52 protein-coding genes (2 of these 52 running past the window's edge) are annotated in these 57671 nt (G+C 54.2%); 19 read left to right on the forward strand and 33 right to left on the reverse strand.

Going from position 1 to position 57671, the window contains the following annotated elements; genetic code table 11:
• Positions 1-677: the 5' portion of a M20 aminoacylase family protein gene (locus tag BLP79_RS09470; protein ID WP_090218427.1), read on the reverse strand. It extends 487 nt beyond the left edge of the window; only the first 677 of its 1164 coding nucleotides appear in the window; the start codon lies at positions 675-677; the stop codon falls past the left edge of the window.
• A gap of 136 nt (positions 678-813) precedes the next feature.
• Positions 814-2094, reverse strand: a complete 1281-nt coding sequence (locus tag BLP79_RS09475; RefSeq protein WP_090218428.1) for a DUF3422 family protein — start codon at positions 2092-2094, stop codon at positions 814-816.
• Between the two features lie 313 nt (positions 2095-2407).
• Here BLP79_RS09475 and BLP79_RS09480 point away from each other — a divergent pair, with 313 nt between their 5' ends.
• Complete coding sequence (locus BLP79_RS09480) at positions 2408-3328, forward strand: hypothetical protein (RefSeq protein WP_090218430.1); 921 nt, start codon at positions 2408-2410, stop codon at positions 3326-3328.
• Positions 3329-3490: 162 nt separating this feature from the next.
• Here BLP79_RS09480 and BLP79_RS09485 read toward each other — a convergent pair whose 3' ends face one another.
• The 4 genes from BLP79_RS09485 to BLP79_RS09500 all read right to left on the reverse strand — a co-directional run bounded on the left by BLP79_RS09485 (position 3491) and on the right by BLP79_RS09500 (position 7992).
• Positions 3491-4924, reverse strand: a complete 1434-nt coding sequence (locus BLP79_RS09485) for an NAD(P)(+) transhydrogenase (Re/Si-specific) subunit beta (RefSeq protein WP_090218432.1) — start codon at positions 4922-4924, stop codon at positions 3491-3493.
• A gap of 15 nt (positions 4925-4939) precedes the next feature.
• Positions 4940-6517, reverse strand: a complete 1578-nt coding sequence (locus tag BLP79_RS09490; protein WP_090218433.1) for a Re/Si-specific NAD(P)(+) transhydrogenase subunit alpha — start codon at positions 6515-6517, stop codon at positions 4940-4942.
• A gap of 130 nt (positions 6518-6647) precedes the next feature.
• Complete coding sequence (locus tag BLP79_RS09495; protein ID WP_157843933.1) at positions 6648-7106, reverse strand: methyltransferase family protein; 459 nt, start codon at positions 7104-7106, stop codon at positions 6648-6650.
• 127 nt (positions 7107-7233) lie between these two features.
• Complete coding sequence (locus tag BLP79_RS09500) at positions 7234-7992, reverse strand: gamma-glutamyl-gamma-aminobutyrate hydrolase family protein (RefSeq protein ID WP_090218437.1); 759 nt, start codon at positions 7990-7992, stop codon at positions 7234-7236.
• A 264-nt stretch (positions 7993-8256) separates the two neighbouring features.
• On the opposite strand from BLP79_RS09500, the gene pepN reads away from it, so the two are divergent.
• Together pepN and BLP79_RS09510 are read left to right on the forward strand one after the other, a co-directional pair.
• Positions 8257-10809: an aminopeptidase N gene (pepN, locus tag BLP79_RS09505; RefSeq protein WP_090218439.1), complete on the forward strand. Its 2553-nt coding sequence runs from the start codon at positions 8257-8259 to the stop codon at positions 10807-10809.
• Positions 10810-11000: 191 nt separating this feature from the next.
• Complete coding sequence (locus BLP79_RS09510) at positions 11001-12320, forward strand: hypothetical protein (protein WP_090218440.1); 1320 nt, start codon at positions 11001-11003, stop codon at positions 12318-12320.
• Positions 12321-12329: 9 nt separating this feature from the next.
• On the opposite strand, the gene BLP79_RS09515 is transcribed toward BLP79_RS09510, so the two are convergent.
• Positions 12330-14666 carry a Tex family protein gene (locus tag BLP79_RS09515; RefSeq protein ID WP_090218442.1) on the reverse strand — a complete coding sequence of 779 codons (2337 nt, stop codon included), beginning with the start codon at positions 14664-14666 and terminating at the stop codon, positions 12330-12332.
• Positions 14667-14867: 201 nt separating this feature from the next.
• On the opposite strand from BLP79_RS09515, the gene BLP79_RS09520 reads away from it, so the two are divergent.
• The 4 genes from BLP79_RS09520 (at position 14868) to gatB (ending at position 18754) form a co-directional block, all read left to right on the forward strand.
• Complete coding sequence (locus BLP79_RS09520) at positions 14868-15317, forward strand: hypothetical protein (RefSeq protein ID WP_090218444.1); 450 nt, start codon at positions 14868-14870, stop codon at positions 15315-15317.
• 79 nt (positions 15318-15396) lie between these two features.
• Positions 15397-16122, forward strand: coding sequence for a substrate-binding periplasmic protein (locus tag BLP79_RS09525; protein WP_090218446.1), 726 nt, complete (start codon positions 15397-15399; stop codon positions 16120-16122).
• 250 nt (positions 16123-16372) lie between these two features.
• Positions 16373-17101, forward strand: coding sequence for a substrate-binding periplasmic protein (locus BLP79_RS09530; protein WP_090218449.1), 729 nt, complete (start codon positions 16373-16375; stop codon positions 17099-17101).
• Between the two features lie 141 nt (positions 17102-17242).
• Complete coding sequence (gene gatB, locus BLP79_RS09535) at positions 17243-18754, forward strand: Asp-tRNA(Asn)/Glu-tRNA(Gln) amidotransferase subunit GatB (RefSeq protein WP_090218450.1); 1512 nt, start codon at positions 17243-17245, stop codon at positions 18752-18754.
• A 124-nt stretch (positions 18755-18878) separates the two neighbouring features.
• Here the strand turns inward: gatB and BLP79_RS09540 are convergent, their stop codons facing one another.
• Together BLP79_RS09540 and BLP79_RS09545 are read right to left on the reverse strand one after the other, a co-directional pair.
• Positions 18879-19205 carry a hypothetical protein gene (locus tag BLP79_RS09540; protein WP_090218452.1) on the reverse strand — a complete coding sequence of 109 codons (327 nt, stop codon included), beginning with the start codon at positions 19203-19205 and terminating at the stop codon, positions 18879-18881.
• Positions 19198-20499 (reverse strand): hypothetical protein, encoded by a 1302-nt coding sequence (locus BLP79_RS09545; protein ID WP_090218454.1) that lies wholly within the window; start codon positions 20497-20499, stop codon positions 19198-19200. The genes BLP79_RS09540 and BLP79_RS09545 overlap by 8 nt, the downstream gene beginning before the upstream one ends.
• Before the next feature lie 116 nt (positions 20500-20615).
• Here BLP79_RS09545 and BLP79_RS09550 point away from each other — a divergent pair, with 116 nt between their 5' ends.
• Positions 20616-21131 carry a DUF4177 domain-containing protein gene (locus BLP79_RS09550; protein ID WP_090218456.1) on the forward strand — a complete coding sequence of 172 codons (516 nt, stop codon included), beginning with the start codon at positions 20616-20618 and terminating at the stop codon, positions 21129-21131.
• 7 nt (positions 21132-21138) lie between these two features.
• Here BLP79_RS09550 and BLP79_RS09555 read toward each other — a convergent pair whose 3' ends face one another.
• Complete coding sequence (locus tag BLP79_RS09555) at positions 21139-21393, reverse strand: BolA family protein (protein WP_090218457.1); 255 nt, start codon at positions 21391-21393, stop codon at positions 21139-21141.
• Between the two features lie 106 nt (positions 21394-21499).
• Here BLP79_RS09555 and BLP79_RS09560 point away from each other — a divergent pair, with 106 nt between their 5' ends.
• Positions 21500-22126 carry a DnaJ domain-containing protein gene (locus tag BLP79_RS09560; protein ID WP_090218458.1) on the forward strand — a complete coding sequence of 209 codons (627 nt, stop codon included), beginning with the start codon at positions 21500-21502 and terminating at the stop codon, positions 22124-22126.
• 376 nt (positions 22127-22502) lie between these two features.
• Positions 22503-23216 (forward strand): hypothetical protein, encoded by a 714-nt coding sequence (locus tag BLP79_RS09565; protein WP_170830478.1) that lies wholly within the window; start codon positions 22503-22505, stop codon positions 23214-23216.
• A gap of 95 nt (positions 23217-23311) precedes the next feature.
• Here BLP79_RS09565 and BLP79_RS09570 read toward each other — a convergent pair whose 3' ends face one another.
• Positions 23312-23722 (reverse strand): MerR family DNA-binding protein, encoded by a 411-nt coding sequence (locus BLP79_RS09570; protein ID WP_090218462.1) that lies wholly within the window; start codon positions 23720-23722, stop codon positions 23312-23314.
• Between the two features lie 74 nt (positions 23723-23796).
• On the opposite strand from BLP79_RS09570, the gene BLP79_RS09575 reads away from it, so the two are divergent.
• The 6 genes from BLP79_RS09575 to BLP79_RS09600 all read left to right on the forward strand — a co-directional run bounded on the left by BLP79_RS09575 (position 23797) and on the right by BLP79_RS09600 (position 30051).
• Complete coding sequence (locus tag BLP79_RS09575; protein ID WP_090218464.1) at positions 23797-24216, forward strand: hypothetical protein; 420 nt, start codon at positions 23797-23799, stop codon at positions 24214-24216.
• Between the two features lie 210 nt (positions 24217-24426).
• The gene (gene cobS / locus BLP79_RS09580) at positions 24427-25413 is read left to right on the forward strand and encodes a cobaltochelatase subunit CobS (RefSeq protein WP_090218466.1); all 987 of its coding nucleotides are present in this window, start codon (positions 24427-24429) and stop codon (positions 25411-25413) included.
• 1 nt (position 25414) lies between these two features.
• Positions 25415-25861, forward strand: coding sequence for a DUF4240 domain-containing protein (locus BLP79_RS09585; RefSeq protein WP_090218468.1), 447 nt, complete (start codon positions 25415-25417; stop codon positions 25859-25861).
• Positions 25858-27735: a cobaltochelatase subunit CobT gene (gene cobT, locus BLP79_RS09590; protein ID WP_090218470.1), complete on the forward strand. Its 1878-nt coding sequence runs from the start codon at positions 25858-25860 to the stop codon at positions 27733-27735. The genes BLP79_RS09585 and cobT overlap by 4 nt, the downstream gene beginning before the upstream one ends.
• A gap of 128 nt (positions 27736-27863) precedes the next feature.
• Positions 27864-29648, forward strand: coding sequence for an aminopeptidase P family protein (locus tag BLP79_RS09595; RefSeq protein WP_090218472.1), 1785 nt, complete (start codon positions 27864-27866; stop codon positions 29646-29648).
• 61 nt (positions 29649-29709) lie between these two features.
• Positions 29710-30051 (forward strand): DUF427 domain-containing protein, encoded by a 342-nt coding sequence (locus BLP79_RS09600; protein ID WP_090218473.1) that lies wholly within the window; start codon positions 29710-29712, stop codon positions 30049-30051.
• Between the two features lie 175 nt (positions 30052-30226).
• Here BLP79_RS09600 and BLP79_RS19690 read toward each other — a convergent pair whose 3' ends face one another.
• The 14 genes from BLP79_RS19690 to ftsW form a co-directional block, all read right to left on the reverse strand.
• On the reverse strand, positions 30227-30400 hold the full coding sequence (locus BLP79_RS19690; protein WP_157843932.1) for a hypothetical protein: 174 nt from the start codon (positions 30398-30400) through the stop codon (positions 30227-30229).
• 197 nt (positions 30401-30597) lie between these two features.
• Positions 30598-32283, reverse strand: coding sequence for a chloride channel protein (locus BLP79_RS09610; protein WP_090218477.1), 1686 nt, complete (start codon positions 32281-32283; stop codon positions 30598-30600).
• A gap of 89 nt (positions 32284-32372) precedes the next feature.
• Entirely contained in the window at positions 32373-34028 is a 1656-nt protein-coding gene (gene recN, locus BLP79_RS09615; RefSeq protein WP_090218479.1) for a DNA repair protein RecN, read from the reverse strand.
• A gap of 61 nt (positions 34029-34089) precedes the next feature.
• Positions 34090-34941, reverse strand: a complete 852-nt coding sequence (locus BLP79_RS09620; protein WP_090218481.1) for an outer membrane protein assembly factor BamD — start codon at positions 34939-34941, stop codon at positions 34090-34092.
• 201 nt (positions 34942-35142) lie between these two features.
• Positions 35143-36075, reverse strand: a complete 933-nt coding sequence (lpxC, locus tag BLP79_RS09625) for a UDP-3-O-acyl-N-acetylglucosamine deacetylase (RefSeq protein WP_090218482.1) — start codon at positions 36073-36075, stop codon at positions 35143-35145.
• A 212-nt stretch (positions 36076-36287) separates the two neighbouring features.
• On the reverse strand, positions 36288-37991 hold the full coding sequence (ftsZ, locus tag BLP79_RS09630; protein WP_090218484.1) for a cell division protein FtsZ: 1704 nt from the start codon (positions 37989-37991) through the stop codon (positions 36288-36290).
• Between the two features lie 342 nt (positions 37992-38333).
• Positions 38334-39668, reverse strand: coding sequence for a cell division protein FtsA (gene ftsA / locus BLP79_RS09635; RefSeq protein ID WP_090218485.1), 1335 nt, complete (start codon positions 39666-39668; stop codon positions 38334-38336).
• 3 nt (positions 39669-39671) lie between these two features.
• Positions 39672-40562: a cell division protein FtsQ/DivIB gene (locus tag BLP79_RS09640; protein ID WP_090218486.1), complete on the reverse strand. Its 891-nt coding sequence runs from the start codon at positions 40560-40562 to the stop codon at positions 39672-39674.
• The gene (locus BLP79_RS09645; RefSeq protein WP_090218763.1) at positions 40550-41440 is read right to left on the reverse strand and encodes a D-alanine--D-alanine ligase; all 891 of its coding nucleotides are present in this window, start codon (positions 41438-41440) and stop codon (positions 40550-40552) included. The genes BLP79_RS09640 and BLP79_RS09645 overlap by 13 nt, the downstream gene beginning before the upstream one ends.
• Before the next feature lie 309 nt (positions 41441-41749).
• A complete protein-coding gene (gene murB / locus BLP79_RS09650; RefSeq protein ID WP_090218487.1) occupies positions 41750-42682 on the reverse strand; it encodes a UDP-N-acetylmuramate dehydrogenase in 933 nt (310 codons plus the stop codon).
• A gap of 88 nt (positions 42683-42770) precedes the next feature.
• Positions 42771-43019, reverse strand: coding sequence for a DUF2484 family protein (locus BLP79_RS09655; RefSeq protein WP_090218489.1), 249 nt, complete (start codon positions 43017-43019; stop codon positions 42771-42773).
• Between the two features lie 30 nt (positions 43020-43049).
• Positions 43050-44447 (reverse strand): UDP-N-acetylmuramate--L-alanine ligase, encoded by a 1398-nt coding sequence (murC, locus tag BLP79_RS09660; protein ID WP_090218491.1) that lies wholly within the window; start codon positions 44445-44447, stop codon positions 43050-43052.
• Positions 44444-45541 (reverse strand): UDP-N-acetylglucosamine--N-acetylmuramyl-(pentapeptide) pyrophosphoryl-undecaprenol N-acetylglucosamine transferase, encoded by a 1098-nt coding sequence (locus BLP79_RS09665; protein ID WP_090218492.1) that lies wholly within the window; start codon positions 45539-45541, stop codon positions 44444-44446. Before BLP79_RS09665 ends, murC begins: the two co-directional genes overlap by 4 nt.
• 52 nt (positions 45542-45593) lie before the next feature.
• Complete coding sequence (gene ftsW, locus BLP79_RS09670) at positions 45594-46763, reverse strand: putative lipid II flippase FtsW (RefSeq protein ID WP_090218494.1); 1170 nt, start codon at positions 46761-46763, stop codon at positions 45594-45596.
• A 130-nt stretch (positions 46764-46893) separates the two neighbouring features.
• Here ftsW and BLP79_RS09675 point away from each other — a divergent pair, with 130 nt between their 5' ends.
• From BLP79_RS09675 to BLP79_RS09685, 3 genes are all read left to right on the forward strand, one after another.
• Positions 46894-48075, forward strand: coding sequence for a BaiN/RdsA family NAD(P)/FAD-dependent oxidoreductase (locus tag BLP79_RS09675; RefSeq protein ID WP_090218496.1), 1182 nt, complete (start codon positions 46894-46896; stop codon positions 48073-48075).
• A gap of 68 nt (positions 48076-48143) precedes the next feature.
• On the forward strand, positions 48144-48437 hold the full coding sequence (locus BLP79_RS09680; protein WP_090218498.1) for a putative quinol monooxygenase: 294 nt from the start codon (positions 48144-48146) through the stop codon (positions 48435-48437).
• Between the two features lie 7 nt (positions 48438-48444).
• Positions 48445-48873 (forward strand): MarR family winged helix-turn-helix transcriptional regulator, encoded by a 429-nt coding sequence (locus BLP79_RS09685; RefSeq protein ID WP_090218499.1) that lies wholly within the window; start codon positions 48445-48447, stop codon positions 48871-48873.
• Positions 48874-48893: 20 nt separating this feature from the next.
• Here the strand turns inward: BLP79_RS09685 and murD are convergent, their stop codons facing one another.
• The 8 genes from murD to rsmH form a co-directional block, all read right to left on the reverse strand.
• Complete coding sequence (gene murD / locus BLP79_RS09690; protein WP_090218501.1) at positions 48894-50303, reverse strand: UDP-N-acetylmuramoyl-L-alanine--D-glutamate ligase; 1410 nt, start codon at positions 50301-50303, stop codon at positions 48894-48896.
• Between the two features lie 81 nt (positions 50304-50384).
• On the reverse strand, positions 50385-51275 hold the full coding sequence (locus BLP79_RS09695; RefSeq protein WP_090218503.1) for a hypothetical protein: 891 nt from the start codon (positions 51273-51275) through the stop codon (positions 50385-50387).
• 182 nt (positions 51276-51457) lie between these two features.
• A complete protein-coding gene (gene mraY, locus BLP79_RS09700) occupies positions 51458-52540 on the reverse strand; it encodes a phospho-N-acetylmuramoyl-pentapeptide-transferase (RefSeq protein WP_090218505.1) in 1083 nt (360 codons plus the stop codon).
• Positions 52541-52555: 15 nt separating this feature from the next.
• Positions 52556-53962, reverse strand: a complete 1407-nt coding sequence (locus BLP79_RS09705) for a UDP-N-acetylmuramoyl-tripeptide--D-alanyl-D-alanine ligase (protein ID WP_090218506.1) — start codon at positions 53960-53962, stop codon at positions 52556-52558.
• Positions 53959-55437 (reverse strand): UDP-N-acetylmuramoyl-L-alanyl-D-glutamate--2,6-diaminopimelate ligase, encoded by a 1479-nt coding sequence (locus tag BLP79_RS09710; RefSeq protein WP_090218508.1) that lies wholly within the window; start codon positions 55435-55437, stop codon positions 53959-53961. Before BLP79_RS09710 ends, BLP79_RS09705 begins: the two co-directional genes overlap by 4 nt.
• Positions 55438-55465: 28 nt before the next feature.
• On the reverse strand, positions 55466-57250 hold the full coding sequence (locus BLP79_RS09715) for a peptidoglycan D,D-transpeptidase FtsI family protein (protein ID WP_090218510.1): 1785 nt from the start codon (positions 57248-57250) through the stop codon (positions 55466-55468).
• Complete coding sequence (gene ftsL, locus BLP79_RS09720; RefSeq protein ID WP_090218512.1) at positions 57247-57594, reverse strand: cell division protein FtsL; 348 nt, start codon at positions 57592-57594, stop codon at positions 57247-57249. Before ftsL ends, BLP79_RS09715 begins: the two co-directional genes overlap by 4 nt.
• Positions 57591-57671: the 3' end of a 16S rRNA (cytosine(1402)-N(4))-methyltransferase RsmH gene (rsmH, locus tag BLP79_RS09725; protein ID WP_090218514.1), read on the reverse strand. It continues 906 nt past the right edge of the window; the window shows 81 of its 987 coding nt (coding positions 907-987); its start codon lies off the right edge, out of view — the gene reads right to left on this strand; it ends in the stop codon at positions 57591-57593. Before rsmH ends, ftsL begins: the two co-directional genes overlap by 4 nt.

The following is a 57671-nucleotide window of genomic DNA, read 5'->3' on the forward strand; positions in this document are numbered from 1 at the left end:
CGCGCCGCAATGGTTTGCAGCGCAACAACCGCTTGCGAGGCCATCACGGTTGTATCAATCGTCTCATGGGGTTTGGCCGCATGGCCCCCCCGGCCCTCAAACGTGATATCAAACTGGTCGGTCGCTGCAAAAAACGGCCCCGGACGGATTGCGAAACTGCCCAGCGGTTGCCCCGGCCAATTGTGCATCCCGTAAACCTCTTGGATGTTCCAACGCGCCATCATACCGTCATCGCACATTTCCTTGCCGCCGCCGCCGCCTTCTTCGGCGGGTTGGAAGATCACCACAACAGTGCCATCAAAATTGCGCGTCTCAGACAGGTATTTCGCAGCCCCCAGCAGCATTGCGGTATGTCCATCATGGCCACAAGCATGCATCGCCCCATCCGTTTTAGAGGCATAGTCTAATCCGGTCTGTTCATGGATTGGCAATGCATCCATATCTGCGCGCAGGCCAATCACCTTGCCAGATGTATCGCTTTTACCTTTGATGACCCCAACAACGCCCGTGCGGCCAAGACCGGTTACGATTTCATCACAGCCAAAGGCTTCTAACTTCTCAGCAACCAAAGCACTGGTACGATGGGTTTCAAACAGGATTTCGGGGTTTTCATGAAGATCACGCCGCCATGCGGTAATTTCACCCTGTAGTTCTGCAAAACGGTTTTTGACCGGCATGAATGCTCTCCTTTGTCAGATCCTTGTTCACACGACAGGTAACAGGATCAAATGCTCTGGCTGTTATATACTACCCCAACGTATCAAGGCACAGCGTGAAATCCTGTTTACGCTCAAACAGTCATAGGGTGCAGACTTAATGAAGATTCTTTTTCACATGGCGCACTGCCAACCAAACCAGCGCAATAACAGGCACAGTCAACACTGCTGTCAGATGGCCTTTTGACCACCCCATTGCAGCGCCCAACGGATACAAAAGATATCCCGCAAGAGAGACAGCATAATAACTGATTGCCACAACAGACAATCCTTCAACCGTATGCTGCAAACGCAATTGCAAATCAGCACGCTTGTCCATACTGGCCAAAAGAGCCTGGTTTTGCGCGCTCCGTTCAACATCAACCCGCGTTCGCAGCAGCTCTCCAGCGCGCCGCGCGCGATCCGCCAGAACCGAGAGACGTGTTTTACTGGAATTCACCGTGCGCATCGCGGGCTCAAAGCGACGCAGCATAAATTCGCCAAAAGTCTGATACCCATTCAATTGGCACTCGCGCAGGATTTCGATCCGCTGATTGACCAAAGCCTCATAGGCTCCAGTCGCGCTAAAGCGAAACGCGGTCTGCGCGCCCAATGTCTCAAGTTCAGCTGATACGGTCAAAAGCTTTGAAAGAGTTTGATCAGCCTCAGTGCTTGCTCCTGTCATTTCCGTCATCATCTCGCTTAAGGTTTCATCCAGCGCGGATATGGTTGGCGACAAGGCACGTGCGCGCGCAAACCCCAACATAGACATGGCGCGATACGTTTCGATCTCACATAGACGTTGCACAATGCGCCCTATGCGCTGTTTTCCCGTGTCTTCATTTGCAAACACCGCAAACCGCATATGACCAGCTGCATCAATTTGAAAATCGCCCGCCACAACCGCGCTGTCATCCAGCACACTTGATGCAGCAAGGCTTTCAGGCACAAACCAATCCTCAAGGCATTTCTTTTGCGCCGCCACCTTGGGACGTGGCAACACACGGATCATAAGCGACGTAATCCGAACCCCTGGCGCGTTGGCAATCCAATCCCTTGGTACAATTTCAAAATCCGCGGGATCAAAAGCCCGATCCGCTGTTCCAGGCGCAAACAACGTGTAGCTGACAAATTCCGTATGCTGCTCCCACTTCAAAGTGTAGCGCCCAAGTTTCGCAGAATGATGCGTGGCCCCCGGCGTTGGATGCGCAGCACCATATCGATCCAACAATGCAATCAGATGTGCCAAATCCTGCTCGCGGCTTCGCTGCACCGCATTGCGTTCATGTTTGAGCGCAAAATACACCACAGTACTTGGCGCATCCATCTTTGGGAAAGGGCGGGCGTGCAGCTCGTTTGTGAGAGGGTAGCGAAGCGGATGATCTGTGATAGTCGACATGCGGAACTCTTTGCTAATGTTGAATGAAGACTAGGGCACAAGTTTCCTTCTGTATATAAAAATTGTTATTTTTCATATGCTTAAATGAATACCGCAGTATACAACACTTTGCCTGATCGGGTTTAGAAACCTTCGTAAGTCGCTGGCTTCAAACGGTTTCAGAGCGCTAAGATGAAAAGCTCTGGCACGCGCGGCTTTTCACGCCCTCAAGAAACGCCAATTGATATGCAGATCACCCTGGAGGGATAAAAAACAATTATACCCCAATAGGGCCCAAGTGCGTACATTTGTACTGAAATTTGGAGTACAAGTCATGAAAGCACCGGAAATCAACGGTACCGCCAGTTCGCAACCTCGAGCAGATGGACCAGATGCGAGCCCGGACAGACCCACCAGAACCAGAAAGCGGGTTCCCTCATCGACACCGGCTGATGGTACAAAGCAAACAAGCGCGATTTTTGGTGAGGCTGCGACACAAACTGAAAACACGCAACGCAGAGGCTCCAGCAGACCACATCAAGAAGACCGGCCCACAAGCCGCGTTCCGACAATTCTAAAAGCAGCAGCTGTGTTGGGCGGCGCTTACTACATTGCAAACACCAGACACCGGGTTGAACAGAAGGCAATCGCCACACAGTCAGCAAATCAATTTGTTCCCAAGGCACAGTGGAAAGACACCGCTTTAGGCGACGGCGTTCAAGCCTTGTATGATGCCCCCCATGCCGGGAAGCCAAGCCAACAAAAAAGAATTGATAGAGCGGTTGACGAAGTTAAAGGACAGGGAAAACCGTTCCATACGGTTACACCAACTTACAGAGAAAGCGATAAAGCAAACCATGTCCGCGTGCTAACCCCTGACGCGCGAAAAAAAGCAACGGTTACGGCTCAGAACGGGAACCTCGTCGACTATAAAGACCGTCCGCTTAAGCCAGGGAGATACATGTACGTTATTGATATGAATAAAAATCTCATTGCCTCACCGGTCCGCGTCGGGACGTTGCTCCACCATAGTTCTTTGGCCGGGAGTGAACCGGTTATAACGGCTGGGGAATTTGATGTAGGCAAAGGGGGGAAACTCAAAATGATGAACAACTTCAGTGGACATCACCAGACCTCAAAACCCTCTCTTGACCGCGGTGTTGAAGCGCTTGTTGAGAAGGGCTTTGATATGAAAGATGTACAATTGATCAAACATCCTCAATCGCATCAAACCCATCCTCCTCAAAACTTTTGATGTAAAGAAGCAGGCAGGACCACAGGCTGTTTAAGCCACGATCAGAGCATCGTACATTCAGCATTCCCGATGTACGAATACGCAAAAGATATTGAACAACACCAGATGTGAAAAAAGCGCACCCTCTCAGGTGCGCTTTCGTTTTTTCTGTCAGCTGCGCTCTTAGGAAATCAGCGTCAGCAACTGGTCAAGGCTTGCTTTTGCGTCGCCATAGAACATCCGCGTGTTGTCTTTAAAGAACAGCGGGTTTTCGATGCCCGAATACCCAGTGCCCTGCCCCCGTTTGGAGACAAAGACCTGCTTTGCTTTCCAGCATTCCAGAACCGGCATCCCAGCGATGGGAGAGTTCGGATCCTCTTGCGCTGCCGGGTTCACGATGTCATTTGAGCCGATCACAATCGCGACGTCAGTTTCAGGGAAATCATCGTTGATTTCATCCATTTCCAACACGATGTCATAAGGCACCTTCGCCTCGGCCAAGAGAACATTCATGTGGCCGGGCAAACGACCCGCAACAGGGTGGATCGCGAAACGCACTTCTTTGCCTTTGGCACGCAAACGACGCGTCAGCTCTGCAACGTTTTGCTGCGCCTGTGCAACCGCCATGCCGTAACCCGGGATGATCACGATGCTATCGGCCTCATCCAGTGCTGTCGCCACGCCATCGGCGTCAATCGCAACCTGCTCACCTTCGACTTCCATCGCCGGACCGGTGGTGCCACCAAAGCCGCCAAGGATGACAGAAACAAAGGACCGGTTCATGGCCTTACACATGATGTAAGACAGGATCGCACCAGACGAGCCCACAAGCGCACCAACCACGATCAGCAGGTCGTTGCCCAGTGAGAAACCAATCGCCGCAGCCGCCCAACCTGAATAAGAGTTCAGCATCGAGACAACCACAGGCATATCAGCACCACCGATCCCCATGATCAGGTGATAGCCGATAAACAGCGCAGCCAACGTCAGGATCAGCAGCGGGAACATTGCACCGGTGTTCAGATACCAGATCAGACACAGAAGCGAGATCGCAGCCGCGCCTGCGTTCAGCATATGACCGCCCGGCAGTTTGGTCGCCGCGGAATTTACCTTGCCCGCCAGTTTACCGTAAGCAATCACTGAACCGGTAAAGGTAACAGCCCCAATCCAGATGCCAAGGGACAGTTCAACCTTCAAGATTGCAATCTCAATCGGCTCTTTCTTCGCCACCAGCAATGCAAATGTGCCGTCCAGCGTTTCGCCCGCTGCTTTGGCCGCTTCAACCGCATTGATGGTCATCTCTGCGTTAAAGCCAACAAAGACCGCCGCCAGACCCACCAATGAGTGCATTGCTGCAACCAGTTCCGGCATTTGTGTCATCTGAACGCGCTGCGCCAGTTGCATGCCGATCAGACCACCCAGGATGATCAGAATGCCTGACAACCACCAAAGACCAGCTCCCGGCCCCACCAGTGTGGCAAACACCGCAAGGCCCATGCCCACAATGCCATACCAAACCGCGCGCTTTGCGCTTTCCTGTCCTGACAGCCCGCCCAGCGATAGGATGAACAGAACACCTGCGACCACATAGGCCGCGATTGTGAATGCGTTTTCCATAGATCCCGCCCTTCCTTAAGACTTCTGGAACATGGCAAGCATGCGCCGGGTGACCATGAAGCCACCAAAGATATTGATACCAGCCATAAAGACCGAAAGTGCCGCAAGAATTGTCACCATGGCTCCGGTTGATCCAATCTGGATCACAGCGCCCAAAATGATGATCGACGAAATCGCATTGGTCACCGCCATCAAAGGCGTGTGCAATGAATGCGCCACATTCCAAATCACTTGGAAGCCAATAAAGACCGACAGAACAAACACGATAAAGTGCTGCATAAAGCTGGCGGGCATGTTCGGGATCAAACCAACGCCCAAGATCAACGCTGCCCCAATCGACAACAGTTTGACTTGATTTTTGGTCTGCGCTTTGAACTCAGCTGCTTCCTGTGCCCGTTTCTCTTCCGGCGTAAGTTCGGGTACAGTTTCCTTGGGCTTAGCCGCGATCGCCTGCACCTTTGGAGGGGGTGGTGGGAAGGTGATCTCACCCTGATGGGTAACGGTCGCGCCTCGGATCACGTCATCTTCCATATTATGCACAACCTGACCGTCTTTTTCCGGGGTCAGATCGGTCATCATATGGCGAATGTTTGTCGCATAAAGGCTGGAAGACTGCGCCGCCATCCGGCTTGGGAAATCCGTATAGCCAATGATCGTCACGCCATTTTCGGTAACGACTTTTTCGTCCGCAACGGTGCCTTCCGCATTGCCGCCCCGTTCCGCTGCCAGGTCGACGATGACAGAGCCCGGCTTCATCGCCGCGATCATATCCTCAAGCCACAGCTTGGGCGCCGGGCGGTTCGGGATCAGCGCGGTTGTGATCACAATGTCAATTTCAGGGGCAAGCTCACGGAACTTCGCCAGCTGTGCTTCGCGGAATTCAGGGCTGGAAACAGACGCATAACCGCCAGTGGCGGCGCCGTCTTGCTGCTCTTCTTCGAAATCAAGGTAGACAAATTCCGCCCCCATTGATTCCACTTGTTCAGCAACTTCTGGACGCACATCAAAAGCATAGGTGACCGCGCCCAAGGATGTAGAGGTGCCAATCGCGGCAAGACCTGCAACACCAGCGCCAACAACCAAGACTTTTGCAGGTGGGACTTTACCCGCTGCAGTGATCTGCCCAGTGAAGAAACGACCAAAATTGTTGCCCGCTTCGATAACCGCACGATAACCTGCGATATTGGCCATCGAAGACAGCGCGTCCATTTTCTGGGCCCGAGAGATCCGCGGCACCATTTCCATGGCGATCACGTTTGCGCCTTTGGTTTTGGCAGCCTCCATTCCTTCTTCGTTTCCAGCTGGATTAAAGAAAGAGATAAGGGTCTTTTCCTTGGTCAGATGCTCAAGCTCGGTCGCATCTGGCTGGCGCACCTTCGCGATAATGTCAGACGTTGCCCACAAAGCTGCAGCGGTCTCAACGACCTCAACACCCGCATCGCTGTAGGTTGTGTCAGAAAATCCAGCAGCCAGACCGGCGCCACTTTCGATGGCACAGTCATAACCAAGTTTTTGCAGCTGCTTGGCCGACTCGGGTGTCATAGCCACCCGTGCCTCACCCGCGAAGCTCTCTTTTGGCGTTCCTAGTTTCACCTAATCTTTCCCCTCGTCCTATCCGCGACGAAACACATAGTTTCATTCGCAATGATCGTAAGCTAATACACGCAACATTATTGCGCAAGCATTTTGCTGCAGTGCCGCAATTTACGCTGCACTGCCAAATTCACACCCAGCGTCGAACCCTTTCACAGTAGTCACGCCAATCGTCTGGAAACAACTGTGACAATCGTTGTTCTTCACACGCAATAAAACGCGTCTGTACAATCCAGAAAAACACAACAAGTACAGGTAAAGCAAACAGGGCTTTGAACCAGATAACGACACCCAGCAGAACCAAAAGATCTGCAAGGTATATTGGATTTCGGCTTTGCCGAAAAACACCTGTTTTAATAAGAAAACGCGGCTTGTTATGAGGATGAACCGTTGTTTTAAATCGGAAAAACTCAAAAGCCGCAGTAGCAATTAGAACTGCAGCCACTCCCCAAAACACACAGGCGATCACCTCATGTGCGAAATCCCAATCAACCGAAACAAACGGTGCAAACCAGGCAACCACGACAATATGCCCCAGCAACCAGATCGGCGGTATATCCAACCAGCGTGAAATAAACTTTGGTGCCATGATTGCCTCCCCTCCCAGAGCCAACGGTCGCATAATTAACTGCTATTTCTCTTAGGTCCAGCAAAAGCAGTTATGGCATGTATTACGCCCCTTCAACACTCGCAAAAGCAGATCAATTGTCGCCAGTTCATAAAAACGGTTTGCCGTCGGCCCAAGCATAGGCTGCACGCCCAAATGCTTCGAATAAAGGTCGCGAGACCGGATCCGTCGCCGCCTGATATTCAGGATGCCATTGAACCGCCAAGGTGAACCCCGGCGCATCCTTGACATAAATCGCTTCGGGCGTGCCATCCTCTGCGGTGCCTTCAACCACAATACGCTGGCCCGGCTCTTTGATCCCTTGCCCATGCAGGGTATTGGTCATCACCTTATGCGTGCCAAACAGGTCAGCAAACACGCCGTCTTGTGGGAACGACACCACATGGCGCAGCGCAAATTTCTCTTCGATCGTACCGTCAGGCGGCATGCGGTGGTTCATCCGCCCCGGAAGGTCGCGAATTTCAGGATATAGACTGCCCCCCATCGCAACATTCACCTCCTGAAACCCCCGGCAGATCCCCAAAAAGGGCTGGCCGCGCTCGACGCAGGCCCGCACCAAGGGCAACACAATCGCATCACGGGCCCGGTCAAATGCACCATGCGCCTCGGTTTCAACTTCGCCATACTCAGTTGGATGCACATTGGGGCGCCCCCCCGTCAATAGAAAGCCATCGCAGCTTTCCAATAGTTCCTCAACAGAAACAAAACGCGGATCAGCAGGCACAATGAAGGGCACACACCGCGACACTTCAGCCACAGCTTCTGAATTCATGGTCCCACCCGCATGCACTGGGTAGTTGTCATTTAACAAACTGGGATTGCCGATAATGGCCACTTTGGGACGCATCGATACCGCTCTTTCACTTTTCTGTGCTTTACATCAAATAAGCCTTTGCGCCCAGCACAGCAATTCTAACAAGGGCGCAAGCTGATGTTCAACCATGCACAGCTCACCCAGATAGCCAAGCGCCCATAACGATAAAGCACAGGGCAAAGCCTACTTTGCTTGGAATTTGTTCAACACCTAGAGTGACAGATCACGCCTGATCTGCCTTGCAGCCCCCCAAACAGTTACCTAACGTCTTTAAAAACGACATCGCATGAGGCTCTTATGACCAGCTCCGCCCCCCAAACCTTTTATCTCAAAGATTACACCCCCTTTGGGTTTGACGTAGAGAGTGTCGAGCTGACATTCAAACTCGCGCCAACTGCGACACGGGTCCTAAGCCGAATCCGGTTCATCCCACAAGAAAACGCCGCGAGCTCTGACTTTTTCCTGCATGGTGAAGAGCTTGAACTGATCAGCGCAGCCATTGATGGCACACCTGTTCAAGTCGAAGAAGTCGATGGTGGTCTAAACTGCGCCGTGCCATCTACGCCGTTTCTTTGGGAAGCCGAGGTCGAGATCAATCCCAAAGGCAATACAGCGCTGGAAGGGCTTTACATGTCCAATGGCATGTATTGCACCCAATGTGAGGCGGAAGGTTTTCGCAAAATCACCTATTACCCCGACCGCCCCGATGTCATGTCGACATTTAAGGTGCGCATTGAAGGCCCTGAAAAGGTTCTATTGTCCAATGGCAATCCCACAGCCAGCGGCGAAGGCTGGGCCGAGTGGCACGATCCATGGCCCAAACCCGCCTATCTGTTTGCATTGGTCGCCGGAGATCTGATCAACCACCCCGACCATTTCACCACCAAATCAGGCAAGGATGTAGACCTGAACATCTGGGTGCGCCCCGGCGATGAGGGCAAGTGTGCTTTTGGTATGGAAGCGCTCAAGAAATCCATGACCTGGGACGAAGAGGTCTATGGCCGCGAATATGATCTGGATATCTTCAACATCGTTGCGGTGGATGATTTCAACATGGGGGCAATGGAAAACAAAGGGCTGAATGTCTTCAATTCTTCCTGCGTGCTGGCCTCTCCCGAAACCTCAACGGATGCCAATTTCGAACGAATTGAAGCCATTATCGCGCATGAATATTTCCACAACTGGACCGGCAACCGCATCACCTGCCGGGATTGGTTCCAGCTGTGCCTGAAAGAAGGTCTCACCGTTTATCGCGATGCGCAGTTCACAGCGGATATGCGATCCGAACCCGTGAAACGCATCGAAGACGTCATTGCCCTGCGCGCGCGCCAGTTCCCTGAGGACCAAGGCCCGCTGTCCCATCCCCCACGTCCGGAAGAATTTCAGGAGATCAACAACTTCTATACCGCCACCGTTTACGAAAAAGGTGCCGAAGTCATTGGCATGTTGAAACGTCTTGTGGGGGATGCCGATTATTACAAGGCACTGGATCTCTACTTTGATCGCCATGATGGGCAGGCCTGTACCATCGAAGACTGGCTGAGTGTGTTTGAAGACGCAACCGGCCGCGATATGGCACAATTCAAACGCTGGTACAGTCAGGCAGGTACACCAAAACTGAAGGTCAGCGATAATTTTGACGCTGGCACCTATACACTCACCTTTGAACAATCCACCGCGCCGACCCCCGGCCAAGACATCAAAGACCCGCGTGTTATTCCAATCGCGGTTGGCCTGCTGAATGACAAAGGTGATGAGATCCAGCCCACCCGCGTTCTGGAGATGACACAAGCCACCCAAAGCTTTGCCTTTGACGGGCTCGCCGCCAAACCCGTCCCCTCTATCCTGCGGGAATTCTCAGCGCCGGTGATATTGGAACGCGACACAACAAACACCGAACGCACCTTCCTATTTGCGCATGATACAGACCCCTTCAACCGTTGGGAGGCAGGCAACGCGCTTGCCAAAGAGACGCGCCTTGCAATGATCACTGCAGGCGAAGCCCCCGACAGTGCTTATCTGGATGCTTTGATAAAACTGGTGCGCGATGACACGCTGGATCCAGCTTTTCGCGCGCTGGTCTTACAGGCTCCGGGGCAATCCGATCTTGCCCAAACCCTGCACGCGCGTGGGCAGGTTCCTGATCCACAAAAGATCTATGACGCCTCCGAAACCTTTACCCAGACACTTGCACAGGCGCTTAGCGACAGTCTGCCACGGCTTTATGCCGCGACCACTGTCGACGGACCATACAGCCCCGATGCGGAAGGTGCCGGCAAACGCGCGCTGAATGCCCGCATTTTGTCTTTGCTGACCCGTCTGGACGCCGGAGAGCAAGCCCAGCGCCAATTTGAAACGGCTGACAATATGACGCTGCAATATGCGGCGCTGGCCTGCCTGTTAAAAGCCGACAAAGGCGCAGACGCCTCTGCCTCCTTCTTTGACCAATGGCAGGAGGACCGGCTGGTGATGGACAAATGGTTTGCCCTGCAAATCAGCTGCGCCGAACCCGAGGCGGCCGCGCGTATCGCAAAAGAGTTGACCACACATCCACTTTTCACTCTGAAAAACCCCAACCGGTTCCGCGCCGTTATGGGAGCATTGTCAGGGCATCACGCAGGCTTTCATCAGATCTCAGGCGCAGGCTACACGCTGTTGGCGGACAATCTGATTGCCCTTGATGCGCTAAACCCACAGACCACGGCCCGCATGTGTGCAGCATTCCAAAGCTGGCCGCGCTATGACACGGCGCGCCAAGAGCTGATCAAAGGAGAGCTGCAACGGATCGCCACAACCAAGGGACTAAGCCGCGACACCAATGAAATGGTGACACGCATTCTGAACGCATGACTTCAAATCGGGGCGCAGCCAATGCGCCCCGTTCCAAGGGATTGTTTCCAAATGGAATTTGAAATGAGGCAACAAAAGGTTAACGCAACCTGCATCGCTTTGGAAAATCCCTAACGCTGCCTTTATTGCGCCCCAAAGCCCCCCGATCTTAGCATGATCAAAGAAGCTGCCAAAAGAGCGGACCCTACTTCATGCTGAAATTGCCCTTCGCCAACCGAATTCCCGTTGCACGCTTTCAAAGCAACCTCGTAGCAGAGCGATTGACAGCCTCACTCTTGGCCAAGTTGAGCAAACGACAGCGTACCCCCGCGATACTACATTCCACAGAAACAAGTATTTTTGACGAAACCGGCCCAGATGATGCACGTTTGCACATCAATATCCGTGACATTGATAAAGATGAACACGATGCCTCCCAAGCCAGAGAGCGCGGATTGTTTCTTGCGCGTCAGGATCGATGGGAGGATCTGGTTCACGAACTGAAACAAGCCGAACACGCAGGAACCATCACCGCAAGCGGACAACCTATTTCTGATCTCATCGCTTTTGGGGCGCGTGGCGACGTGGTCAATGCGGTAGAACACGCATTAAGTGAAAATCATAGTACAGAGGATCGGGCGCTTATCCAGGGCGTGATGGCTCTGGAATCGGCACGTCTTGACCTTGGCCAACCCGCTTTGATGACAGCGCTTGTCGCTTTGACGCATATTGATCTGGGCTGGATATGGCGCTCAAAAGCAGGGGCTCACTATTGCGCCCGCACGCACAAACAGCGCGCCCAGCGCCATTTTAGCCGCGCCGCGTCCTTACTGACCCCATTAGAGGGCGAGATCCTGAACAGCCCATTGATCGCTGCTGCAAAATGCGCGCTTTACCCCCATTTCCCAGCCCCAGCGCTTGAGGTTGCAGATGCCTATGCTGCACTAATTGATCTGGCGCCTGAAAACAGCCGCCATATGCGCGCACTTGGCACAGCTTTGTTGCCACAGGTCGGCGGATCATGGGACACGTTAGAGCTTGAGGCCCGACGCACCGCTGCACGCACAGAAACTATCTGGGGCATGGGCGGGTATACTTGGGTCTATTTTGACGCGCTCTTATGTGACGCTCAGGCGGCCTCCCAACTTGATGTTTCGCTTTTTGTCGAAGGTCTTCAGGATATCCTTGCCAAAGACCCCAATCAGGCCACCATCAATCTAATCACAGCCTATTGCGGTGTTGCAGCCAAACGTAGCCTCGAAGAGGAACCCACTGGAGCAGAGCTACGAACAGAGCTGTCAGACATGGCTGAATGGTTGGCGCGCAATCGCTTATGCGAAATTCACCCCCTCACCTGGGCTCATGCCTCGAAAGGGTTTGCGAACAACCTGCCTGACACATCCCTTGCACGGTTTGCCTCCCGCGGCAAAGATGCAGCACGCCATTACCTCGCAGACCTTTTTGCATCGGAACTGTGCAGCGGCCAAACTGTTACCTACACCCCGGCAGGCGTAGAGCTGGCCGCTGGCTAGGGCGCATGACTAAGTCTTCTTGAACGCATCCATCAATGCAGCCCCCAGCGCGCCGTTACTGTCGCTACTTTGCTCTTTGCGAATGGCTTTTCCGCGGTTGGGCTGGGCTTTGTTACGATGTGTGTTTGGCTTATCCCGATTGCCTGCCTGCGCGCGCGCATCCCGTGTTTCTTTTGCGGAAGCGCCGCCATCTTTGCGCATCGTCAGTCCAATACGTTTGCGCGCCACATCCACTTCTGTGACCGTCACGCGCACGACTTGGCCGGTTTTTACAACTTCATGCGGGTCTTTGACAAACTTATCCGCCAGTTGGCTGACATGTACCAAACCGTCCTGATGCACACCAATATCAACAAATGCGCCAAAGGCAGCCACATTTGTCACGCTGCCTTCTAAAACCATGCCCGGCTTGAGATCTGTAATTGTCTCAACACCCTCTTTAAAACTGGCTGTGACAAAACTGGGCCGCGGATCGCGACCCGGTTTCTCAATCTCAGCAAAGATATCGCGCACAGTTGGTAGACCGAAACTCTCTTCGACAAAATCAGCAGGGTTTAGGGCTTTTAACGCGGCACCATCTCCCATCAATTGGCGAATATCCCGGCCACAGGCCGCGACCACTTTACGCGCAACTTTATAAGCTTCAGGGTGGACGGATGAGGCATCAAGCGGCTCTTTCCCATCGCGGATCCGCAGAAAACCTGCGCATTGCTCAAACGCTTTGGGACCAAGACGCGCAACCTTTAACAGCTCTTTGCGCGACCGAAAGGCACCATTTTCGTCCCGATGCGCAACAATCGCCTCAGCAAGCCCCGGGCCAAGACCCGAGATATGGGTCAGCAACGGGGCAGAGGCCATATTCAGATCAACCCCCACTGCGTTCACCACATCCTCGATCACGGCCTCTAGCGATTTGGACAATTTATGCTGGTCCACATCATGCTGATATTGCCCCACACCGATGGATTTGGGTTCGATCTTGACCAGCTCCGCCAAAGGATCTTGAAGGCGGCGCGCGATGGACACTGCGCCACGCAGTGAAACATCCAGATCCGGGAACTCTCGCGCGGCCAGTTCTGATGCCGAATAGACCGACGCGCCCGCTTCCGAAACCACAACCTTGGTTGGTTTTTTCACTTTGGCAGGCAGGTGCTGCAACACCTCTGCCACCATTTTTTCCGTCTCACGACTGGCGGTTCCATTGCCAATGGCGATCAATTCAACGCCATGAAGGGCAATCAATTTGGTGATCGCAACCTGTGCGCCGCGCAGATCATTTTTGGGCTGAAACGGATACAGCGTCTCTGTTGCCAGCACCTTGCCCGTCGCATCCACCACGGCCGCTTTCACTCCGGTGCGAATGCCGGGATCAAGTCCAAGAGTTGGCTTGGCTCCAGCAGGTGCGGCAAACAACAGATCCTTTAGATTTCTGGCAAAGACATGGATGGCTTCATTCTGCGCACGGCTCCGCAGATCGCTCATCAGTTCCAGCATCAAAGACAGCGACAGTTTCACCCGCCAAGTCCAGCCTGCCACCTTGCGCAGCCACAGGTCCCCGGCGCCTTGGCTTTTTATGGCAAGGGCGGCACAGATCATCGCTTCGGCCCGCGCTATACCCTCTTCATCGGGGGCAATATCCAGCGTGAGAATGTTTTCATTGGCCCCGCGCAACATTGCTAAGGCCCGGTGTGACGGCACATCTGCCCAGCGCTCTGAATGTGCAAAATAGTCTGAAAACTTTGCACCTTCAGCTTCTTTCCCCTCAATCACCTTCGCGGTCAGCCCTGCGTGATCCTGCATGAAACCACGCAAACGTCCCAACAAATCGGCCTGTTCTGTCAAACGCTCTGTCAGAATATCGCGTGCCCCATTCAAGGCATCTTTTACAGTCGTGATCGTCTCGTTCAGATAGGCCTCAGCCAAAGCCTCAGGCGGGGCCATCCGGTCTGCCAAAATCGCCTCAAGCAACGGTTCCAGTCCATTTTCACGTGCTATCATCGCCTTCGTGCGGCGTTTAGGTTTGTAGGGAAGATAGATATCTTCAAGCTGCGCTTTTGTCTCAGCCGCCGCAATCGATTTTGCCAAATTGGCGGTCAGCTTGTCCTGGCTTTTTATGCTCTCAAGAATTGTGGAGCGCCGCGCCTCAAGCTCGCGCAGATAGACAAGACGGTCTGACAGCTGGCGCAACTGGCTGTCATCCAAACCGCCCGTAACCTCTTTGCGGTAACGCGCAACAAAGGGCACGGTTGCGCCACCATCCAGCAATTCCACGGCTGCATTTACCTGCTTGGCTGCAGCATTAATCTCAGTTGCAATGGTCTGGGCAATCCGAACAGAGGTGTCCAATGTCTTCTCCTACAGATATTTGGATCACCTGTTTAGCGTTACCAAACGTATTGGCCAAGGCGAAAGCACAGCTCTGTGTTCCAAGCAGCACGCCACATGGCATTCCCTGCGAAACATTGTTGCACCGCGCACATTAACCTTTTTATTATTGCTCCAAACCACAGTTTTAATCTTAGACCGATACATAAGGGCCTTTGCCTGATGAAGCATCTCACGACCCTCGTTGTCTGCACCGCGGCACTCACGTCTTTTGCTGATATTGCGACAGCGCAAGACGCACCACTGAACTGGAGCGCTTTGTCTCAGCTCAGCAACTCGGAAGTAGAAAACACTGCGCGCAACACACTCGCCGCGCAGGGCATTACGACCATATGCCAGCTGTCCCCCAATACAGACGCGCTGCAGGCTCAGCACAGCACCGAAAACACAGCCCTTTCAGAGGCTGGACTGCTGCCCGTCCCCGAAGATCAATACCTGATCGCCTATTTTGACGATACAGGCCTTAAGACATCAGAACTGCTACATGCCTTTTCCGGCCCGGTGCAATCAAAGACCCAATTTAATGCCGTTTATGTCTGTGCAACCAATCAAGACGCCCGTTTTTCGGCCAAATCTCAAGGGGACCATATTCGCGTCACGCTGCACCCCTAAAAAAGATACATCGTTAGCTCATCATAAATACCTCATCGGCACACTGGACTTAGTTTTTTGGAAAATGGGGATTTCATAGATGACGAGAAAATGGGTTAAACTATTATCACTTGTGGGGTCGCTATGCGTTGGCACAGCGACGACGGCTCAGCCGATTACAGCCTATACAGCTGTCTTGCCCCCGTTTACTCTTGGCACTGAAAAAGAAATGCCGGGGATTTCCCATGAAATCCTGACAGAAATGGCCAATCGTGCCGGCGTAAAAATTACGATTGAATATGTACCTTGGAAACGGGCACAAGTCTTTGTTCAAGAGACACCAAATACCTTACTTTTTACGGCTGGGCGGTCCACCGCGCGCGAGCCGCTCTACCATTGGGTCACAGAATTCCTTACGACCGACGAGATTTTTGCAACGACCTCTGCCCCTGTAAATTCAATAGACGAGGCAAGACAGCTCTCTCAAATTGCAGTTCTTGATGGATCTCCAAAACAAAAACAACTCAGTGCCCTTGGACTAACAAATATCTATTCAGCCACAACCACCTCAGCTGCGGCACGATTGCTTGGCAGCAATCGGGTAGATGCATGGTACACATTCGATCACCGTGTGCTTCATGCAATGAAGGCTGAAGGGTTAGATCCGAAAAGCGTTACCATTGGCGCGCCAATACAAACCTCAAGCCTCTGGTTAGCTGCCCACCTGGAATTCGACAAGGAAGTCTCTGAAACCCTTACCAACGCCTTACGAGAGATGCGCATGGACGGCAGTTATGAGGCAATTGTATCAAAATACCTGAACTAATTCGATATTTGATCCAGTCATCACTATGAAAAGACGCCCAACTGGCGTCTTTACTTATTTCAATCAGACGCACCACGTAGCGCTGAACCCGCCCTTTTACGCACTTTTACGCAAGATCCTCTAAAGTTTTAATTTCTCGATCACTTTGGATGATCAAAGTTAGGACTACCGCAATAAAAAACCTTTACTCCGCAAGAGACTGCCTGCCTGGCAGCACTATACAAACACACTTGCACAAGGCAAATTCGAGATGTTCAAACGCTCATCACTTCGCACCAGCCTGGCTTTGGCCCTAGGTCTCTTTACAACTGCAGTTCAAGCCGAGACGATCACGGCCTATACTGGCACGTTGCCCCCTTATACGATGGAAAATGGTGGTGCACCGCAGGGGATTGCGCATGAACTCGTTACCGAAATGGGCAAGCGCGCAGGTATTGATATCACAATCGAATACATGCCTTGGAAACGCGCCCAAAGCACCGTTCAACAAACGCCCAACTCCCTGTTACTCCCAACCAGCCGGACAACCCCGCGCGAAGATATCTACGCATGGGTCTCCCAACTTCTGGTCGCCGATGAAGTCTTTGCGACCAAAAGCTCAAGCATCGATTCACTTGATCAGGCGCGCGGTCTGAAAAGTATTGCAATCATGGGCGGCACACCGCGCGACAAGCGACTGCATGCTGAAGGCTTTGAAAACCTGACCGTGACCAAAGACACAATCACCGCAATTCGTCTGCTGGATGCGGGGCGCACGGATGCTTGGTTCACATTGAACCATCGCTTCTTCTACACGCTGAAACAGGAAGGGCTGGACCCCAACGGCGTAACAGTTGGTTCCCCGATCAAATCACAACAGCTTTGGCTTGCCGCGCATAAAGACTTTGACGCAGACACCGCTGCAGCGCTCGCAAAAGCCATGGAAGAGCTTCAAGCTGACGGCACCTATGATGCGATCTTGGCAAAATACCTGAACTGATCCCTCACACATCGCTAAATTTGGCAGGGGCAGCGCAATTTCGCGGTGCCCTTTTTCCCGTGGCCTTTCATTGTCCCTTGCCCCTTGCGCCGCACAGGCCTAGAACGCAGAGAACACATGGATCAAAGGAAGACAGCGACAATGCTCGACCTGACATATGAACTCCCCAAGCCCAAGGTGATTTCGGGCGCCAAGCATGACTGGGAACTGGTCATCGGCATGGAGGTACATGCCCAGGTCAGCTCTAATGCGAAACTGTTTTCAGGCGCCTCCACCAAATTCGGAGCCGAGCCCAATTCAAACGTCGCTTTTGTGGACGCAGCGATGCCCGGCATGTTGCCCGTGATCAATGAATTCTGCGTCGAACAAACCGTGCGCACTGGTCTGGGCCTGAAAGCAGAGATCAACCTGTGGTCCGCCTTTGATCGCAAGAACTATTTCTACCCTGACTTGCCCCAAGGCTACCAGATTTCCCAGCTTTATCATCCCATTGTAGGCGAAGGCGAAGTGCTGGTTGAACTGGGGGATGGCACTGCGCGCAATGTGCGTGTGGAACGGATCCACATGGAGCAAGACGCGGGTAAATCCATTCATGACATGGATCCCAACATGTCCTTTGTGGACCTGAACCGCACCGGTGTCTGCCTGATGGAGATCGTCTCGCAGCCCGACATTCGCGGCCCCGAAGAAGCTGCGGCTTATATCGCAAAGCTGCGCCAGATCATGCAGTATCTGGGCACCTGTGACGGCAATATGCAAAACGGCAACCTGCGCGCGGACGTGAACGTCTCTGTGTGTCTGCCGGGTCAGTATGAGAAATTCCAGGAAACCGGCGATTTCTCCCATCTGGGCACCCGGTGTGAAATCAAGAACATGAACTCCATGCGCTTTATCCAACAAGCGATCGAGGTTGAAGCGCGCCGCCAGATTGCCATCATCGAGGCCGGGGGCAAAATCGATCAAGAGACCCGTCTTTATGATCCAGATAAGGGCGAAACACGGTCTATGCGGTCCAAAGAAGAAGCGCATGATTACCGCTATTTCCCTGACCCTGATCTGTTGCCGTTGGAGATCGAACAGGACTGGGTGGATGATATCGCGGCCAAATTGCCCGAACTGCCCGACCAGAAAAAATCACGCTTTATCAGTGAGTTTTCGCTCACTGACTATGACGCATCAGTGCTCACCGCTGAGGTTGCCGCGGCGTCATATTTTGAAGAGGTGGCACAGGGGCGCACCGGGAAACTGGCCGCCAACTGGGTGATCAACGAATTGTTTGGCCGTCTGAAAAAAGACGACAAAGACATCACCGAAAGCCCTGTTTCGCCTGCACAGCTGGGCGGAATTATTGATCTGATTTCCTCAGATGCGATCTCGGGCAAAATCGCCAAAGATCTGTTTGAAATCGTCTACACCGAAGGCGGCGATCCTGCTGAAATCGTTGAAGAACGTGGCATGAAACAGGTGACAGACACCGGCGCGATTGAGGCGGCTTTAGATGAGATCATCGCGGCCAATCCAGCGCAGGTGGAAAAGGCCAAAGAGAACCCAAAACTGGCGGGCTGGTTTGTGGGTCAGGTGATGAAAGCCACCGGCGGCAAGGCCAATCCAAAGGCGGTCAACCAGCTGGTTGCGGCCAAGCTGAAGGGATAATTCCGCACGCCTCAAATCAACAAAAGGCGCTTCTATTGAGGCGCCTTTTTTCATGGGACTTTGAGGGGGTGACATCCATGCACCCTTTGTGCACCGCCTGTGCACCGTCTCGCTGCATGTGGTTTCACCCAAGTCCGAGAAATCTGAAAATCGCGCTGAGTGCTGACTGCCAGTAAGGGGTGAGAACCTGAAGGCTTGCCGCATCTAATGCAGCAACTGCCGCGACACCCGCCGTCGTTCCTATCGTTTTCCCTGCGCTGGTTCCTGCGGCCTTGAAAGCGTTTTCTGTAAAGCTCCACCCGAGAGCGACCATTGCGCGCAAGAGCCGCCCTACAAATGTGACGCGCTGGCTATGCTGAACAAGGTCTTGTTCATCCTCCACAGGTGCCAATATTTTTTTACCCGTCTCTGGCAGATCTGAAAGCGCGCCGGGATCAGAGTGTTCACCCACAAACTGAGCCGTTTTGAGGAGCGCAACAGTCTCTTCTTCCAGTGCGGTATTTGGCATCAGAGATTGAACGCGTTCGACAAACGCCCGCGTTTCTGAATCGGCGCTGTAGATCTCGACCCCGACGGATTGAACGATCTCCACGAACCCTGCAATTAACGTATCGGTTTTTTGCATCAGGAATTTCACCATTCCGGTCGCGCCGTTTGACATGCGCGACGATCTCACCACAGATTTCATAAAGGTCTGTCGGTAGGTTTCCGGTTTGATTGATATCAAGATGCCAGTCTTGCGTATCCTGATAGAGCAGGAAGTAAGCGCCGTTGCCCTCGACCCGGTCGAATTTCCGCAAAGCACGATTTAGCTTTCGCTGCATTCGATCATAAAGCACTTGCGGCAACGGGTCACGCGCCTCAACATGCAACTTGCCGGTCTTCGGGTTTACAGACACCTGTTCATTGCGCTGCGTAAGCGCAAGTGCGTCCTCCGCAAGGTTGCCCTGTGGTTTTGGCAGGGTTTTGTATTTTTCCTCAATCTCCGCGATGATCGCAGCCAGCTCTACCGCGCCTGCGCTGGTTTCGCCTTTGTCCCAGTCCTCGGGATCGATCAGCGCGATCTCTTCCAACATTTTCCAATGACTATCCCAATCCCCGGTTAAGGGACGTCCCGCGACAAGAGCATTGTACCAGTGTCGGATAAATTCATGCCCCGGCGTACGTGTGAACCAGTCAGATGCCGCTCTCCAAGATCTGACCATAGGTCCTGGTATGTAATCCTGCCAAAGCCGCCACTGCATCAAATCATAACCTTGCTCCATTGCCGCAATATCCGTGCGCAAGGTCGCCCAGATATTAACGCCAGCGGAGGCGGCGGAGGTAGAGGTGGAGGCGACGGCATCGTAGTAGGCACTGGCAGCGGCATCGTAGGAGGCACTGGCCGCGGCATCGTAGGAGGCTCCGGCAGCCGCGGCAGCCCCGGCTGCGACGTAGGCGGCAGCAGCATGGGCGTCAGCGCCAGCGGCGTCGTAGACGTAGGCGGCGTAGGCAGCGGTCCTTGTATCCGATGTTGGTATTTTGTAGGAAACACCGGATATAAGAAGCGCCCTGAAAACAGGGAGTGCTGTAAAATCACGCTCCCGCGCCCAATCTTGATGCAGTGCTGCACCCCACACCGGAAAGACACGCAAGGCGCAACGTGTGGCCAGCACAACCGCAATATCGTGGCGGTGCTCTTCTGGCTGTTCTTCCAGCCACGCCTTAAACGTTTCGCTATCTACAATCTCTTCAATCGCCACCATGGGCCAATCCTTTGTCTTCAATAGGGGGACTTTGCCTGTGGGGAGGGGGTTGGGCAAGGGCTTTGCTTGACGGGGGGGATAGAATGGCTAAACCTGCAGCAAACAGGAGCACCCCCATGCAAGCCTATGAATATAAAGTTGTCCCAGCGCCCTCTAAGGGAACCAAAGCCAAGGGCGTGCGTTCGCCCGAGGGGCGGTTTTCCAATTCGATTGAGATCCTGCTGAACGAGCTGGCGCTTGAGGGTTGGGAGTATCAGCGGGCCGAGTTGCTGCCCTCGGACGAGCGCACGGGGCTGACCGGGTCAACAACCAATTGGCGCAATGTGTTGATCTTTCGCCGCGCTGTTGTGGCGGAGGTGGCAGAGGCGCCTGTGGTCGCACCAGCGCCTGTTGCCGCACCCGCGCCTGAGGTGGTGCCAGATGCGGTGCATGTGGCCCCTGCAGTCTCTGCCGCGCCGCCCCTCACAGCCACAGCAGGCGATCCCGAAGCACCGCCCACCGCAACACCAGTCCCCGGCCCCGGTGCCGCAACGATGCTGAAAGATGATGGCGTGGAAGAGGTGAGCCCGGTTGTGGGCGTCACCCAAGCGCTGCGCAGCCGCGCCGCACAGCGCCAGCCGGACGGCGAATAATCAGGGGTCAGGCGCCGATGTCCAGCGCCAGCGCATGAATGCGCGGCACGATATCGCCCAGGGCCTTGTGAACGCTGCGGTGCTGCTGCACACGGGATTGCCCCGCAAAGGCGGCTGCGCGTATTTTGACCGAGAAATGGCTTTCTCCGCGCCCGTCGTGGCCTGCGTGGCCGATGTGCTGGTCGCTGTCGTCTGAGACCGAGATCTCAGCTGGGGAAAAGGCCGCTTTCAGGCGCTGTTCGATGTCGTCGCGCATGCTCATTTTTCACTCATCTCCATAAAATTTCCTCTGCCCCCTTCTATCTGGCGGGAGTTAGTTTAAACTCTCGATCCCGAGTCGAACAGATGCGTCTAGAAGGTGCACCCCCATGAGCAAATCAGATCCTTTCGGTTTCGATATGTCCGTAAGCTCTGCCAAAAAGAAAAATCCGCGCGGACGGCGCGCCACCTCGGGGGCGTCTGAGACCTCCGTACGTGTGTGTGATAAGCCGGGCTGCGATAAGCCCGGTAAATTCCGCGCGCCCAAGGCACCTGATGTGCTGGATGATTTCTACTGGTTCTGTCAGGAACATATCCGCGAATACAACAACAGCTGGAACTTCTTTGAAGGCACCACCGAGGCTGAGCTGAACGCGCAGCAGTCCAAAGACAAGGTCTGGGAGCGTGAGACCAAGCCGATGGGCGATCCCGAAGCGCGTGCCTGGGCCCGGTTGGGCATTGAGGATCCGCATCAGGTCCTGGGCCAGAATGCGACGCAAAATCCGGGACGAAACGGCCAGGCTGCAGGCCGCCGCCTGCCCGCCAATGAGCGCCGCGCGCTAGAGGTTCTGGAAGCAAAAGACGATTGGTCCAAGGCCGACATCCGCAAGGCCTATAAAAAGCTGATCAAGGTTCTGCACCCCGATATGAACGGGGGTGATCGCAGCCAGGAAGAACAGCTGCAAGAGGTTCGCTGGGCCTGGGATCAGCTGAAAGACAGCCGCAGCTTTAAGTAATACACTAAAAAACGGCCCTTCGGGGCCGTTTTTCATTGGTTCTTTATTTGCGTTGCTTTGACGGGGCGCAAACCCAATCTTAGATTTACATCCACACGTTGTCCCTTATTCAAAAGTGGGATGGTCAATGATGTATATTCATTCAACACAGCATTCTTACATCAACACGCGGGTTTACTCCGCACGGGCTCAAACAACGCACATCAGTGCTGATCGCGCCAGTAGGTATCAATCTGGCCACGCTGCGCCGCATATCGACACATATGCTGCGCCATCTCGTGCGGAACTGTCACCTTCGTTAAAAGGGAAATTAGGCTCCCTCAGGTCGTTGACACAGGCGTGGGTCATTGAGCTCACAGCGTCGTTTGAAGATCAAGTGTCACAGTTTGAAATTGAGCGGCGAAACCACCCTGATCGGTATCCAGAAACTTGGCAAGATTATACCCCTCCTTCGCAACCCATGCTCGAATTTGACGAGAGTGGCGCGATTATAAATCTGGAAGAGATTAAGGAGATCATCAGGGTTGATGCACAGCTCACGCAAACCGTATCTGGCATACAAAAAGCAGATGCATTTCGTACACATGTCAATAGTCTGCAGGATTTTGCCACAAGCAGAACCGCATCTCCGGTTTGGACCATCTACATCGGGTCACAACACTTCAAAACCGACGCTGAAAAGTTTCCAGACACTATGATCACCGGGGTTGTTGACGCGCAAATGCGGGTTATTGATACCCTAGAGAACTTGTCGAAATCTGCGTACTATAACACTTATGCGGCGGATCATGACCTGACAGCCAGACCGATCCCCAGACGAAGCCATGCAGACCGTGACGCGCTGCGCGCAGATCTGTGGGCACATCGCAGCAGTCAGTACAATCATGCGCCATCAGGGCAAGTGACCGTGTATTCCAGCGTTTTGGCTGCCGATACCGAAAACGCCTATCGCACAGTTGATCTGCGCACCGGGGCCGAACAGATCCAAGCTGAGAATCAGGCCACAAACCACTCGGAATGGTCAATGAGTAACCGCAAAGAAGACGCCATACAGCGGGTTCTAGCGGCATTCAAAGGAGAGCTAAGATGAGGCAAAGCCGTCGTCACGATGGATCGTCGCAGGGTTGAAGTTGCGGAAGCAAAAGACCACCCCAGCTTTAAGTCTCCAGACCCAAAATCGATACATCAAAGGAGGCGCAAACCGCGCTCTCTATTGTCTTTAGCCTTGGTGCTGCCCGGATGATCTGCGATCTGCAAGGGGCAGGCTTGCTGCATCATGGAAAGCAGATTTTCACGCATATGCTGCATCTGCGCGATCTTTTGGTCAAGCTCCGTGATCTTTTGTTGAAAAAGTGCCGCCGTCTCCGCTGCGGTCATGCCCTGACCCGCGCGCGCAGCAATAAGGGTGCCCATATCGGCCAGACTAAACCCAAGCTGCTGGCCCTGCTTGATCAGCAAAACCAATCTGGCGACGGCCGGGTCGAAATCGCGATACCCATTCGGCCTGCGTATAGATTGTATCAGCCCGCGTTGCTCATAAAGGCGCAAGGTATCACGGCTGACACCGGTTTTGGCGGCAAGTTCACCGATCTGCATTGATGTTTTCCCTTGACCTTAGACCATGGTCAAAGGTTTATCTCTTGCCCCAACCCAAAAAGGAAGGGCAATTCATGTTTTCAGCAAAGACATTTCACAAGATTTATCGGTTTTCCGCCTGGTATGACCTGCTGGTCAGCTGGCCTTTTGCGTTGCCGATGACAATGGGGCTGCTGTGGAGCGCCGTCTTTACCCCCTTAAACAACGGGCTTGGCCTTGCTCCTTTGCCGCAGCTTGACGTGCATGCGGTCTTGTTTGGCAATTTCTTCGGGGCTGTTGTGATTATCTGGGCGGCGGCGCGGCTTTATCTGGATGATGTGCGGTTGGCGGTGTTTGACGGCATCGGTCGGTTGCTGTTCTCTTTTGCGATGATATGGGCACTATGGCATGGCATCAGCCCTATTCTTTTAGGCTTCCTCCTGCCTGAGCTGGCTCTTGCTGCCCTGCAGCTATTGGGTAAGCGAAGCAGCCAACACCAAGAGCCACTTGCCTAAATTTGCGTCATACTGCCAAATACTGTCACGCCAGCTGGACCTATTTGGTAATGCCAAATGACGCAATCGCACCTCTGATTGTATCAGATACGCCGTGCCCCCTTGCTCTTACATCTCAGATCAGGCACCAATCGGCGCGAACACGTGCCGGATTTTTCGCGGCCGCCCAAGGATAGCCGAATTGCGGCAAAGACACGAAGGACGCCTGAGATGAGCGACGGATTTTTGGACATCAACGCAAAGCCAACTGAAACCATTTCGGTACGCGACGTCTTTGGCATTGACACAGACATGACCGTCAAAGGTTTTGCTGAGCGCACCGATCGTGTTCCGGCCGTTGATCCCACATATAAGTTTGATCCTGAAACCACGCTTGCGATTCTTGCGGGCTTTAGCCACAACCGCCGCGTGATGATCCAAGGCTATCACGGCACGGGGAAATCCACCCACATTGAACAGGTGGCATCCCGCCTGAACTGGCCTTCGGTTCGGGTGAACCTTGACAGCCACATCAGCCGGATTGATCTGATCGGTAAAGATGCGATCAAGCTGAAAGATGGCAAGCAGGTCACTGAATTCCACGAAGGCATCCTGCCTTGGGCCCTGCGCAACCCGGTTGCGATTGTATTTGATGAATATGATGCGGGCCGCGCCGATGTGATGTTTGTCATTCAGCGTGTGTTGGAAACCGATGGTAAGCTGACGCTGCTCGATCAAAACGAAATCATCACGCCGAACCCCAACTTCCGCCTGTTTGCAACAGCGAACACTGTCGGTTTGGGTGACACCACCGGATTGTATCACGGCACCCAACAGATCAACCAGGCGCAGATGGACCGCTGGTCGCTGGTCTCAACCCTGAACTATCTGAGCCACGACGCAGAAGCCGCAATCGTTCTGTCAAAAGCACCGCATTACAATACAGAGGCGGGCCGCAAGACCGTAAGCCAAATGGTAACCGTGGCGGATCTGACCCGCACCGCATTCATGAATGGTGATCTGTCCACCGTGATGAGCCCCCGCAGCGTGATCAACTGGGCGCAAAACGCCGAGATCTTCCGCAACGTTGGCTATGCGTTCCGCCTGTCCTTCCTGAACAAATGTGACGAGCTGGAACGCCAGACCGTGGCCGAGTTCTACCAGCGCTGCTTTGACGAAGAGCTGCCCGAAAGCGCGGCGAGCGTAAGCCTAGGTTAAAATGGAGCCTCTTGCTGACGACAAGTTCTGGAAATCTATTGGCCTGATTGAAGGGACAGGGTGGAGCGATGCAAAAACTGATCTCGCTCCGCTCGTGTACTTCTTGAGTAAGCAGACCGATAACACGATCTTTTCGTTCGAGGAGGCCCTTTCGAGGAAGGTTCACGCACTGGACACCCGAAAGCACTACCGACGCATGTGCGGCTTTTTTCCGGGACAAGCAGATACGTTCCTGTATAAAAGGTTAGCGGTGGTCGCACAGGGTGAAAGAGTGTTTGAGGCAATTCTCACCAGTCCAAAACGCTACATGCGTTGGCCCACTGATTGGCTAGAACAATTGCTCTACACTGCGCGTGAAGCCTATGAATTGAAGCACGGTACAGAGATGCCATTTTCGGCGACTGTAAGTGTCGAGAGTTTTGAAAACGAAAGCGGCTGGCGATCATGACCAAACCAAACGACAACCCCGCCGATCCGTTCAAGAAGGCGCTGGCCGAGGCCACCAAGGTCATGGCGGATGATTCCGAACTGTCGGTCAATTACACCGTCGACCCGTCGGGCCTGTCGGGGGATACTATGCGGCTGCCGCAAGTGTCGCGCCGTTTGACCCGCGAAGAGGTCTTGCTGGCGCGGGGCACTGCGGATGCGCTGGCGCTGAAGCACAAGTTCCATAATGCCGAAACCCATGCGAAATATGTGCCGCAAGGGGACATGGCGCGGGAACTGTATGAGGCGATGGAAACCGCGCGCTGCGAAGCGATGGGTGCGCGCCATATGCCAGGCACTGCGTCAAATATTGATGTGAAAATCAATCACGAAGCCCTGCGCAAGGGCTATAATCAGATCACCACCGCCTCAGAGGCGCCGCTGGCGGTTTCCGCAGGCTATCTGATCCGCCATCTGGCCACCGGCCGCCCACTGCCGGAAGCGGCGACCAACGTGATGGAGTTGTGGCGCGGGTTCATTGAATCACAGGCTGGCGAGACGCTTGAAAATCTGGATGAAACCATCGCGGATCAGGCCTTGTTTGCCAAATTTGCACGCCAGATGATCACCGATCTGGGCTATGGTGACCAACTGGGCGATGACCCAGACGCATTGGAAGAAGACGAAGAGTCTGACAACGAAGAAGGCGCTGACGAGGAACAAGATCCCGATAGCACCGGTCAGGACGAGAACGAAGAAGACGAGGCGGACGCATCACCTGAACAAGCGCAGGAACAGGAGCAAGACGAAAGTCAGGCGCAGGTTTCTGCGGATGAAATGGCCGAGGAAGAGTTCTCGGACGATCAGGAAATGCCCGACGGGGAAGCACCCCTGGAGCCGCCTGCCCCGCCTCCGGTGTCTGATGCCGATCCGGAGTATCAGGTTTTTCTGGACACCCATGACGAAGAAATCGCAGCCGAAGATCTGGCTGAAGCGGCCGAATTGGAGCGTTTGCGCAACTATCTGGATCAGCAGCTTGAACCCTTGAAAGGTGCGGTCAGCCGGTTGGCGAACAAATTGCAGCGTCGTTTGCAGGCACAACAGAACCGCAGTTGGGAATTCGACCTTGAGGAAGGCATTCTGGATGCCGGACGACTGGCGCGTGTGGTTGCAAACCCAACAACGCCCCTGTCGTTCAAGCACGAAAAAGACACGGAATTCCGCGACACCGTCGTGACCTTGCTGATTGATAATTCGGGCTCCATGCGTGGGCGCCCGATATCGATCGCGGCGATCTGTGCGGATGTTCTGGCGCGCACGCTGGAGCGGTGCAACGTGAAGGTTGAAATTCTGGGCTTTACCACCCGTGCCTGGAAAGGTGGCCAAGCCCGCGAAGCCTGGTTGAATGAAGGACGTCCACAACAGCCCGGCCGACTGAACGATCTGCGCCATATCATCTATAAATCGGCGGATGCGCCGATGCGTCGCACCCGCGCCAATCTGGGCCTGATGATGAAAGAGGGCTTGCTGAAAGAGAACATTGATGGCGAAGCGCTGGAATGGGCACACCGCCGAATGGTGGCCCGCCAAGAAGCCCGTAAGATCCTGATGGTGATTTCCGATGGGGCACCGGTTGATGACAGCACACTTTCGGTAAACCCCGCAAATTATTTGGAAAAACACCTGCGCGATGTGATCGCGATGGTTGAAAAACGCCGTCAGGTTGAATTGCTGGCGATTGGGATCGGCCATGATGTAACGCGCTATTATGATCGCGCGGTTACCATCACCGATGTGGATCAGCTGGCTGGCGCGATGACAGAACAGCTGGCAGCGCTGTTTGACAATGATCCCCGCGCACGCGCACGCGTGATGGGGATGCGCAAAGCGATGTAAAACGCTCACGATTAGTGCTCACCCCTTGCGTGAGCGCTCACAATTTGTGAAACTTATGAACAGGGCCTCGGAGATTTTCCGACGCCCTTTTCTTTTGCAGCGCATCCGTCACGTTTAGGATCTGGGACATGTATCAAAGCTTTGAAGTCACCGCACGCCCCGAGCAAGGCCCTGCCCGTCTGGCTGATTTACGCGCAGAGATGGCACGTGTTGGTGTGGACGGTTTTTTGATCCCGCGCGCAGATGCCCATCAAGGCGAATATGTCCCCCCCCGCGATGAACGTCTCAGCTGGCTCACCGGATTTACCGGATCTGCGGGATTTTGTGTGGCCCTTGAGAAGGTTGCAGGTGTGTTCATTGATGGGCGCTACCGCACACAGGTCAAACAGCAGGTTGCTGATGATTTCACCCCGGTGCCCTGGCCCGAAGTGTCGTTGACAGATTGGCTGAAGGAGCAGCTGCCCCATGGCGGAATTGTTGCTTATGATCCTTGGCTGCATGCGGCAGGGCAGATCAAACAGGCCGAGGCGGCCCTGAAAGGATCTGGTATCACGCTTAAACGCAGTGAAAACCTTGTCGATCAGATCTGGAGCGATCAACCTGACGCCCCCAAAGCGCCTGTGATTGAACACCCGATGAAGTTTGCCGGTGAATGCGCCCAAGACAAGACCGCGCGACTGGCCAAGGGATTGCGGGATGCAGGCCAAAGTGCAACCGTTCTGACCCTGCCCGACAGCATCATGTGGCTGTTAAACATCCGGGGATCGGATGTGGCGCATAACCCTGTGGCGCTTGGTTTTGCGATCTTGCATGAAGATGCGCAAATCGATCTGTTTATGCATGCAGAAAAGCTGAGCACCGTAGACCTGCCCGATTTTGTCCGCTTACAGGATGAGAGCGCTTTTATCCTCCATGTTACACAACTAAAGGGGGCTGTATTGGTGGATATGGCCACGGTTCCACAGATCGTTGCGGATGAATTGGGTGATCAGATGGTGGCAGGCAATGATCCCTGTGCCCTGCCCAAGGCGCGCAAGAATGCGGCAGAAATTGCCGGGTCACAGGCTGCCCATATCCGTGACGGGGCCGCAGTTGTGGAAACGTTAGCCTGGCTTGATGCCCAAGCTCCCGGCACGGTAAGCGAAATTGATGTTGTCAAACACCTAGAAAGCAGCCGCCGCGACGATCCCACCCTGCGTGAGATCAGTTTTGATACAATTTCCGGCACGGGTCCCAATGGCGCAATCATTCACTATCGCGTTTCGGAAGAAAGCAATGCGACCCTTGAAGACGGGCATCTGCTGGTTCTGGACAGCGGTGGGCAATATCTGGATGGTACAACAGATATTACGCGGACTTTGGCGATTGGGACACCCGGCCAGGACGAACGCTCTGCCTATACCCGTGTGTTACAGGGTATGATCGCAGTCTCACAGTTGCGCTGGCCTATGGGATTGGCAGGCCGCGACATCGAAGCCTTTGGACGCGCACCTTTGTGGCAGGCCGGACAGGATTTCAACCACGGTCTTGGACACGGGGTTGGTGCGTACCTCAGCGTACATGAAGGGCCACAACGGCTGAGCCGATTGAGCGATGTCGCGCTTGAGGTTGGCATGATCCTATCAAATGAACCGGGTTATTACCGTGAAGGCGCATTTGGCATTCGCATTGAAAATCTGATTGTGGTAAAAGCTGCGCCTAGTACGGCGAGCGCTGACCCAGAACGGGACATGCTATCATGGAAGACCCTTACCTATGCGCCGCTGGAGCCAAAATTAATTGACGTGGCACTGCTCGCTCCAAACGAGCGGAACTGGATCAATAGCTATCACAGCGAAGTGCGGCAAATCCTGAGCCCCCGCTTGTCTTCAAGCGCAAAAAACTGGCTTGATCGTGTCACGCAGCCATTGTGATACCGCACTGTTACACGCATAGGGCAAAACCCTGTGACACTCGAACGACTGAGGAAAAGACATGACCACGATTAATATTCGACAGATCCCTGGCACTTGGGTTGTTCGCTCGGGCGGCGCGGTTCTTGGCGAAAGCGCACGTGTTCTGGAAGTCAGCGAAGGCGACAATGCGCCAGTGCAATTCTTCCCACGTGAAGACATCGCGATGGCCATGCTTGATCGGAGCGACAAAACAGAAGACCACGCAACTATGGGGCGCTTACACTATTTTGACATTGTGAATATGTCTTCCGTGAATAAAAACGCTGCTTGGTCCGTCGAGACGCCCAATGACATTTATGCGGAAATTAAGGATTATCTTGTGTTCGGAAAAATCGACAGCTTGAAAGTCGAGGAACTTTAACACGCCTAGAACGTGTATCCAAACACTGACATAATCAATACACACGCTACAGTCGCGTTTCAAAATCGTTGATGCGTAATGAAAGGACCTCAGCCAAATTCCCTGAGGTTCTTTCCAATATTACAAATACACCTTTAAGCGGTTCAGTATTGCAATAAACATCTTAACAGGTTGATTAGAAAACGTTTCTTGCCAAGGTACGACGTGCTGTCTGAATGCGATCCTGCGGTGCAGCATCTTTGAATTCCATTGCACATTCGATTGCAAAATCAATCAAAGCATCAACTGGAGCACGATCAGTACCTAGGTCAATAGCGGTTTCGCCTGCTGTCTTTTCTGACGTTGTCATATTTTGAATTCCCATTTCGCAAACTTCCGCAAAAGTGAGTAACTGCTTCTTTACCTTAATTTCACTTTTTCGTGTTAAGGAGTTGAGATCAAATGAAAGAAATACTTAACCATTTGTAGATGCAAAATCGTCACAGTTGTGCCCAATTAAAAACAACAGCGAATAATAGCTGACCTAAGGTCAAGAACAGGCGGAAATCAGCTATGCTCTTCTTCAGAGGCCGCGATCAACGCCTTGTTATAGGCCTTCAGCACATCAATATGGAAAAGCACGCCTAAAACCTCTCCGCTGTCATCACCGCTTGCGCTGACAACTGGGATATAGGCTAACTCGGTGCGGTCAAAAATTGGCAGTGCCGCTTCCAGAGTAGAAACTGAGCGAACGCAATTCCCCTGTCCGACCAGTGCAGCACAGGTTTCCTGATCTGGGCATTTAGGGTCACCGATTGGTCGCATAATTCCCCCACAGTGGAGCAACGACAGGACGTAAGCCTGTGGGCCTGCAGCGCAGTGAATGTCACGGTTTTCCAGCTGCGTTAGGAAAAAGGAGCGATAGACCATCTTTGAAGCAAGCGCCGTCGAGGTGGAGACCGCAATCATCACTGCAATACCGATCTGCCAATCACCCGTCAGTTCAAACACAATCATTGTGGTCGAGATCGGCGCCCCTAACACAGCGGCCGCGACTGCGCCCATGCCAGCGAAAGCATAAAGCGTGTGTGTGCCAGAGACATCCGGCAGGATCGCAGTTGCAATCAAACCAAACGACAACCCGGTCAAGGCCCCGATCATCAATGCAGGCGAAAACACACCGCCCCCCATTCGCCCGCCCGCCGTAATCGCAACCGCTGCTGTCTTTACGATGGCAAACATAAAGCATTGGTAGAAGGTGAGCGTGCCGGCCAAAGCTAAAACGGTTGTCTCATAGCCGACACCAATAATATGAGGGAACCAGATGGCGATCACCCCAAGCAGCAGACCCGAGACAGCCGGGCGTAACCAGCGTGGCATGTTGAGGGCGCTTTGTACCTTCGTCATGACACGATCGGTGAAAAACAGCGAGCGCATCATGATCACAGCAACCAGACCACACAAACACCCCAGAATCAAAAACGCGGGCAGCTCGACATAAAATTGCAGTGCGCCCGGCGTCATCAGTTCAAATTCTGTCACGTCGCCGTATTCAAGCCGGTTGATCACTGTACCAGCAACCGATGCAATCACAATTGGTGCAAAAGCATGGACCGCGAAATGGCGCAGCACCACTTCCAGTGCAAAAAGCGCGCCAGCGATTGGCGCGTTAAAGCTCGCCGAAACAGCCGCAGCGACTGCGCACCCAAGCAGGTCACGGCCAGTAATCCCATCTGCGCGAATACGGTCACTAACCCAGGTCGAAAAGACCCCCGCCAAATGAACAACCGGGCCTTCCCGTCCGGTAGAACCGCCCGTGCTAAGCGTGATCAGTGAGGCCAGTGCCGACGCGAGGCCCTCGCGTTTTTCAACGCGCCCTTCGCGCAATGCGGCCCCTTCGATCACATCCGCCACAGAACGCACCCGCGCATCCGGTGTAAAACGGTGCAGAATAACACCAACAATCAGACCACCGAGCGTTGGAATAAGCACCAAAACATACCAAGGCAATCCTGCTGCGAATGAATGAATATAATTCACATCCTCCGCCCCATAGGCCCAGCCCTGAAGCGCGGTGATCGCTTTGCGGAAAAACAGCGCTCCAAACCCAGCAGCAATGCCAATCAAAAGCGCAATCAGCCAGAATTGAAACTGGCTTGGCCCCTGACGCCGCAACACATTCCACGCAGTTTTGAGGCTTTGTCGGCCATCTGAAAGTTGAAAACGTATTGCCTGCGCGATCAGTTGTTTCATTCGATTGTGGGTCGCCCGTTCAAGTTTTCAGTCCAATCAAACCTTGCTCACACTATGGTAAACCAATCGCAAAAAGGTGCAAATGAGACCTAAGTTTCTGCGGTCAGGAGTGCTTTGGCGGCACCACGTGCCTCTTTGGTGATGGTATCACCTGCAACCATTCGCGCGATTTCATCAACGCGCTCCCCTTCGGGCAATGGCACAACTTGTGAAAGCGTGGCGCCATCGACGACCTGTTTTTGCACGCGCCAATGAAAGGCCCCTTGCGCCGCGACCTGAGGCGAATGGGTTACAACAAGCACCTGCCCGCCTTGGGCAAGTGCGCGCAGACGTCGCCCGACTGCATCAGCCGTTGCGCCGCCAACACCGCGATCGATTTCGTCAAAGATCAGTGTTTTAGCGTCGCCATCGCCGCGCAGACAAACCTTTAATGCAAGGAGAAAGCGGCTTAGCTCGCCGCCTGATGCAATCTTGTTCAAAGCGCCCGAGGGTGCACCGGGATTGGTTGCCACGGTAAAAGCAATCGCGTCGATCCCGTCTGGCCCCGGTTCTGCTGGTGTGATTTCCGTCTTAAAGACTGCGCGCTCCATCTTGAGCGGCGCCAATTCATGCATGACAGCACTGTCCAGAACGGCGGCCCGTTGGTGACGTTGCATGCTGAGTGTTTCAGCTGCAGCCTCATAAGCGGCGCGTGCCTTGGCAAGGGCAGCTTCCTGTTCGGCGAGGTTTTGATCCCCTGCGTCCAATGCATGGAGTTTTTCGCGCAACGTATCGCCGTAAGTCGCAAGCTCATCCGGCAAAACATTGTGTTTGCGCGCCAAGCCTCGCAAAGCAAACAAGCGTTCTTCGCAGGCTTCTAGGTCAAGAGGATTAAAATCCAGCGCATCTAAGATCTGCGCCACACCATCCTGAGCATCCCCCAATTCAATCATCGCGCGGGCCAAAGCGGCCATGGGGGCATCCAGACCAATATCATCAGAGATATCGCGCACACCATCTAGCCAGCGCTGCGCATCCCCCATCGCGCTTTCAGCAGAATCGCTCAGTAAGGAATGCGCACGCGTGATGTCGCCACGCACCCGTTCTGCCCCCTGCATCTGCCGACGTTGGGTATCTAGGGCTTCATCCTCGCCTGCTTCGGGGTTCAACTGATCCAGCTCTGCAACCGCGTGGCGCAGGAATTCTTCTTCTGCGCGCACAGCTTCAAGGGCGGCACGTGTATCATCCACGGATTTCTGGGCCTTCGCCGCTGCAGTCCAGCACCTGCGCACATCAACCAACAGATCCTGTGTTTGGGCAAAACTGTCCAGAATATTGCGGTGCCCACGTGGGTTTAACAGTCCGCGATCATCATGCTGGCCGTGCAGTTCAAGGAGGGTCGCAGATAAGGCCCGCAGCACCTCACCTGAGCAGCGACGATCATTCACCCAGGCGGTTTTACGCCCGTCAGCGGTATTGATCCGGCGCAACAGAAGTGTGTCCCCTCCCGGCAGCCCTGCCTCTTCGAGGATTTCATGGGCAGGATGTGCGTCTGGCAGATCAAATTCGGCCGTGACCTCCCCTTGCGCGGCCCCCTGTCTGACCAGTTCAGCCCGGCCCCGCCAGCCCAAAACAAATCCCAGAGAATCGAGCAGGATTGATTTTCCCGCACCGGTCTCTCCGGTCAGCACGTTCAACCCCGGCTGAAAGGACAGCTCCAGGTGATCGATGATCAACATATCGCGGATTTCAAGCGTGCGCAGCATGGGTCAGCCCCACCCTTTTTTGACCCAAAACCGGTCAGCTGGAAGTTGGAAGTGCGCCACCCTAGAGCCAATCACCTTTGATGGACTGACGATAGATCTGGCTTAGCCAATTGTTGCCGCGATCGCGCAATTTAAGACCATTGGAGGTCAGCAATTTATAGCTGTCTTCATACCAATCGGTGGATTGGAAGTTATGGCCAAGGATGGCACCTGCAGTCTGCGCTTCCTCAGCCAGCCCCAATGAAAGATAGGCCTCCACCAATCGGTGCAATGCTTCTGCAGTGTGGCTGGTGGTTTGAAAGTCCTCCACCACCACACGGAAACGATTGATCGCGGCCGGGAAGTGGTTGCGTCGCAGATAGTAGCGCCCGATTTCCATTTCTTTTCCGGCCAGATGATCAAAAGCCAGATCAAATTTCAGGATCGCAGAATTGGTGTATTCACTGTCAGGATAGACCTCGATCACAGTGCGCAGCGCCTGCAGGGCCTGAAAGGTTAGTCCCTGATCACGGCCAACTTCGTCAATCTGGTCATAGTAGCTGAGCGCCAAAAGATATTGCGCATAGGCCGCATCTTCGTCGGCGGGATAAAAATCAATATAACGTTGTGCAGCGCCACGGCTGTTTTCGTAATCGCCGCCGCTGTGGAAGGCAAAGGCCTGCATAATCACGGCTTGTTTTGTAAGCTCTGCGTAGGGGTATAAGCGTTCTACTTCGGAAAAAAAGTGTGCCGCGTCCCCTGTGTGACCGCGTTGAAGTTCAAATTCGCCGCGTTCAAAAATTTGTGCAGGTGTAAAGCCTTCCAGGTTTTGCGACTGCGCTGCAGCGTCACCATCCGCGCCCCCGCAGTTGGCCAACAGCACCATTAGACATACCGATCCCAAAGCTTTGGTCACTGTATTGATGCCAAACATGGTTGCCTCACTTTACCGTAAAAACTTGATGGGTTTTTAACCCAATTGAGGAAGGTCTACCATATCCCTTAGTTCGGAAAAGCCCCTTTTGATCAAAGCGCGTTCACTTCACGCTTATTCCGGGGATGACCACACAGAAAGACAGGAAAAGAACCACCCGTGATGGTCTCAGATCTTTTGCAAGATTTGCAGGAGTTTGAATTAAGCGACGTGGCGCACGGCGGGAATTTCATCCCAAACCAAACCCTGTCCGGGCAGGCGTGCAATCATCACGTTATCGCAGCGCACCTCTTCCAGAGCGCCGGGGGTATCAAATGCGGCGCGCAGCAAGGTGTTTGTCAAAGAATGGCCCGCACGATCGCCGATGTAATGACCAAAGAGCGGCGCACCAGCCAAAGCCAAATCACCTAAGGCATCCAGCATCTTATGACGTACCGGTTCATCGGTGTGGCGCAATCCGCCCCCGCTTTGAACCTCTGCTCCGTCAAAAACCACTGCGTTTTCACCGGGAATACCACCTAGCGCAAGCCCTGCCTTATGCATTGCTTCGACATCTGCACGGCTGCAAAAGGTACGGCTGTCGCATAATTCACGTGCGAAAGCGCCATTGCGCATGTCTAATGTACGCGTCTGGCGACCAATTGCGCGTTCCGCAAAGTCGATGTGAAATTCGATTTTCAGACGATCACAAGGCAGAAGTGTTGCGCGCGCATCCCCATTTTCAACCGTCACTGGTTTCATCACACGCAGCGCACGCACTGAATCAGCAAGACGGCGTACACCTTGGCGCATGATACCACGGACGAATTCTGCCGATGAGCCATCAAGGATTGGAACCTCTGGGCCATCGATTTCGACCAGCACATTATGGACCCCACAGCCCGCAATGGCTGCCATGATATGTTCAACAGTCGACACTGACACACCAGCCGCATTCACCAAACGGGTGCAGAGAGGGGAGCGTTCAACATAGTGCCAAAGCGCCGGGATCTCGCGATTGCCAAGGGAAATATCTGTGCGCTTGAAAACAATACCGTGATTTGACGGAGCTGGACGAAGTGTCATGCGCGCAGGTGCACCAGAATGCAGACCTGTTCCATCAAATGTCACGGGTGCTTTCAGCGTATTTTGCACGATGCGTTCCTTGCGGCTACGACAACCCCACCTGGTCGCCCTGTGACAGAGAGATACGTGCAGAGTGGTTTGGGCTCAACTCAATCTTTGCAACGAACTGTAACATCACTGACACAAAGCAGCAAAACACTGCCGAAGCGCACTTAACACCCTGCTTTAAAACGAAAAAGACCGCCCATTGGCGGCCTTTTAAGTGAGATATTTATGCCGAATTAGTTCGCTTGACGGCGCAAGAAAGCTGGAATTTCGATCCGCTCCTGCTCTGCTGTCCGCTGTGGCTGCGCCTGAGGCGCTGCAGCTGCTGGCTGCTGAACCGGGGGTTGCTGGCGCGCAGGCTGTTGCTTTACTGCGGCAGCCTCCCCTTGAGCTCCAGTCATACGATGGATGAGAGAGTTCAAACCAAAACGACGCTGTTCTGCGTTGTCTTCCTGTGTGACACCGGGAGCTTGTGACGCAGCGGCGGCAGCCTGAGGTGCTGCAGCTGGTGCCGCCTGTGCACGTGCCGCAGCGGCCTGCAGGCGGCTGAGCGCTTCAGGAGATGGAGTGCCCGGCGCCGGGGCTTTGGGCGCAATAAATCCTGCAGACTGTGGTTCTGGTGCGGCTTCAGCCCGTGGCTGGAATTCTGGCACTGCAGGGCGATACGCCGGAGGAGGCAGTCCGTCGTCTCCCATTTCCTCGTAATCTTCTACAACATCCGTGGCCTGCTCCATCACAGCCGCAGCGCGATCTGCATCCATGGAGGGGAAAAGCGAAGGTTCGTCAGCAACAGGTGTCGCCGCAGGCGCAGCAGGTGCTACGGTCGCCGCAACTTCCTCAACAACCGGTGCCGATTCTGCAGGTGTCACAGAAGCTGAAGATACTGTCAGCGGCTCACGCGCTTCGACGGTAACTGACTTTGTCAAAGGGGCCGCCATCGGGCGACGGGGCACTGGCATTTCGGTGTTCACGTCAGCTGCATCAATGCCGGTGGCCACAACGGAAACGCGCATTTTGCCTTCCATTCCGGTATCCAGTGTTGAACCGACGATGATGTTTGCATCTGGGTCCACTTCTTCGCGAATACGGTTCGCGGCTTCATCCAGTTCAAACAATGTCAAATCATGGCTGCCGGTGATGTTGATCAGAACACCTTTTGCACCGCGCAGAGAAATTTCATCCAAGAGCGGGTTGGCAATCGCTTTTTCGGCGGCCTGAACGGCGCGGTCTTCACCTTCGCCTTCGCCTGTGCCCATCATCGCTTTGCCCATTTCGTCCATAACAGCACGAACATCCGCAAAGTCGAGGTTGATGAGACCGGGACGCACCATCAGATCGGTAACGCCTTTAACACCCTGATACAGAACATCATCCGCCATTGAGAAGGCTTCGGTGAAAGTGGTCTTTTCATTGGCCAGACGGAACAGGTTCTGGTTTGGAATGATAATCAGCGTATCCACAACACGCTGCAGAGCATCCACACCGTCTTCGGCCTGACGCATACGTTTTGCGCCTTCAAACTGGAACGGTTTGGTCACAACGCCAACGGTCAAAACACCAAGTTCACGGGCAGCTTGCGCAATGATCGGGGCTGCACCTGTGCCTGTGCCACCGCCCATACCGGCCGTGATAAAACACATGTGCGCACCCGCCAGGTGATCTACGATCTGTTCGATGCTCTCTTCAGCAGCAGCGGATCCAACCTGCGGGCGAGCCCCTGCTCCCAGACCTTCGGTGACTTTCACGCCAAGCTGAACTCGCGCTTCGGCTGCGCTTTGTTGCAGGGCCTGTGCGTCGGTGTTTGCAACAACAAACTCCACACCTTCCAACTCTTTGGCGATCATATTGTTGACCGCGTTACCGCCTGCACCGCCGACCCCGAAAACGGTGATCCGCGGCCGTAGCTCTTCTTGTCCGGGCATCGAAAGGTTCAAAGCCATGCTTGTTCCGCCTGTGTTATACCGCCCTCCCGCAAGAGCGATGTTCTATCCAAATATTACTACAATACTACCGCGCAGCGAGCGGCGCGTCATCCAAAAAAGGGTTAAATGCCACAAAATATAGCCTCTGATCAGCTATAAATGCGGTATTTCGCCTATTCAGGGTATATCTTGCGGATTGCAGACGAAGAAACACAAACGAAGCGATTTGGACCCTTACCATTGGTAAGAATCTCAGCTCGTTCTTTCAGTTTCCGGCGACCTGCTCGATCCGCTCAATATCCGCATTCTGCGGTTGTTGCCGAATTATTAACGGCCCCGTTCAAGCTTGTCACGTCGCAATTACCAATTGTCCTTAAACCAGCGCACCGCACGGCGAAAACTACCGCTGGCTTGACGATCCACAGGCATTTCAAAGTCCCACCACTCATCTTGTGGATGAGCTGCCAGCAAACACAACCCCACCGAGGAGGCGAATCCGGGACCCGTCGCGGACTGTGGCAACCCATGCACCCGCAACGGACGGCCAAGACGGACTTGCTGGCCAAGAATGCGAGTCGCCAATCCATCAAGCCCCATGATCTGGCTGGAGCCACCGGTGAGAACAATCTGTTGGCTGGGCAGATGATCAAACCCGGCCGCATCCAATCGGGCACGGACTTCTTCAAGGATCTCTTCAACACGTGGGCGCATAATGCCGATCAATTCAGCCCGGCTGACGGTGCGGCGATCATGTTCCCAATCGCCAGTATCGCCGCCAACATCGATCATATCGCGGTCATCTGCCCCCGTAGCCTGCACACCGCCGCACATGGTTTTTATACGCTCGGCATTGGCAGTTGGGACGCTCAACCCCATAGAGATATCACTGGTAATATGATCTCCACCCATGCGCACGCTGTCAGCATAGATCATATGTTTTTTCACAAATATCGAGATCGATGTGCTGCCACCACCCATATCAATACAGGCCGAGCCCAGTTCTTGTTCATCTTCCACAAGCGCAGAAAACCCCGAGGCATAAGCCGAGGACGCGATACCAGCGAGTTCAAGGTCACAACGTTTGATACAATGCACCAGATTCTGAACAATCGACGCATCGACCGTCAGCATATGCATATCAACCTCTAAAGTCTGCCCCAGCTGACCACGGGGATCGCTTAAGCCCGAACGATTGTCGAGTGCAAAATTGATGGGTTGCGCGTGCAGCACTTCGCGGCTTCCACCATAATCAGGGATCTCGCAGGCGGCCATAACACGGGCAACTTCGTTCTCTGTGACCTGCTGGCCTTCCAGTTCCACGCAGGCGTTCAGGCCATAAGACCGAGGTGCTGCACCTGAAAAACACGCAATCACGTGGTCCACACGCACAGCTGCCATTTTCTGCGCGCTTTGCACTGCCGTGCGGATCGCCCGCTCGGTCTCTTGCATGGCGCAGATTTCACCAAATTGCACACCACGTGACCGGGTCGTTGCGGCCCCAATCACCCGAAACCCAGATTGTCCTGCCAAGGCCCCGATTGAATTGTCTTCGCTCAGGACACTTGCCCCATCAAACCGCAGAATCAGACATGCGATTTTTGAGCTGCCTACATCCAGAACCGCAACGACACCGCGCTGCATCGCCTGGCGCCGCATCTGCCGCATTGCCCGTTGAGACTGATAGAGATCTACCATGTCTTACCCGCCCCCATTTAATTCTCTGATCCGCCACCAGTTTTCGACGGCATCCTTAGCCATGCGCACAGTGGGACGTGCAGCAAGGCGCATATCCACCACAGCGACGTCCCGCTCCAACAAATCCTGCACCTGATTGACCGCAATCACCCGCTCCAAGGCCTGCACCGGATTTTCGGGCGGCAGTTGAATGCGCTGATCTCGGTCCAGAACCACATCCCAACGACGCTCACCGATGCGCACCAAACCACGCAAACGCAAACCAAGCGGACGTGCGGCAGACAGGAGTTCAAGCGCTTCTTCAACCTGTTGATCTGCGCCCGCCCCTGCCAGCAACGGCAATGTCGGATGCAGGCTGCGCTGTCCCAGTTCGGCCACATGCGCACCGGTCTCGTCAATCAGTGCGAGACCCTGATCCGAGCGCCAGACCGCCGCAGGTTTACGCTCCACCACATCGACCTGCAAAATACCGCCCGGGCGAATACGCACCTCAGCAGTTTTCACGGGATCAAGCTCGATAATATGCGTGCGCAGCTGTTCCAGATCCAAATCAAACGAGCTGATCGGGAAATCAAGCGCCATGACTTCGCGAATATCATCGCCGACCTCGGCCACGGCGCCATCAATGGCCATGACATTGACCATGAATTCCGGGCGTTGCTCGATCGAGCGGCGCAATTCAGCATACCGTTCCAGTAGGTCATCCCGTCGCTCTTGATCGGCAAGATATCCACCAACCGCAACCGCAATCACTGCCAAGGGCACCCCAAATTTCAATCCGGTGCGAATGCCGGGCGTCAACATCCAGCGCTGGATGCGGTATTTCAGGCGTGAAGGGGCAGGATCAGCCTTCTCCGGCGTCTTGCGACGCAGACCCGCGATCAACGTGCGCATGAGGCGTCCTCCACCATCCATGCGCATAAGGCAGCAAAACTATAGCCCATGTGCTGCGCCTGCTCGGGTGCCAGTGACGTGGGCGTCATACCCGGCTGGGTATTTGTTTCCAACAGGATCAGCCCCTCTGCCCCTTTGCTTTCATCCCACCGAAAATCAGTACGGCTGACACCACGACATCCCAGCACCCTGTGTGCCTTTAGTGCATAATCGAGGCAAAGATCGAAAATCTCTTGTGGCACATCCGCCGGAACCACATGGCGTGAACCGCCGGGTTTGTATTTTGCATCATAATCATACCACCCATCCGTCAGGATATCCGTCACGGTAAGGGCACGATCCCCGACAACGGTTGTGGTCAATTCGCGACCCGGTGCAAATTGCTCTACCATGACAAGATCCGGCATCGTCTCATCCAATTGCGGCGGCGTATTGGCATCTTCGTGCACGATGTAGATGCCCACACTGGAGCCTTCGTTGTTTGGCTTCACAACATATGGGGGCGGCATCATGTGACGCGCGCTCACCTCTTGTTTTGCAAACAAGCCACTTTGCACAACAGGAAGACCAGCAGACTGAAACACATCTTTGGACCGCTGTTTGTCCATCGCAAGGGCGGACGCCAGAACGCCAGAGTGGGTATAGGGGATTTGCAGCCATTCCAGAATGCCCTGAACACAGCCATCTTCCCCCCAGCGACCATGCAGGGCGTTAAAAACAACGTCGGGCTGAATACGCTGAAGATCCTGAGCAAGCTCTGGCCCGACGTCAACTTCGACCACGTCATACCCTGCATCACGCAACGCAGCTGCGCACTCCGCCCCACTGGAAAGCGACACGTCACGTTCAGCTGATTGTCCACCAAGAAGCACTGCCACTTTTGGGAGTGTTTTGCTCGCTCCACCCACCTGTATTGCCTCGATCTCTCTTGGGCTATGCGCCCCTGCTCACTATCCTCATGTTGAGGACATCGTTACCAGAGGTTTGCCCTCTGTTTTCTAGTCAGTCAGGCAAGTATAATCTCTGGAGCCGCATCCCTGCGGTTACCAAAAGATTTACGCCATAAACCGTTATCAATAGATTAATATTTTACGCGAAAAATTAACCAATATCACTTCACGATCAAAGATTCTTTTTCGGAAACTTTGGAACCGTTGCCAAATAATTACCCACCTAAAACCCTATATTTAATACCTTTTTTCCAAAATCTCACCTACACGCATGATTTCCCACTGCAGTTTAACACCTGAATTCTGGTAAACAGCATTTCGCACCTGCTCTCCCAAACCTTCAAGATCTGCAGCAGTTGCACCGCCAGTGTTGATCAGAAAATTTGAATGCATCTCGCTCATCTGTGCGCCGCCCAGACGCGCCCCACGCTGACCTGCATCATCAATCACTTTCCAAGCCTTTAAATCATGCACATCATTGGCTTTTCCGGTCGAGGAAAAGCCAGCGGGATTGCGAAACGTCGACCCTGCACTGCGGTCTTTTGTTGGCTGGGTTTCGTCTCGTTTTTTCAACTGCGCTGCCATACGCGCGTGCAGCGCCTCAGGATCCCCTTCGGGCCCTTTCAAACGTGCCGCGACCAAAACAGCGCCCTCTGGGAAAGCGGTTTGGCGATACTGAAACGCCAATTCTTCAGCCCCAATCTCGCGGATCTCACCCTGACGTGTGACAAGAGTTGCGGACTGAAAGACATCTGCAATGTAATGCCCATAGCAGCCCGCATTCATACGCACCGCGCCGCCAATGCTTCCGGGGATCGTGCGCAGGAAGGTCAGGTCTATGCCGGCATCAGCGGATTTTCGCGCAACATGTGCATCAAGCGCTGCAGCTCCCACAACAATCTCGTCACCTTCGATGGCAATCTGATTAAACCCACGCCCCAAACGGATCACAACCGCACGCAACCCGCCATCGCGTACAATCAGATTCGATCCAACGCCCATGGGAAATACTGAAATTTCTGCGGGAAGCTGAGACAGAAATTGGGACAGATCTTCCAAATCTGCAGGCTGATACAGGTAATCCGCAGGCCCACCGACACGAAGCCACGTCAAATCAGCCAAAGAACGATCTTTGGTCAGCTTGCCCCGCATGTTCTGGACGTCGATCATAAGTCCCCCCACAGTATCAGAATGGAGCGGGTCTATCGTGGAATCATCAGGTGAAACAATGGGCAAATTTGCGCAGAGTTCCCACCTGTTAAAACCGCATCTTTTTTCGCAGCCAGCGGTACAGATATACAAGTGGCCAACGCAATACGCTGGCCGCGGCGGCGCTGGCCAGACTGCCGCTCAACAGGCCGTTTTCATAGAAAACATAGGCCAAAAGAGGCAGCCCCAAAGCGATCAGGACATAAGCACCACGCCAATGATTGCTGCGACTGGGATAGGCGCCATAAAAACCTGCGATTAACAGCCAAAGGCAGAACAAAATCAAAGATATCGTCATGATTTTATTCTGCCTTTTGAATTGCAGTTTTTATTGCTTCAGCTGCTCTGGCAGCGCATTGGCCCAGGCACTGATGGTACCTGCCCCAAGGCAAACAACCATATCCCCGGGACGGGCCTGTTCGCGCACCAGACGCGCCAGATCATCGGAATCCAGAATGGCACGGGCATGGCGGTGTCCATGGCGGATCAACCCTGCAACCAGATCATCCCGCGCGGCCCCTTCAATCGGGGTTTCTCCCGCGGCAAAAACTTCGGCGATGGCCACCACATCTGCTTCGTTGAAACAGGCACAGAAATCATCAAACAAGGAAGACAGGCGAGAATAGCGATGCGGCTGGTGCACTGCGATCACACGGCCTTCGCAAGCTTGACGGGCAGCCTTTAGGACCGCTGCAATTTCCACAGGATGGTGACCATAGTCATCGATAATCGTAACGCCGTCCACTTCACCAACCTTGGTAAAGCGGCGGTTCACCCCACCGAACTTGGCCAATGCTTCGCGAATTTCACTGCTGCGCATTCCCAGATGCCGCGCCACAGCCACGGCAGACAAAGCGTTTGAAACGTTGTGATCCCCTGGCATCGGCAGGCTGCAGCCTTCGATCACCTGATCTTCGGCCTGAAGGTGTATATCGAAATGAGCAATACCTGCTTTGTAGTGCAAGTTCACAGCGCGCACATCGGCCTGTGCGTTAAAGCCATAGGTTACGACGCGACGGTCTGAAATACGCCCCACCAGCGCCTGTACCTCAGCATGGTCTGTGCAACAAACCGCAACACCATAGAAAGGGATATTAGAGACGAATTCGTAGAACCCATTGCGCAGGGTATCAAAATCGCCCCAGTGCTCCATATGTTCGGGATCGATATTGGTGACAATCGCAATAGTCGCTGGCAAGCGGTTAAAAGTGCCGTCGCTTTCATCTGCTTCGACGACCATCCATTCGCCCTGCCCCATCCGCGCATTCGAACCATAAGCATGGATGATACCACCGTTGACAACAGTAGGATCAAAGTCCCCATGCACCATCAATTCAGCCATCATGGTGGTTGTGGTGGTTTTGCCATGTGTGCCTGCAATGGCGATGTTGGACTTTAGACGCATCAGCTCGGCCAGCATTTCAGCACGGCGCACCACAGGCAGGCCGCGCAAGCGCGCTTCATCCAGTTCAGGATTGCCCGGTTTGATCGCGGAGGAGATCACAACCACCGCAGCCTCAGCCAGATTTTCAGCACGCTGACCTTCAAAAATCTGCGCCCCCAATCGTTCAAGGCGCTGGGTGATTTTAGAGGTTTTCAGATCCGATCCCTGCACCACATAACCAAGGTTCAAAAGCACTTCGGCAATGCCAGACATGCCAATGCCGCCGATACCAACGAAATGAATGGGGCCGACGTCGCCGGGAAGTTTGGTTGCAGGGGTCATGCTTTGTCTTTCTCGGAAAGGCCCTCGACTTCAGCCACCAGACGCTCTGTCGCGTCTGGAATACTGGTGCCAAGAGCCGCAGCCGACATCTGGATGGCGGCTTTGGGATTGTTCAATATTGCACTGATCTGCTCATGCAGCACGGTGGTTTCCAGCTTGCTTTCGGGGATCAGAACGGCAGCCCCCGCATCCACCAGCCCGCGCGCGTTGGCGGTTTGGTGGTCTCCGGTTGCTGCGGCAAACGGGATCAGGATCGAGGGACGCCCGATCACCGAAATATCCGCCACAGAGGACGCGCCAGAGCGTGAAATCACCAGCTGACATTCAGACAGCAGGTTAGGCACATCGTGAAAAAACGGCTGCACCTCAGCGTGCACACCATGTTCTGCGTAAAACTGGTTCACGCGTTCGATGTCTTCTTCGCGCGCCTGATGGAAAATGCGCAAGCGGCCAATCACCTCCATCGGCAAGGCAGCAAAGGCTGGCGGCACAATATCTGATAAGATCCGCGCGCCCTGACTGCCGCCCATCACCAGAACAGACATGGGATAATCACCGGGCGGGATATAGGCAGCCCCTGCACGCTCCAACACTGCTGCGCGCACCGGATTACCTAGATGAGCCGAAGGCACACCTTCTGGCACATTCGTGGGCCAAGTGCCACAGGCAATCCCATCTACATGTTTGGCAAAAAGCTGGTTAACCCGCCCCAGAACGCCGTTTTGTTCGTGGATCATACGCGGAAGTCTAAGCAGTTTCGCGGCGGCCAAGGCCGGGATCGAAGGGTAGCCCCCAAATCCGATCACAGCATCGGGGCGATCCTTGCGCATCGCCAGCGCCATGCTTGCCACACCTGCAGCGATCTTTGGGCCAACCATCGCTTTTGCCAAAAGACCACCACGGGCAAATGTCGCCGAAGAAGCTTCGATGATTTCAACCCCTTTGGGGAACCCACCCGTGTAGCGCGCGCCGCGCGCATCTGTTGACAGCTTTACCCGCCATCCGCGTGTCAGCATTGCTTCGGCAAGCGCCTGCGCCGGAAACATATGACCGCCGGTACCCCCGGCTGCCATCAACAGCAATTTTTGATCCATCAATCCTAAACCCGTTTACACCCAGCACATCAAAAAGATGGTGCCAACCCACTCAACCTCGCCCACGCCCCCGTAGGAAGTCTGCAATTTCGCCTTGTGGACGGGTCCGTGTAAAGGCCAAAAGCATGCCAACTGCAATACCCCCTGCAATCAGCGAAGATCCGCCGTAGCTTACAAACGGCAGTGTCATGCCTTTTGCAGGCAACAGACGCACGGCAACACCCATATTGATCATGGCCTGCACACCAAACATGCAGACAAGGCCAGTGCCCGCAAGGCGGATAAAGGGATCACGCTCTTTCATCAGGCGAAACAGGGACCGCACCACGATCGACGCATAAAGACCAATCAAAATTACAACCAGAACAAGACCGTATTCCTCGGCTGCGACTGCGATAATGAAATCCGTATGCGCATCCGGCAGCGACCATTTCACCTGCCCCTCGCCAACACCGACGCCAAACAGACCGCCTTCACGGATCGCATTTGTGGCATACCCCATCTGGGTTGTTGGATCGATATCCGGGCTCAGGAAGCCATCAATGCGGCGGGCAAAGTGTTCTGACGCGGAATAGGCCACAACCCCTCCAACAATCACCGTGCCAGCCATCGCCACCAGTAATAGCATCGGCGCACCAGCGACAAAATACATAACGCCCCAGCCAAACAGGATCAGGCAAGATTGGCCAAAATCCGGCTGCATCACCAAAAAGCCAACAACCGTCAGGCACAGCGCAAAAGACCACAGCGTGCCCGGCGGGCCATTGATCTGCTGACTGGCCGCAATCAGCCAAGCCGCCACAACAATAAAACCGGGCTTCAAAAATTCAGACGGCTGCACCGAGGCAAATCCAAGGGAATACCAGCGCACTGCCCCTTTGCCAAAATCGGTCCCCAGAACCGGTAAAAGCGCAAGTGCTACAAAGGAACAAATAAAACCAATCACAGCCAATCTGCGCACCAGAGTTGGTGTCATCATAGAGGTCAGCACCATCGCCAGAAGCGCCATAAATCCAAAGGCCCCCTGTCGCTGCACATAATGGAAATTGTCAAACCCGTTGCGCGACGCCAAAGGTACAGAGGCAGCCAGCCCCAGCAGTAAACCGATCACAAACAACAGGAGAATGCAGGACATCGTCCACTTGTCTAGCGTGCGCCACCATTTGGGCAGAATAGGTTCGCCAGTTTGCACGGGGACCGTGCCATAGACCATTTCAGTCATGGAAATACCGCTGTTTTATGCCTCAATCTCGCCCCTTTTGGGGTCTTGAAACAAACTGTAGCCGTATTTGATCAATCAGACCAGCCTCTATCCTCTTGCCATTTGCAGGAAATGACCGCATGGCAGGTTTATGTTCTATCAGACGATCATTTTAGGGGCCGGTGCCGCCGGTATGATGTGTGCCGCTTACGCGGGCGCGGGCACTTTGGTTTTGGATCACGCCAAAAACCCCGGTGAAAAGATACGCATTTCAGGCGGTGGGCGCTGCAATTTCACCAATCTGGATGTCACTCCCGAGAATTATCTGTCGGCAAATCCCCATTTCTGCAAATCCGCATTGGCGCGTTACACGCAGTGGGATTTTATAGAGCTGATCAGCAAACATGGCATCGCTTGGCATGAAAAGACATTGGGGCAGCTGTTTTGCGATGGATCTGCCAAGCAGATTGTCGCGATGCTGGTTGCAGAGCTGAAATCTGCCGGTGCTGAACTTTGGTTGAACAGCGCAGTTGCAAAGGTAGACACACACGACACCGGATTTAGCCTAGAGGTGATGCAGGAAGGGACTTTGCGCAAACTCACATGTGCCAATCTTGTCCTTGCCACGGGCGGAAAATCAATCCCCAAGATGGGCGCGACCGGTCTGTCTTATGACATTGCGCAGCAATTTGACCTGCCCCTTTTACCAACACGCGCTGGCCTTGTTCCCTTTACCTTTGATCAGGAGCGTTTCAAACCGCTTGCGGGCACAGCCCTACCCAGTCGCCTGTCAAATGCCAGAGCCAGTTTTGATGAGGCGCTTTTGTTCACCCACCGCGGGCTTTCTGGGCCGGCAGTGTTACAACTGTCGTCTTATTGGCGCGAAGGGGAGGATATCTCGGTCAACCTGGATCCAGAAAATCAACTGTTCAACACCCTGCGCAAACAGCGCCAGACCGAAGGGCGACGGCAGTTAAACACTGAACTCGCCCATCTTTTGCCAAGCCGTCTGGTAGAGTTTCTGGGCCAGACCCTACCGCTGACGCAGCGGTTGGCTGATCAATCAGACGACGCGTTGCAAACCCTTTGTGCGAACCTGCGAGACTGGCGATTAAAACCCTCAGGAACCGAAGGCTATCGCACCGCCGAAGTCACGCTTGGCGGAATTGACACAAACGCGCTTTCATCAAAGACGATGGAAGCAAAAACCAAGCCCGGCCTTTACGCGATCGGTGAGGCCGTGGATGTGACGGGGTGGCTTGGCGGGTATAATTTCCAATGGGCCTGGGCATCAGGCCATGCGGCAGGCGTCGCGATTTCAGCCAAATCTTAAAAGTAGCATTGACAGAAGACATTTCGCGTACCATTTTAGTTATCATGATAACTTAATGAGGTTAACCGATGACGCCCTCCTTTCACCTTTTTGCAAAAATCACCCCCAAACCGGAGCATCTTCAAGATGTTCGCCAAAGCATATTGTCGATCCTCGCCCAAACGCGTGCAGAGCCGGGGTGTTTGAAGTTTGACCTGCTCGAAGGACGTGAGGAAGCTTGTTTTTATTTGAGCGAAGAATGGGAAAATGATGCAGCACTGGCGGCGCATTACGCATCTGATTACATCGCTCCCATCTTCGCAAAATACGAAAACTGGCTCGCCAAACCTGTAGAGATCCACAAAATGACGGCCTTGGGGTAAATATTGAATGTTCTTCCTCAAAGAACTCCCGACCGAAGAAATGGTTCGCAACTATACTCGGAACTATAGCTCTGATCCTGCGCGCATCAGCGAAACACTCCACATGATGCGCCGGGCAAGCCTGTTGATCCGCAAATTAGAGGCTTATTTTGCGAGCCATAACCTCTCACAGCTGCGGTTCCTGATCCTGATTGTCATAGATCGCGAACCCGATGAACACAGCGCGCTTACACCGCAAGATATTCTGGACCGTCTGGATGTTTCAAAACCAGTGCTCAGCCGAACCTTACAGACCATGGAGCGAGATGCACTCATTCGCATCACCGCCAACAAAAAAGACGGGCGGTCAAAATCCGTCTTTCTGACGGATCAAGGCCGCGCCAAGCTCACAGCGGTATTGCCGGACTACTACGCGCTTCTTGTTGAAGAGCTTTGAACGGTTAAAGCATCATGCGTTTATGGGTTTTCCGAGCTCAGATGCCGCCTGACCTCAGCAATAAACGCATCACCACGCTGTTCAAAATTGTCATATTGATCAAAACTTGCAGCAGCTGGGGCCAGCAGGACCGTATCGCCGGGGTCTGCATCCGCGACAGCGCGTGCCACCGCAACCTCCATCGTTGTGCAGACCTCAGCCTCAACATCCAGCTGCATTGCAAAATTCGCAGCCTCCCGACCAATCACATAAGCCTTAGCGACCGTCCCGGTCTGCCCCTGAAGCGCAGCCAGCCCACCCTCTTTTTCCAAGCCGCCGCAGATCCAGCGGATTTTGGGAAAGGCGCTCAGCGCTTTGATGGCGCTGTCCAGATTGGTGGCCTTGCTGTCATTCACAAAGCGCACGCCACCTGTTTCGCCAATCAGTTGGCTGCGGTGGGGCAATCCGGGATAGGTTGCCAGAGAATCCTCGATTTGCCGCGGCGCCAGCCCCAGCGTCCGTGCAGCAGCATAAGCCGCACAGGCATTCTGGTGGTTATGGGTTCCGGGCAAGCCCGGAATACTGCGCAGATCAAGTGCCGCAACCTGACGGCCTTTGCGAAACTCGCTCAAGAATCCTTTTTTGGCAAAGACCTGCCAACCGGGGCCAGACAATTTGCGGGTTGCGGAAACGCGGATCACCCGATCATCGCTTGGCCCTTCTGACAATTGCCCAGCAAGAAACGCGCCTTCGTCTTCATCAATGCCGATGATGGCCCGATCCGGGCCGCCTTCAGCAAACAAGCGGCGTTTGGCGGCGAAATATCCGCCCATACCAGCGTGACGATCCAGATGATCCGGCGAGAGATTCGTGAACACAGCCACATCCGGCGTCAACGCGCGGGCCAGTTCGGTCTGATAGCTCGACAACTCCAACACGACGATGCCGCCATCGCTGGGCGGATCGATATCCAGAACACCACGTCCGATATTGCCCGCCAGCTGGCTTTCGCGCCCGGCTTCACACAAGATGTGATGCAAAAGCGCGACCGTGGTTGATTTCCCGTTTGATCCAGTGACCGCCACAACACGGGGCATCTGTTCAAAATTGTCCCACTCCCGCGTCGCAACGGAGCGGAAGAACAGGCCAATATCATTGTCAACAGGCACCCCTGCCGTAAGGGCTGCCTGAACAACGGGGTTTATGGTGGGATAGAGATGCGGAATACCCGGAGAGACAATCAGCGTGGCAATATCATCAAAAGCGCCACCGCGTGTTAGATCACGACAGGTAAATCCCTCGCCTTCAGCCACCTCACGCGCCGCTGGATTATCATCCCAGCACACCGCCTCAGCCCCGCCAGCGCGCAACGCCCGCGCTGTCACAAGCCCGGATCGCCCAAGGCCCAGAACCGCCACTTTCGCGCCACTATATCCACTGACCGGGATCATCGCCTGCCCTCCGAAATTCTATGGTTGGCACAACCTGTACTGAGGTCGCGCGGAATTGCAAGCGGGGTGGGTTATTTGGAATTAGGCGTTTTCAAGGTCTTCTGTGTTCGCAGAAATGTAATCTAAAACATCAAAGCCCCTTTTAGTGATTCTATAAGTACCATTTTTAAGCTTTAGGAAAAGACTCATTGCAGCCAACTGATTAAAAGCCTCTTGCAAATCGGTTTTTTGGCGAAAATCACTCGCAACAAGCTCTTTACGGTATGTATGGTTTTGAGTAATAATTAAGGAACCATTTTTATGGGTGAGCTCCCCATCATCGGTGTCTGCCGCTAAACGAAGCATTAGAACTGCAAACGGTAACTCACCTATTTTTTCTGCCTGAATGGCGAGATCTTTATCGGCAGCCTCATCTTTAAGATTCTCTGCTTTTTTGCGCGTCTCTTGCAGCTCTTCCTCTACTCCGACTTCCCGCGCTTCGTCCAAACGCTTCTTATCCTCGATCAACTCCTGCTCCCGATGCGCCTTGGTCTCCGCCACCGCCGCATCAAATGCAATCCTCGCCTCTTCCTCAGCCAGCGCCATTTTAAACTGTGCAACCTTCAGGTCAGACTTGGCTTCTTCTTCGGCAATCGAGGCCTGAATATGCGCAATTCGCCGTTCCCGCGCCTCATCAGACTGCAACTGCTTTAGCCGCGCGTTGGGATGTTTTGCAATCTCGGCCCCCGCATAGCGCAGCCATGGCATGAACACCGCAAAAGCGACCCCACTCAGTATCGGATAAAGGTATAACTGCCATCCATCCGTATGTGCATCAAAATAGGCAATCCGATCTGCAACCGGCACATCAGCGAACAGCATAAACCACAGGACCTGCCAATTCCAAAAGGCAAAGGCCAGCAGAATTGACCCCAGAAACGGGCTGCGGAGCCGTTCGGAAAATGCATCAAAAATATCTTTAACAACTTCCATTTCAAATCATCCATTGCACGCGTTCCGGTTGGGGTGCGTGCTAAAATCAACCAAGGCGCAGCTTAGCGGATCATTCGGGAATGGAAAGGTAGCATCTGCCGCTTGGGCAGCCAGACGCTGCATCGCCGGTGCACAAGGGGGTGCATAGGGGGTGTACGGATGTCACCCCCTGATTTGAGGCCTCAGCGCACCTTGAGTGTCGCAAGACCGATCATGGCAAGGATCAGTGCGATGATCCAGAAGCGGATCACAATTGTCGGCTCTGCCCAGCCCTTTTTCTCATAGTGGTGATGGATCGGCGCCATCAGGAAGACGCGCTTTCCGGTGCGTTTAAAATAAAGCACCTGCACGATGACCGAGAGCGCCTCAAACACAAAGAGACCACCCACAATTGCCAGAACCAGCTCGTGCTTGGTGGAGACCGCAATTGCCCCCAACGCGCCGCCCAGCGCCAAAGAACCGGTATCACCCATGAACACAGCAGCCGGTGGCGCATTATACCACAGAAAGCCCAGCCCAGCGCCAAGGAGTGCCATAGTGAAAATAAAGATCTCTCCGGTGCCCTGAACGTAATGCACATCGAGATATTGGGTAAAGTCAGCGCGCCCAACCACATAGGCAATCACACCCAATGTGGTGCCCGCAATCATCGCAGGCATAATCGCCAAACCATCCAGCCCATCTGTCAGGTTTACCGCATTGGCGGAGCCGACGATCACACAGACCACAAACGGCACATAGAACAGGCCAAGATTGATCAACGTGTCCTTAAAGACTGGCAGTGCCAACTGATTTTGCAGCGCGTCAGGGTGGTAAGCACTGGCCCAAAAGGCGGCGATCACTGCGATCAGGACCCCCAGCGCAAGGCGAACCTTACCGGAAACACCGGCCGTGTTTTGCTTTGATACTTTGGCAAAATCATCGGCAAACCCGATGGCAGCAAAGCTGAGCGTGACAAAAAGAACCAACCAGACGAAAGGGTTATCCCATCGCGCCCAAAGCAAGGTGCTAAAGGTCAGTGCGCCAACGATCAGCAGACCACCCATCGTGGGTGTGCCCGCCTTCGAGAAATGCCCCTCAGGACCATCATCGCGGATGGGCTGGCCTTTGCCCTGTTTTTTGCGCAGCACATTGATCAAGGGTTTGCCAAACACAAAGCCAAACACCAAGGCCGTCAGAAACGCACCACCCGCCCGAAAGGTGATGTAGCGGAACAAGTTAAAAAAGTCTCCGCCATCAGACAGGGCTGTCAACCAATACAACATAAAAGAGTGGTCCTATTATTCGGGGGTTTGTGTGGCGCTGAACTGACCCATTTCGCGCAGGCCGTCAACAAGGCGCGCCATTTGCATATAAAAAGATCCTTTGATCAGCACAATATCGCCCGGTTGAACATAGTCTGAGATGCGATCGGCAGCGGTGGCGCTGGTTTCATGCCACGTCCCGCGTGTGGTCAGAGGCAGACATTCAAACAAAACCTTCATCAACGGGCCGATGCAGTGGATCTGGTCAATCTTGTCGAGGTCTGGATGAGCGGCGAGCCCCTGATGCAACGCGTTTTCCTGCGCCCCTAATTCTCCCATGTCGCCCAGAAAGGCAATTCGACGCCCCGTGCACGGGGTCGCTGCCAGAACAGAGAGCGCCGCAGAGACAGAAGTCGGGTTTGCATTATAGCTGTCATCCAAGACAACGATCTTGCCTTCAGGCAAAGCCACCTCAAACCGCGCACCGCGCCCTTTGACAGGGGACCACAGGGCCAGACTTTTCACCGCTTGTGCCACGTCTCCGCCCACGGCCTGAACACAGGCCAAGGCACCCAAAGCGTTCATTGCAAAATGCGCGCCTAGCGATTGGATATGCAGCTGGTGTGATTGATCAAAGAGCAAGATATCTGCAACGGTCTCTTCTCCTTGGATCTTGATACTTTTGATCTGGCACTCTGATGCGGCCTCACCAAAACACAGGGTACTGGACGCCTCAGACTGTTCAGCTGCGGCACGCAAGATAGCAGATGTTTCGACATCTGCATTCAAGACAGCGGTGCCGCCCGCCTTAAGGCCGTCAAAAATTGCAGCTTTCTCTCGGGCAATCCCTTGGATGCCGTCTGCAAACGCTTCCAGATGCACGCCCGCAACCGTGGTGATCATCGCCACGTCCGGCTGCGCCTGACAGGCAAGCGGTGAAATCTCTCCGGGATGGTTCATGCCAATTTCAATGACTGCAAATTCAGTCTCTGCAGGCATCCGCGCCAAAGTGAGCGGAACGCCCCAGTGATTGTTATAGCTGGCAACAGCCGCATGTGTACGGCCCTGATCAGACAGCATACGGGCAAGCATTTCTTTGGTGGAGGTTTTTCCAACAGATCCTGTAACGGCGACAACTTTGGCCCCTGTTCGCGCCCGTGCAGCCTTGCCCAAAGCCTCTAACGCATTTTGAACGTCATCAACGATCAAAAGCGGTGCGTTTGTTGCAACCCCTTCGGGAACATGCGTCACAAGCGCCGCGCCTGCACCTTTTTCCAGCGCTTGGGCAACAAAATCATGTCCATCCCGCGCAGCCTTAAGCGCGACAAACAGATCACCAGGAAGGATCGTGCGCGTATCGATAGAGATACCATCAACCTGCCAATCAACCGTGGCCTGTCCGCCCGTTGCGGCGACGGCCTCGTCCGAAGTCCAAAGTGTCATGTCAATTTCCCATCAAGTGCTGCAACCGCGATGCTTGCCTGTTCGGTATCATCAAAGGGAAGGATCTGGTCTCCGATGATTTGCCCGGTTTCATGACCTTTGCCACAGATGATCAAAGCGTCCCCTGGCATCAATTGGTCCACACCCCGCAAAATTGCCTCGGCACGGTCTGCGATGTTTTGCGCATCTGGCGCCCCTGACATAACAGCCGCACGGATCACATCCGGGTCTTCGCTGCGTGGGTTATCATCTGTCACGATGACGACATCAGCCGCTTTTTGCGCAGCTTCGCCCATCAACGAACGCTTGCCCGCATCACGATCACCGCCTGCGCCAACAATTGCGATCAAACGCCCCAGCACATGAGGGCGCAACGCTTTCACGGCGGTGGCAACCGCATCTGGTGTATGCGCATAGTCCACAAAGACCGTCGCGCCATTTTCACGTGTTGCTGCCAGCTCCATACGTCCGCGTACAGTTGTGAGATGCGGCAATGTTTCAAAAACCCGCTCAGGGTCTTCGCCGCTGGCAATCACCAGGCCACAGGCGATGAGCACGTTTTCCGCCTGAAAGCCTCCAATCAGATTTAAGCGCGCCATGAAGGGTCTGTCATGCCAAGTGAACCGCAAATCCTGCCCCGTGGCATCAAAGCGGGCTCCAGTCAGGCTGAGATCTCCAGAGCCGCGCCCAACCGAGAGAACCTCCTGCCCCCGTGCAGCCGCAACCGCGCGCATTTCTGCACCGCGTTCACTGTCCATATTGATCACCGCTACACCTTCATCAGGAAGGACACGGCGAAAAAGTCCCGCTTTGGCCGCAAAATAAGCCTCGAAACTATGATGATAATCCAGATGGTCCTGGGTGAAGTTGGTGAACCCTGCCGCTGCCAGCTGAACCCCATCCAGACGGCGCTGATCAAGCCCATGCGAGGATGCTTCCATCGCGGCATGGGTCACCCCAGCCTGAGCCGCCATCGCCAAGGCGCGATGCAGGGTAATGGGTTCTGGCGTGGTATGGGCCAGTGGGTGCGTCCACGCACCTTCAACACCTGTTGTTCCTAAATTCACCGCTTCATGGCCCAGCTCGGTCCAGATCTGGCGGACAAAACTGGCGACAGAGGTTTTGCCGTTTGTTCCCGTTACAGCGACCATACAAGGAGGCTGTGCGCCAAACCAAAGCGCTGCGGCATATGATAACGCCTGACGCGGATCTTCTGTCACCACAAGCGCGACTTTGCCTGCATCTTCTTCGATCTGCTGGGCGCCTTCAGCGTCTGTCAAAATAGCGACGGCACCTTGTTCGATTGCCGTTTTGACAAAGGCCGCCCCGTGAACCTTGCTACCGGGAAGTGCTGCAAAGAGATATCCATCGCGCACCTCGCGACTATCAACCGCAAGGCCAAAGATCACAGGATCCTCGCCTCCACGCGCCGTCAACCCCAATTGGCTGAGCGCTTGCTGGCGTTCTTCAGTCATATGTCCCCCGTGGCGTTATACTCGCCGGTTAGTTTGAGGTCAGGGTTATAGCAGTCACCTGCTCAGGATCAACTTGTGGACGTACGCCCAACAGCGGGGCAAGCCTACGCACCATTTCTGAGGCAACCGGCACGGCGGTCCAGCCTGCGGTGCGGCGCTCTTCGCCATGCGAGAAAATCGATGGCTCGTCCAACGTGACTATGAGCGCATATTTAGGATCATGGGAGGGGAAGATCGATGCAAAGGTCGCAATGACCTTATCATCATAATAGCCCCCTTGGGGCTTTGGCTTATCGGCAGTGCCCGTTTTACCACCAACCTGATAGCCATCGACTTCGGCAAAAGAGGCTGTTCCTTCAGTTACAACCTTGCGCAACATGCGGCGGCCTGCTTCGGCGGCGCGTTCGGACATGACGCGTTGCCCATATTTGGGCCCATCTTGCTTTAGAATGGTGGGGCTGACATAGCGGCCACCATTGGCAATTGCCGCATAGCCTGCGGCCAAATGCATAGCGGTCGTTGAAATTCCGTGGCCATAAGAAATTGTCATCGCGGAAAGTTCTGACCAGTTGGTGGGTAAAAGCGGCTTACCGCCTTTGGCTTCGACAATTTCAAACGGGGTTGGTGTCAACATACCGAGATCGTCCAGAAATTCCCGCTGGCTTTCCACACCGATCTGCTGCGCCAGACGCGCTGTGCCGATGTTAGAGGATTTCACGATGATCTTTGTGACTGACATTTCATTGCCGTAGTTGCGAAAATCACGGATCGCAAAGCGTCCCCAGCGCAGCGGTCCGCGGGTATCGATCACGGTGTTTTCATTCACCAAGCCCATGTCGACAGCCTGTGCCGCTGTAAAGATTTTGAAGGTTGACCCGAGTTCATAGACCCCCTGAACCGCGCGGTTAAACAGTGGGCTAACCGAAGGGTCAAACCCGCTGGTTGGCGGCGGAGGGCGATCATTTGGATCAAAATCCGGCAAGGACACAACTGAGATAACTTCGCCGGTGTGGACATCCATCAAGATAGAGGTGGCCCCTTTGGCGTTCATCAATTTCATACCGCCATCAAGGATCTGTTCGGCGGCGGCCTGAACTGTCAGATCAAGAGAGAGTTCAAGCGGTGCGTTTCCATTGGCTGGATCCCGCAAATATTCATCAAACTGTTTTTCAATCCCGGCAACGCCAATTACCTCAGCGGCGCTCACGCCTTCTTTGCCAAACCCGGCCCCTCCGAGCACGTGTGAGGCAACGCTGCCATTGGGATAAAGGCGCATTTCACGCGGGCCGAACATCAGGCCGGGATCACCGATGTCATGCACAGCCTGCTTCTGTTCCGGGCTGATTTTCTTCTTGATCCACAGGAATTTGCGCTTCCCTGTGAAATCTTTAATCAGCCGCTCGCGATCCAGATCGGGGAAGATTGTGACCAATTGATCTGCAGCGGCATGCGGGTCCACCATCTGTGGTGGTTGCGCATAAAGAGAATGGGTTTCAAAATTGGTCGCCAGAATGCGGCCTTCGCGATCAACGATATCCGCGCGCTGCATCGCGATACCCGCACCCGCCGTATAAGCAAGGGGTTCATGGGGTTCAGATGTCGCCATCACCCCCATGCGCGCGCCAATCGTCAGGAAAGCGCAGACAAAGAATCCCCCCAATACAAGCAACCGACCTTCGGCTTGTTGGCGGGATTTGGAGGCCATCTCCGCATGGCGTTGCGCCAGGTTCTCCTGCTCGATCGCATCTGGGTTTTGCCCTCTGTCACGCGCGGCAAGGATACGGGCCAAAGGACGCAGCGGTGTGCGGATCATGGTTGCCTCCCGGCATTCAGGTTGGACACGTCCACACCATTGTCGATAATCAAATCGGCCTGCGGGTAAGCAACCTCATCCACGCGGCCAAATTGATCAGGGCGCAGGGGCAAAAGCCCAAGGCGATCATAGTTCAGCTCTGCCAGTTCACGCAGCCGGTCAGGGCGATTGAGATAAGCCCATTCGGCCCGCAGAACATTCAGCCGCGCCCGCGCATGGCCGATATCACGTTGCAGTTTCCGTGTTTCTTTAAGGGCTTGCTGTGTTGCGTAATTCTCTTGATATGCCCAAAACGCTAATCCAAGAACAGACAGAGCTGTTGCGATATAGAGCAGCGTTTTCATGAGCGCATCTCTTTCAGCTGGGGCATTCCAAGCTCTTTGGGCGTGATCGGTCTGGGATCTGCATCCGTTCTACGACC

Origin of the sequence: Epibacterium ulvae, assembly GCF_900102795.1 — a bacterium.
Lineage (GTDB): Bacteria > Pseudomonadota > Alphaproteobacteria > Rhodobacterales > Rhodobacteraceae > Epibacterium > Epibacterium ulvae.

What these genes read in the sequence shown, in the direction of transcription:
- BLP79_RS09575 (WP_090218464.1), top strand. Translation starts at nt 23,797, where the DNA reads ATGTTTTCAGCAAAGACATTTCACAAGATTTATCGGTTTTCCGCCTGG.
- pepN (WP_090218439.1), top strand. Translation starts at nt 8,257, where the DNA reads ATGACCAGCTCCGCCCCCCAAACCTTTTATCTCAAAGATTACACCCCC.
- murD (WP_090218501.1), bottom strand. Translation starts at nt 50,303, where the DNA reads ATGATCCCGGTCAGTGGATATAGTGGCGCGAAAGTGGCGGTTCTGGGC.
- BLP79_RS09520 (WP_090218444.1), top strand. Translation starts at nt 14,868, where the DNA reads ATGAAGCATCTCACGACCCTCGTTGTCTGCACCGCGGCACTCACGTCT.
- ftsZ (WP_090218484.1), bottom strand. Translation starts at nt 37,991, where the DNA reads ATGGCTTTGAACCTTTCGATGCCCGGACAAGAAGAGCTACGGCCGCGG.
- cobT (WP_090218470.1), top strand. Translation starts at nt 25,858, where the DNA reads ATGACCAAACCAAACGACAACCCCGCCGATCCGTTCAAGAAGGCGCTG.
- BLP79_RS09500 (WP_090218437.1), bottom strand. Translation starts at nt 7,992, where the DNA reads ATGCGTCCCAAAGTGGCCATTATCGGCAATCCCAGTTTGTTAAATGAC.
- BLP79_RS09595 (WP_090218472.1), top strand. Translation starts at nt 27,864, where the DNA reads ATGTATCAAAGCTTTGAAGTCACCGCACGCCCCGAGCAAGGCCCTGCC.
- murB (WP_090218487.1), bottom strand. Translation starts at nt 42,682, where the DNA reads ATGATCGACGTCCAGAACATGCGGGGCAAGCTGACCAAAGATCGTTCT.
- BLP79_RS09675 (WP_090218496.1), top strand. Translation starts at nt 46,894, where the DNA reads ATGTTCTATCAGACGATCATTTTAGGGGCCGGTGCCGCCGGTATGATG.
- BLP79_RS09715 (WP_090218510.1), bottom strand. Translation starts at nt 57,250, where the DNA reads ATGATCCGCACACCGCTGCGTCCTTTGGCCCGTATCCTTGCCGCGCGT.
- BLP79_RS09475 (WP_090218428.1), bottom strand. Translation starts at nt 2,094, where the DNA reads ATGTCGACTATCACAGATCATCCGCTTCGCTACCCTCTCACAAACGAG.
- BLP79_RS09640 (WP_090218486.1), bottom strand. Translation starts at nt 40,562, where the DNA reads ATGCGCACGTTGATCGCGGGTCTGCGTCGCAAGACGCCGGAGAAGGCT.
- BLP79_RS09545 (WP_090218454.1), bottom strand. Translation starts at nt 20,499, where the DNA reads ATGGTGGCGATTGAAGAGATTGTAGATAGCGAAACGTTTAAGGCGTGG.
- ftsA (WP_090218485.1), bottom strand. Translation starts at nt 39,668, where the DNA reads ATGGTAGATCTCTATCAGTCTCAACGGGCAATGCGGCAGATGCGGCGC.
- BLP79_RS09485 (WP_090218432.1), bottom strand. Translation starts at nt 4,924, where the DNA reads ATGGAAAACGCATTCACAATCGCGGCCTATGTGGTCGCAGGTGTTCTG.
- ftsW (WP_090218494.1), bottom strand. Translation starts at nt 46,763, where the DNA reads ATGACTGAAATGGTCTATGGCACGGTCCCCGTGCAAACTGGCGAACCT.
- BLP79_RS09495 (WP_157843933.1), bottom strand. Translation starts at nt 7,106, where the DNA reads ATGGCACCAAAGTTTATTTCACGCTGGTTGGATATACCGCCGATCTGG.
- BLP79_RS09680 (WP_090218498.1), top strand. Translation starts at nt 48,144, where the DNA reads ATGACGCCCTCCTTTCACCTTTTTGCAAAAATCACCCCCAAACCGGAG.
- BLP79_RS09620 (WP_090218481.1), bottom strand. Translation starts at nt 34,941, where the DNA reads ATGTTTGGCATCAATACAGTGACCAAAGCTTTGGGATCGGTATGTCTA.
- BLP79_RS09665 (WP_090218492.1), bottom strand. Translation starts at nt 45,541, where the DNA reads ATGGATCAAAAATTGCTGTTGATGGCAGCCGGGGGTACCGGCGGTCAT.
- BLP79_RS09705 (WP_090218506.1), bottom strand. Translation starts at nt 53,962, where the DNA reads ATGACACTTTGGACTTCGGACGAGGCCGTCGCCGCAACGGGCGGACAG.
- ftsL (WP_090218512.1), bottom strand. Translation starts at nt 57,594, where the DNA reads ATGAAAACGCTGCTCTATATCGCAACAGCTCTGTCTGTTCTTGGATTA.
- gatB (WP_090218450.1), top strand. Translation starts at nt 17,243, where the DNA reads ATGCTCGACCTGACATATGAACTCCCCAAGCCCAAGGTGATTTCGGGC.
- murC (WP_090218491.1), bottom strand. Translation starts at nt 44,447, where the DNA reads ATGACCCCTGCAACCAAACTTCCCGGCGACGTCGGCCCCATTCATTTC.
- BLP79_RS09710 (WP_090218508.1), bottom strand. Translation starts at nt 55,437, where the DNA reads ATGACTGAAGAACGCCAGCAAGCGCTCAGCCAATTGGGGTTGACGGCG.
- recN (WP_090218479.1), bottom strand. Translation starts at nt 34,028, where the DNA reads ATGCTGCGCACGCTTGAAATCCGCGATATGTTGATCATCGATCACCTG.
- BLP79_RS09585 (WP_090218468.1), top strand. Translation starts at nt 25,415, where the DNA reads ATGGAGCCTCTTGCTGACGACAAGTTCTGGAAATCTATTGGCCTGATT.
- BLP79_RS09570 (WP_090218462.1), bottom strand. Translation starts at nt 23,722, where the DNA reads ATGCAGATCGGTGAACTTGCCGCCAAAACCGGTGTCAGCCGTGATACC.
- BLP79_RS09525 (WP_090218446.1), top strand. Translation starts at nt 15,397, where the DNA reads ATGACGAGAAAATGGGTTAAACTATTATCACTTGTGGGGTCGCTATGC.
- BLP79_RS09555 (WP_090218457.1), bottom strand. Translation starts at nt 21,393, where the DNA reads ATGAGCATGCGCGACGACATCGAACAGCGCCTGAAAGCGGCCTTTTCC.
- BLP79_RS09695 (WP_090218503.1), bottom strand. Translation starts at nt 51,275, where the DNA reads ATGGAAGTTGTTAAAGATATTTTTGATGCATTTTCCGAACGGCTCCGC.
- mraY (WP_090218505.1), bottom strand. Translation starts at nt 52,540, where the DNA reads ATGTTGTATTGGTTGACAGCCCTGTCTGATGGCGGAGACTTTTTTAAC.
- BLP79_RS09655 (WP_090218489.1), bottom strand. Translation starts at nt 43,019, where the DNA reads ATGACGATATCTTTGATTTTGTTCTGCCTTTGGCTGTTAATCGCAGGT.
- BLP79_RS09610 (WP_090218477.1), bottom strand. Translation starts at nt 32,283, where the DNA reads ATGAAACAACTGATCGCGCAGGCAATACGTTTTCAACTTTCAGATGGC.
- cobS (WP_090218466.1), top strand. Translation starts at nt 24,427, where the DNA reads ATGAGCGACGGATTTTTGGACATCAACGCAAAGCCAACTGAAACCATT.
- BLP79_RS09685 (WP_090218499.1), top strand. Translation starts at nt 48,445, where the DNA reads ATGTTCTTCCTCAAAGAACTCCCGACCGAAGAAATGGTTCGCAACTAT.
- BLP79_RS09600 (WP_090218473.1), top strand. Translation starts at nt 29,710, where the DNA reads ATGACCACGATTAATATTCGACAGATCCCTGGCACTTGGGTTGTTCGC.
- BLP79_RS09550 (WP_090218456.1), top strand. Translation starts at nt 20,616, where the DNA reads ATGCAAGCCTATGAATATAAAGTTGTCCCAGCGCCCTCTAAGGGAACC.
- BLP79_RS09530 (WP_090218449.1), top strand. Translation starts at nt 16,373, where the DNA reads ATGTTCAAACGCTCATCACTTCGCACCAGCCTGGCTTTGGCCCTAGGT.
- BLP79_RS09560 (WP_090218458.1), top strand. Translation starts at nt 21,500, where the DNA reads ATGAGCAAATCAGATCCTTTCGGTTTCGATATGTCCGTAAGCTCTGCC.
- BLP79_RS09480 (WP_090218430.1), top strand. Translation starts at nt 2,408, where the DNA reads ATGAAAGCACCGGAAATCAACGGTACCGCCAGTTCGCAACCTCGAGCA.
- BLP79_RS19690 (WP_157843932.1), bottom strand. Translation starts at nt 30,400, where the DNA reads ATGACAACGTCAGAAAAGACAGCAGGCGAAACCGCTATTGACCTAGGT.
- BLP79_RS09510 (WP_090218440.1), top strand. Translation starts at nt 11,001, where the DNA reads ATGCTGAAATTGCCCTTCGCCAACCGAATTCCCGTTGCACGCTTTCAA.